Genomic DNA, 55,386 nt, shown 5'->3' on the forward strand with positions numbered 1-55,386 from the left:
GCTGGTCGCAAATAAGACCCGGCATGTAATGGACAAGGTGCTACTGGCGGCGAGCTCGGCCGTGGTATTGGAAACTATTACTCGCGTGAGCGTGCTTCTGGTGATGACACCGGGCGGTTCGCCTCGTGACATTGATGCCTTCATGGCGTCGGACTATGCATTCCTGATGCAGATGACTGCCAGCATCTTCGGTTTCCTGATGGCGCTTGCCGTGCTGGCTAGTGTGGTTGCCAATGTTCTTTTGCAGCATCGCCATGCCGCTGATCATGATCCACTGACTGGTCTGTTGAACCGACGTGGTTTTGATGACCGTTCTCCGGATTTCCGCGGACAGGAGCAGCCGGAAGGCACCGTTTTGATGTGCGATATCGACCACTTCAAACATGTCAACGACCAGTTCGGACATGCGGCCGGTGATCGTGTTATCATCGGTTTTGCCGAATTGTTGAAGGAACGCCTGCCGCCGCAAGCGCGTATCGCTCGCTTTGGCGGCGAGGAATTCGTGGTCTATCTGCCAGACACAACGGCGACGGAAATTGCTGTGCTTGCCAATATGTTGCGCGTCAGTTTCGCGGCCCGCGAATGGACAGCTGTCGGTATTGACCGGCAGATCAGCGCAAGTTTCGGCATTTCATCAATTGCCAGAGGCGACCACTCCATTCACGACGCGATCGCCAGAGCCGACAGCTTTCTTTACAAAGCGAAATCCAATGGCCGCAATCAGGTGGTTCAGGAAGGCATGTCCGTGCTGAGGGCGCAGTCTGCGCCGCCGCTAAAGATCATTTCCATTCTTTGATTGGGCTTACCACGGTCAAACCGTGCTCAGCTTCCCGATACAGCCTTTTCAATGGCTGGCAGAAGGCCCTTTTCCAGCGTTGCCGGATCGATAGGGCCAACCTTCTTGTAAACAATCGTGCCATTCTTATCGACGAGGTAGGTTTCCGGAATTCCGTAAACGCCCCAGTCTATGGCCGCTTTGCCGTTGGGATCGACTCCGATTGCCTTGTAGGGATTGCCGAGTTCGCCCAGAAAACGCAACGCGTTGTCGTTCTTGTCCTTGTAGTTGATGCCAACCACATTGATGCGGCTATCCTTCGACAGCTCCTTCAGCATTGGGTGTTCCTGACGACAGGGTACACACCAGGAGGCAAACACATTGACCAACGTCAGCTGGCCGGCAATGGCAGCATCGGTCAGCGCCGGTGTGGAAGAGCCTTCCAGCGGCGGCATGGCCAGTGTTGGCGCCTTGGTACCGATAAGGGCCGATGGAATGGCGCTGACATCCAATCCGTTGACGTCCTGTTCGTAAAGCATCTTGGCAGCAATGGCTGCAAAACCTGCAAAAGCAACCAGTGGCAGCAAGGCAAAGAGGTAACGTGCCTTGCTTTTGGGGGCCTGTTTCGGGGCGCTGATGTCGTCGCTCATGCGGTTTCCCCGGCCTTCAGTTTTGCGGAAGCGCGGCGGCGAATGCCAGAGGCTTCCAGCTCTTTCAATTCCCGACTTCGTGCGCGGCCGTCCAGCATTACCCAGCCGATCAAAGCGATCACGATCAAGCCGGTCAGGCCATAGGACAGGCTGATGTAAAAGGCGTGGCTCATGTTTTACGCCTCCCTGTTGGCCATACGCGCGGCAAGGCGACGTTGGGCAGCAATACGTCGGCGCAGGATTTCATTGCGCATGGCGGCGATATGCAACGTGAAAAACAGCATGCTGAAACCTAATGCCATGATCAGCAGTGGCCAGAGGAATTCAGGGTCGATGGCCGGACCATCCATACGGATAACGCTGGCGGGTTGATGCAGCGTGTTCCACCATTCCACCGAAAACTTGATGATCGGAATGTTGACGAACCCGACCAGAATGAGCACCGCGCTGACGCGAGCGGCGCGCGAGGGATCATCCATGGCCTTGTTGAAAGCAATCAGGCCAAGATACATCAGAAACAGGATGAAGACCGAGGTCAGTCGTGCGTCCCACACCCACCATGTTCCCCACATGGGTTTGCCCCACAACGAGCCGGTAATCAGCGCTATCAGGGTAAAGGCGGCACCGAGCGGTGCAGCTGCCTTGTGGCTGACATCGGCCAGTGGATGACGCCAGACCAGCGTGCCGATCGCGGAAGCTGCCATGACAGTATAACACATCATTGCCAGCCAGGCGGCAGGCACATGCACATACATGATGCGCACAGTATTGCCCTGCTGATAATCGCCATCCGTTGTGAAGGATAGATAGAGACCAACCGCGATGAGCAGAGCAGTGATAACGCTCATCCATGGCAGCAGGCGCGAGGCCAACGCCAGAAACCGGGTTGGGTTGGCGAGGTCGCTGAATTTGGTAATGGCAAGGCTCGTGTCGTTCATGCCGTCTTTCTACCTTGTGTCATGGCCACCTGCAATTGATCCCTGTCAATCGCTGCTGTTGCGCAGCGCCAAAGCCGCAAAGAAAGGCCCGATAACCGATGAAAATAGCGTGATCGCCATCAGGATCAGGAACGGCGGCAGAAATGGAGCGGGATCCTGAACGGCTGCATAGGAGGCACTGACTCCGAAAATCAGCACGGGGATGGCAAGCGGCAGCACGAGGATGGACACCAGCAGCCCACCACGCGGTAATGCAACGGCGACTGCTGCGCCGACCGCACCAATAAAGGTCAAGGCCGGTGAGCCGACCAGCAGTGTTAGCATGACGGCACCAATAGCCACCTCGCTCATGTTCATGAAAAGGCCAAGCAGCGGCGAGGCGATGACGAGCGGCAGGCCGGTTGCGGTCCAGTGCGCCAGACATTTCACAAACACCGTCAGAACTAGCGGGTTTTCGTTCATCAGGATAAGATCGAGTGCACCGTCATCTCGTTCGGCTTGAAACAACCGGTCGAGACCCAGCAGTGCAGCGAGCAGCGCACCAATCCAGACGATGGCGGGCCCGATGCGCGACAGAAGATTGAGATCAGGTCCCACGCCAAAAGGAATTACGGCAACCACAGTCATGAAAAACAGCACGCCGATCAGGGCACCGCCACCTGCGCGAATGGACAGTTTCAGGTCACGGAAAAACAGCGCGATCATGGCTGAGCACTTTTCTTAAGCGAGGTGAAGGAAAAATCTGACGTCACCAAACGGTCTCCACGCCTGCAAAACCCGTCATCTGCAATTCCTTCGCGTTCTTTAGCCCCAATGGCTGATGTGTAGCGGCAATAACGATGCCACCCTTTTGCAGATGCGCCTCAACCAGGCCGGTGAACATTTTATCGGCATTGGCATCAAGAGCGGCTGTCGGTTCATCCAGTATCCAGATTGGGCGCCATGCGACAAGCAGTTTGGCCATGGCGAATCGTCGCTGCTGGCCGGCGGACAGATAACCGAACGGCAGATGTGTGATACCTGAAAGACCGACGGCGTCTGCAGCGTCTTCCACGCTGATGGAGCAGTCACCAGTAAAGTCGCCGAGAAACTCTTTCCAGAATTGCAGATTTTCCGAAACAGTGAGTTCGGTTTTCATGGCGTTGCGGTGGCCGAGATAATGGCTGGCTTCGGCGGCGCGTGTGCCCGGCTCAACTCCTTCGCCGGCTATCTTTACGGTGCCGGTTTCCGGGTGGAGAAGGCCCGCAAGAACACGTAGCAAGGTGGATTTTCCCGACCCGTTGCGGCCGGTCAGAAGCAATGCTTCGCCATCAGTTAACATGAGGGAAACATTCATGAATATGAAATCTTCGCCTCTTTTGACCGATAGATGCTCCGCCGTCAGCAACATTGCTTCGCCTCATGTAAGATTTTGATCATTTCGAAAAAAAATTCGATTTGAATCGTCTTCTGATCTGGAACCTGTCTTAGAAATTATCTATATGAGTTTCAACCACGCCAGCGGTCGGCGTGATCATCATCTTCCGCCGGACCTGAGAATTGCAATTGCAAATTTCACGTGCGGACAGCGGAAATGGCCGTACCCGCATCCTGATGTGCATGAATAAGTGCATAGGTGTCTGCACGCGTGTGTTGGCTATCAGAGAGCGGGGTTTATCCGTGACAAAATCTCTTGACAGTTTCCAATGTCGTTCCGTTCTTACCGTTGATGGTAAGGACTATGTTTATTACAGCCTGCCGAAAGCTGAAGCCAATGGCTTGAAGGGCGTTTCCAAGCTGCCTTATTCCATGAAGGTTCTTCTGGAGAATCTGCTTCGGTTCGAAGATGGTCGCTCGGTGACCAAGGCCGATATCGAAGCCGTTGCTGCATGGCTCGACAACAAGGGCCTCAAGGAAGCAGAAATTGCCTACCGCCCGGCCCGTGTGTTGATGCAGGACTTTACCGGTGTTCCAGCCGTGGTTGACCTTGCTGCAATGCGCGATGGTCTGAAGGCGCTGGGTGGTGATCCTGAAAAGATCAACCCGTTGGTTCCTGTCGACCTGGTTATCGATCACTCTGTTATTGTTGATGAATTCGGTACGCCGCAGGCTTTCGCCCGCAACGTGGATCTGGAATACCAGCGTAACGGTGAGCGTTACCGCTTCCTCAAATGGGGCCAGCAGGCGTTCAAGAACTTCCGTGTCGTTCCTCCGGGCACCGGCATCTGTCACCAGGTGAACCTCGAATATCTCGGTCAGACAGTCTGGACGAAGGAAGAAGACGGCGAGACCATTGCCTATCCTGATACCTGCGTTGGTACCGACAGCCACACCACCATGATTAATGGTCTTGGTGTTCTGGGTTGGGGCGTCGGCGGCATTGAAGCTGAAGCTGCAATGCTCGGTCAGCCAGTATCCATGCTGTTGCCTGAAGTTATCGGCTTCAAGCTGACCGGCAAGGTCAAGGAAGGCGTGACAGCCACCGACCTCGTGCTGACCGTTGTGCAGATGCTGCGCAAAAAGGGTGTTGTTTCCAAGTTCGTTGAGTTCTTCGGCCCCGGCCTTGACTCAATGACACTGGCAGACCGTGCGACGATTGGTAACATGGGTCCGGAGTATGGCGCGACCTGTGGTTTCTTCCCTGTCGATAGTGAAACCGTCAATTACCTCAACATGTCCGGCCGTACGAAGGATCGTATTGCGCTGGTTGAAGCCTATTCCAAGGTGCAGGGCATGTGGCGCGACAATGATGGTTCGCAGCTTGTCTTCACCGACACGCTGGAACTGGATCTAGGTGACGTTGTGCCATCGATGGCTGGCCCAAAGCGTCCGGAAGGTCGTCTGCCGCTGGAAACCATTGCGCCGAACTTTGCGACGGCTCTGGAAAACGACTACAAGAAACCCGGCCAGATTGACGCACGTTATGCGGTCGAAGGCACGGATTTCGATCTGGGTCATGGTGATGTGGCGATTGCCGCCATCACATCCTGCACCAACACATCCAACCCCTCGGTTCTGATCGCCGCCGGCCTTCTGGCTCGCAACGCCGTTGCCAAGGGCCTGAAGTCCAAGCCATGGGTCAAGACATCCCTGGCACCGGGATCGCAGGTGGTGGGTGAATATCTCGCCAAGTCCGGCTTGCAGAAGGAGTTGGATGCGCTCGGCTTCAACCTGGTTGGTTTTGGTTGCACGACCTGCATCGGTAACTCCGGCCCGTTGCCAGCGCCGATTTCCAAGACCATCAACGACAAGGGTCTGATTACCGCTGGCGTTCTCTCGGGCAACCGTAACTTCGAAGGCCGTATTTCTCCTGACGTGCAGGCCAACTACCTGGCTTCGCCGCCACTGGTTGTCGCTTACGCGCTGGCCGGTACGGTTCAGAAGGACCTGACCAAGGAGCCACTTGGCGAAGATCAGGACGGTAAGCCGGTTTACCTCAAAGATATCTGGCCAACCTCGGCAGAGGTGCAGCAGTTCATCCATAAATATGTGACCAGAGAACTGTACGAAACCAAATATGCTGACGTGTTCAAGGGTGACGAAAACTGGCAGGCCGTTCAGGTTCCTGAAGGTCAGACCTATGCCTGGGACGACAAGTCCACCTATGTTCAGAACCCGCCATATTTCGTCGGCATGGGGAAAAAGGGCACGGGCGTCAAAAACATCAAGGGCGCTCGCGTTCTCGGCCTGTTCGGCGACAAGATCACCACCGACCATATTTCTCCGGCCGGTTCGATCAAGGCTGCTTCGCCAGCCGGTGCTTACCTGACTGACAATGGCGTCGGTGTTGCCGACTTCAACCAGTACGGCACGCGTCGTGGCAACCATGAAGTGATGATGCGCGGCACGTTTGCCAACATCCGTATTCGCAACCACATGCTCGGACCGAACGGCAAGGAAGGTGGTTACACCATTCACTATCCGTCCAAGGAAGAGATGTCGATTTACGATGCGGCCATGATGTACAAGGATGAAGGCGTTCCGCTGGTTATCTTTGCAGGCGTCGAATACGGCAACGGTTCGTCCCGTGACTGGGCCGCTAAGGGTACAAACCTTCTTGGTGTGAAGGCTGTGATCGCGCAGTCGTTCGAGCGTATTCACCGCTCCAATCTGGTTGGCATGGGCGTTGTTCCATTTACCTTCCAGGAAGGTACCACATGGGCAAGCCTTGGGCTCAAGGGTGATGAAATCGTCGAGATTGATGGTCTCGAAGGCGAGATCAAGCCACGTGAAACGAAGATCGCCAAGATCACTTACGGCGACGGCACGGTGAAGGAAATTCCTCTGCTTTGCCGCATCGATACGCTGGATGAAGTCACTTACATGGACAATGGAGGCATTCTCCAGACCGTTCTTCGCGATCTGGCTGCCTGATAATACTCAGGGCAACAAGAAACGCCGGGAGAAATCCCGGCGTTTTGTGCGTTGGGGACAATTGTCAAATGTAGTCTGCTCACTTACAAATTTTAACGAGCATGAAATGTGATCGACCCTCACCCCTTCGTGACTTCCCTTTGAACGTGTTTCGCGCTTATTTTCCAGCAACGCCCGATAGGTTTTATAGCAGATGAACATCCGGACGTTTGTGCGGATGAAAGGCCCAAGATCGCAATGCTTCTGAAATATGGTTTCCCCCTTCTTCTTATCAGTGTCGCAACCGCCAGTCCTGTTCTTGCACAAACATCGCCGGACCAGCCGAAGGGTGTGGTAGAACTGTTTACCTCGCAGGGTTGCGCTTCCTGTCCGCCAGCTGATGCGGCGTTGCAGAAGATGATCGAGAAGGGTGACGTCATAGGCCTGTCATTCCACGTCGATTACTGGAACTATCTCGGCTGGAATGATTCCCTTAGCTCCAAGGAAAATACCGAACGTCAGTATGGTTATGCCCGCGCGCTTGGCCGTAACGGCGTTTATACGCCACAAGCCGTTCTGAACGGTCGCGACCATGCAAAGGGTGCCGATAGCAAGGCGATTTACAGCAAGCTTGAGGAATTTGCCTCAAGCGGCAAGGGACTGGTTGTCCCTGTTCAGTCCAGCCTGGTCAACGACGAGATCGAGATCAATATTGGTGCCGGTCAAGGCAAAGCGGATATCGTCGTAGCCTATTTCAACCAGCAGCAAATGGTTGATGTGACGCGCGGAGAAAACAAGGGCCGCAAGATTTCCTACTGGCACAGTGTTTATGACGTGCAGACAGTGGGGATGTGGAACGGCGAGGCAATGAAGGTCAATCTGCCTGCCAGCGTTCTTGGAAAAGCCAAGAAGGGCGGCTGTGCCGTGCTGCTGCAAACTGCCAATGAAACGGGTGATCCCTCAGCGATTATCGGTGCCAGCATTTTGATGAATGAGGCGAAATAGTCTTATCCGGTCCGGGCATTGGGGGCTGGGGGTAAAGGGTCAATGCACCGAACCGGGTCATTTGGTGCCTAGACATCAATTGACAGGCTTCACACTGACACCCAATTTAGGCAGTGATTTGACCGAAATGCGGCGATTCTAATTTCACTGTTTCACGTGGTAACAGGCGCTTTTGTGTCGTTTTACTTGCAATTTTCTCTGGCTGGGGCAACACTGTCACCAACCTGTTATGATTTGCAGCGAGGCGCGCATGACCGATCAGCCGGATTTGTCGCAGGGCGGTAATTCGACGCGAGACGGTTCGACCGTCGTTGATCTTCGTGAATATCAAAGAAACAAGGATCCCTTGCCGGTGACCTTCCATCGTCGGGAACTCGACGCCATTTTGTGGATTTATGGCCGCATGGTGGGCGAGGGCGAATGGCGTGATTATGCCATCGACCACTTGAAAGACCGGGCGGTGTTTTCGGTTTTCAAACGATCAGGTGAGATGCCGCTTTACCGGATTGAAAAGAACCCAAAGCTTGCGGCGAAACAGGGCGCTTACAGCGTCATCAATGTGAATGGCACGATTTTGAAGCGTGGCCATGAGTTGCGGCAGGTGCTGAAGGTTTTCGACAAGACCCTTAAACTGGTCGAATAACTGATTGCCAATCCCTATTGTACGTTAGTGGCGGGCTTTCTCCGTCGCCTTCGCTATACGGTTTCCTGATCTACCGTTTTGCCGGAATGTCGTTGCGAGAGCGCTGCTACGCTGAGCGTCGGCACTCGCGGTTCCCGCATGCTGTAAATCTGAGGCAACAAAAAAGGCGGCTCGAAAGCCGCCTTCTTCATGTGGGTTTCCACCCCTCTTAGTCGTTGCGGTTACCGAGGAACTGCAACAGGAAGGTGAAGAGGTTGATGAAGTCGAGATAGAGTGTCAGCGCACCCATGATGGCCTTGCGACCAGCAACGGCAACGTCGTCACCATCGAAATACATTTCCTTGATCTTCTGGGTGTCATAGGCGGTCAAACCAGCAAAGATCAGAACACCGATGGCCGAGATGGCAAAGCCCATAGCCGAAGACTGCAGGAAGATGTTGACGATCGATGCGATGATCAGACCGAACAGACCCATGATAAGGAACGAGCCCATACCGGACAGGTTCTTTTTCGTGGTGTAACCGTACAGCGACAGCGCGCCGAACGAAGCGGCGGTGACGAAGAACGTCTGAACAATGCTCTGGCCAGTGTAGACCACGAAGATCGACGACAGGGACAGACCCATCATTGCAGCATAAACCCAGAAGGTGGTCTGCGCAGCAGCAACGCTCATTTTATGAACGCGGAAGCTGAGGAAGAACACCATGCCGAGTGGAGCAAGCATCACAACCCAACGCAGCGGCGAACCGTAAAGGGCCGCGCCAAGAGCCGTCAACATTGTTCCGTTGCCAAGCTGTGCAACAGCAGCTGATGGATCTGTTGTAGTTGCCATCGAGAATGTGAAGTAAGCAGCGATACCGGTGATCGCGAGGCCCACAGCCATAAGGTTATAAACCTTGACCATGTAGCTACGCAGACCTTCATCGATCATCGCATCCGTCTGGCCGCGGGTCTGCGCCATTCGGTTTTGGTAATTGTTGAAATCAGCCATTTGTTCCTCTTTCAAGCTCCGGAATTATTCACGGTGTCGGGATAAATCCCAGGCGCCGCTGCGGAGCTTCAGCAAGCCTGTTCAAAATATGATGGGAGAATGTGTTTGATACAAGACCTTTTGTATCCAAAAACACCAAATACGGGAAAATCGCGATCAATTTATCGAAGATTACCAAGAATTAATCGTTAAAGTTATGTTCCCAGAACGGGTGAGCGCAACCGATGCGGTAATGGCCTTTGCTGTAGCGCATTAAGCGCTTGCTGCTCCATCACGCGCATGGGTCATTTTGCCACTTATTCTCCAATTTGCCGCAGGACCGGCGCTGCCTTTTGACCAAGGATGCGCCAAGTGCCGAGCAGCCCGATACCCACTGTCATGACCAGCGCCACAACAACGGTTCCCACCGCCACATCGGTGAGAAATGCCGATGGCAGTTTCATGATGCGGGCAATCACGAACCATGCGGACACACCGCCAGCTGCCAGCGCAAAGACTGCTGTTGCCAGGCCGAGGATCATATACTCATAGGAAAACGCTTTGATGAGCGTGATGCGTGTTGCGCCAAGGGTTTTCAGAATGACTGCGTCATGAGTGCGAGCACGGTTTCCGGCCGCCAGCGCGCCTGCCAGTACCAAAACAGATGCGATCAGGGCTACGGCTGCAGCCGCACGGATGGCGGTGGCCAGTTGGCCGACCAGCCTGTCGACCACTTCCAGTGCATCCTTTACCCGGACGCTTGTAATGGTCGGATAGGCATTTGTGACCGCACGCAGGATTTGTCCTTCATCGGCAGGGGTCGCTTCCGGATCGGCTAGAGTGGCCAGCCAGGCATGGGGTGCACCCCGGAAGGTATTGGGAGAAAAGACCATCACGAAGTTGATCGACAGCGATTCCCACTCGACATTGCGCAGGTTGGCAATCTTCGCGGTGATGCTGCGGCCGAGCACGTTGACGGTGACGCTGTCGCCAATTTTCAGGCCGAGTTCGCCGGCCTCTTCTGCGGCAAAGGAAACCAGCGGTTCGCCAGTATAATCGGCCGCCCACCAGCTGCCCTCTGTGAGCTTGGTATTTTCGGGCATGTCGCCAGCGTATGTTATGCCACGATCTCCACGCAGCACCCAGCGACCGGATGCTGGAACGTCAATCTTGGTCACGTCCTGGCCGTTCAGCGCAAGAATGCGACCGCGCAACATCGGGACTTCGGTAATGGTGCCGTTAGGCGCATTTTGTTTGACGACATTACGGAAACCTTCCAGGTCGCTGCCCTGAATATCCACGAAGAAGAAATTCGGTGCACGTTCTGGCAGGGTGGACGTCAGTTCGCGACGTAGATTGCCATCAATCAGCGACAGGGTAACCAGCAAAGTCAGACCAAGGCCAAGTGACAGAACCACCGAAGGTGTCAATGCGCCTGGGCGATGGATGTTGCCGATCGCAAGTCGCATCGCAGTCGAGTTGACGTGCGGGCTTTTGCGGGCAATCAGCCGTACCAGGCTGGCAACCACGCGCAACACAACAAATGCAAAAGCGACAGCGGCGAGAAAGACCGATGCGATGAAACGGTCTTCGGCGGTCAGTACGGCAAGCCCTGCCAACAAAGCCAGCAACAGGCCGGTCGCCAGCAGGTAGGGCCAGGACGGCCAGCGGCCTTCATCGAAACCCTGTTCACGGAACAGTGCAGTGGCGGGAACCTCTTTCGCCTGACCAAGCGGCAGGATGGTAAATGCAAGTGTTGTGATCAGACCAAAAACCGTCGCGATCAGAAGGGCCGATGGATAAAGGGTGATTTCTTTCGGCACCGGCAAAACACCTGCCAGGAACTGCATGGCAATCAGCGGTACGATGGCGCCGACCACAAGTCCGATCATGATGCCAATCAGCGCGATGAACAATATCTGGAACAGATAGGTCATTGTCACGATGATGGCGGGTGCACCCAGGCATTTGAACGCGGCTATGGTAGTGCGTTTGGCATCGAGAAATGCCCGCACGGCATTTGCCACACCAACGCCGCCAACGATAAGAGCGGTCAGACCGACAAGTGTCAGGAACTGCGAGAAACGATTGACATTTTCAGTCAGGGACGGTGCGGCGCGGTCACTGGTGCGGATCGACCAGCCAGCATCGGGATAGGCCTTGTTGGTGTCAGCGGTGATCGATGCGCGTTTGAGCGGATCCGTGAGCCTGATTTTGTAGGCATGTTCAACGAGGCTACCTGTCTGGATCAGCCCGGACGCTACCAGTGCATCACGACTGACCAAAAGACGTGGCGCAAAACCGAAGCCATCCGAAAGCGCATCGGGTTCGTTGACGATTGTGCCAGTGAGCTTCAACCGGGCGGAACCGAGCAATATCTCATCGCCGGGTTTCACGCCCAGTCGTTCAAACAAAAGCGGTGCGGCCAACGCTCCGTAGCTGTCCTGATCCTTGGCGAGCAGCTCATCCAGCGGACGGTTCGGTTCAGCTTCAAAGGCACCATAGAGCGGGTAGGCGCCATCGACGGCCTTTACTTCCGCCAGTGTCTGCTCGGAGCCTGAAGGCGCGCGTGCCATGGACCGAAGACCGGTCGACATGGCAATGTCACCCAGCCCTTCAAGATAACTGCGTTCTTCAGGGGTTGCTTCGCGATTGCGCAGTTCGAAACGCACATCGCCTGCGAGAATAGCTTGTCCTTCAGACGCGATAGAGCTGGTGACGGCCTGCGACACCGAATTGACGGCGGCAATGGTGGCTGTTCCGAGCGCTATACAGGCGAGAAAAATATAAAAACCGCGAAAGCCGCCGCGAATTTCGCGTCTGGCCAAACGAAATGCGGTACGGATCTGAAAGGAAGACGGCATCATGCGGATGCTGCCTCCTTGATCTCGCTCGTGGTGCCTGAATCTTCGACAATCTCGCCGGACCGTACCCTGATCTGGCGTGAGCAGCGGGCTGCCAGAGCGGGATCATGGGTCACAAGGATCATCGTCATGCGACGCTCAGCCTGTTTGGAAAACAGCAGGTCGGCAATTTGGCGCCCGGTTTCGGTGTCCAGATTACCAGTCGGCTCATCGGCGATCAGCACTGCTGGAGACGGTGCAAGTGCGCGAGCAATTGCCACACGCTGCTGTTCACCGCCGGATAGCTGGCCGGGATAATGGGAAAGACGCTCACCCAGACCAACTGCCTGCAATTCCTTTCGAGCAATATCAAACGCGTTTTTCACATTGGCGAGCTCTAGCGGCACAGCCACATTTTCAAGCGCCGTCATGTTGGCGATCAGGTGAAATGACTGGAAGACGATACCGATATTCTTGCCGCGAAAATCGGCGAGCGCGTCCTCGTTCAGATTGTGCAGCGCCTTGTCAGCAATGTGGATTTCGCCGCTATCCAGCCTTTCGAGACCTGCCAGCACCATCAGCAATGTCGATTTGCCGGAGCCGGATGGACCAACGATGCCGACCGCCTCACCTTCACCAATCTTAAGGTCAATTTTTTTCAGGACGTGAACGGAAGCAGCGGCGTTTCCAAGTGTCAGGTCGGCCTTGTTCAGCTCGATAATGGTTTTCGTCACAGAATAGGTTCCTATATAACAGGAGATAAGGCGATTTTTCGCGATGTTCTGAAACAACTTAGGAGAGGTATGATGGGATTTAAAGCCGCCGCGTTTCACTTCATCGTCATTTGTGCGGTCTCGATTTTCGCCTCTGGCGCGAATGCGCAGGACCGGACCTTGCAATTGGTCGGGCTGGGTGACAGCCTGATGGCCGGTTATCAACTGCCACCGACCGATAGCTTTACTGCCAAACTGGAAGAAGCTTTGAAGGCGAAAGGTGTCAACGTCACCGTAACCAATGCCGGTGTTTCCGGCGATACCAGCGCTGGCGGTCTGGCGCGTGCCGAATGGTCCGTTCCAGATGGAACTGACGGCGTGATTGTCGAACTTGGTGCCAATGACGCATTGCGGGGTATCTCGCCGGACGAGACTGAAAAAAACCTCGACGCCATCATCTCAGGTTTCAAGAAACGCAACATTCCGGTTCTGCTGGCCGGTATCATGGCGCCCCCCAACATGGGTGACGACTATGCCGCGCGGTTCAACCCGATCTACAAGCGTCTGGCCGATAAATACGACCTGGTCCTGTATCCGTTTTTCCTGGAAGGCGTGGTGCTGGATGCATCCCTGAAACTGGAAGACGGCATGCACCCCAATACGGCGGGTGTGGACGTGATGGTCAAAAATGCCCTGCCTGTGGTGGAAGAGTTCATCAAGACAATTGGTGGGCAATAAAAATAAGCGCTTGCGTGCGAAGGCATTGCATGATTCGCTGCTGATATCTGCAAGAGATTCGGGGAGCTCGCCATGCCGAGACTATTTACCGCTCTCGAAATTCCACGCAACGCGGCGTTAAGCCTTTCTTTGTTGCGTGGTGGTCTGCCGGGTGCCCGGTGGATTGATGTGGAGAATTATCACATAACCCTGCGCTTTATCGGCGATATAGACGGACGTACTGCCGATGAGGTGGTTGATCGTCTCGACCGGATAAATCGGCCGGAATTTCAGCTCAATCTGAGCGGTATAGGCTCCTTTGGTTCAAAGAAGCCACATTCACTATGGGCCGGTGTTTCACCCTCGCCCGAGATGAGTGCGCTTCAGGGGGAAATTGAACGCATCTGCCAGCGGATTGGTCTTCCGCCTGATCCACGCAAGTTCATGCCACATGTGACGTTGGCACGGTTGCGCAATTCCCGGCTGGACGATGTGGTGCATTATCTGTCGGGGCGGGGCGATTTCAGAACGGCTGACTTCACGGTGGGGCGCTTCGTGCTAATGTCGTCAAAGGAATCGGTCGGCGGCGGTCCTTACATCGTTGAGGAAGCCTTCCCGCTCTACGAAACATCACCGTCTGCGTCGATCTTCTCCAGCAGGGACCTGCAGCCGGCAAAGAGCATGTTGTAGACGCTCAGAAAACCGTCTTCGCCGCCATAATAGGGGTCCGGCACGTTATCATTGGTGCCAACAACATATTGGCTGAACAGATGCACCCTGTGCCGCAAGCTTTGCGGACAGGATTGCAGAACGCGGCTGAGATTATCGTCATCCATACACAGGATGAGATCGAAGTGCTCAAAGTCATCCCTTTTTATCTGCCGGGCACGCTGGCCGGAAATATCAATGCCGTGCTGGGCCGCAATCGCTACAGAACGTGGATCGGGCGCGTTTCCGGCGTGCCAGCCACCGGTGCCGGCGGAATCCACATGGAACCGCTCTTGCTGTTGCGCTGTTTCAGTTATGTGTGTGAAAATGCCTTCAGCCAGTGGCGAACGGCATATATTGCCCATGCAGACGAACAGTATCGAGACTGGTTTCATGCTGTGATCCATAAACTGAGCAACTTCAATTTGGGAGGTCTACGCAATGAACTACGACAGGCTGGAGACGGCTGCAATTGAGCAGGAACTAAAAAAACTGGGCGGTGGCTGGGTGATGCGTCCAGATGGTCTGGCAATAACAAGAACATTCAAGTTCGCGAACTTCTCGGAAGCATTTGGCTTTATGGCGCAGATCGCCCTGTCGGCTGAAAAGCTCAACCATCACCCCGAATTGCGCAATGTCTATTCCCGGGTGGAGGTGGTGTTGACGACCCATGATTCACAGGGTGTCAGCGAAAGGGATTTCCAGCTTGCTGCCTGCATCAATAAGGCAGCAGCGGGACGAGGCAATTGAACAGCGCTGAAAAACCACCATATTGGCTGGTAGACGGAGGTTGCTGAGACAATGGACGATATCAAGATCGGTGAAATCTTGTTGCCGGGCGATCCTGATACCCAGGAGAAACGCGAGAAAGAGGTTCGATCGAAGTTCTGGCCGAAGATGCGTCGTGCCATGAAACGCGTGCCTTTTGCCCGTGATGCCGCGGCCGCTTATTACTGTGCGATGGACCCGACGACGCCGATGCGTGCCAAGGGTATTCTCCTTGCAGCGCTCGGATATTTCATCATGCCGATCGACGTGATACCGGACATGTTTGCGGTGATTGGATTTACCGACGATATTGCTGTTTTGACAGCGGCGCTGGCGATGATCCGCGCCAATATCAAAATGGAACATTATGATGCTGCCGATGCCATGTTAGAGCGTCAGGAAGCAGAATGAGAACTTAACTTGCTCGCTGCCTTGCTGCGCGGGAAAGAACAAATTCTCGCCTTAAACTTTGTGTCAATGCTGTAGGTAGAGACAGCATCCGACACCAAATTTCCCCTTATGGCTCACGCATGTCTCCCAAAAGTGGGAACCGGTTTTGGGACAGAGACATGCCTTAATACGGCGCGTAAAAACGTGTTGCATCACTGTGAAGAAGCAAGGTGCCTCAACGTCGCGGAATTGTAACAGGGCGATACATTTTCGTTATTTTATCGTTCTTGTTGACGGTTTGGTAACCCATGTTAAGCCAAACTAAAAATGAGAATAACTTCATGCGCCCGGCAGAGCCGTTCCGGGCATTTGGTGACAGTAAACCCGGCAGGAAATCAATGTTTGTAAGAAGTGTAGCAACCGCAGTGGCAATCCTGATGACAGGCGCGAGCCTGGCCTATGCACAGTCGCCCACGCGCATCCAGCAGTTCAACGCATGGGGTGCTTATTCGTACAAATCCGGTAACAGTACCGTGTGTTATGTGTTGTCCATTCCGACAACAAAAGAGCCAGCAAATGTAGACCACGGTGATATCTTCTTCATCGTATCGCAGCGTCCGGGCCAGAACATCTCCTATGAGCCGCAGGCCATGGTTGGTTATGCGTTGCGCGAAGGTTCCAAGGTCAATGTAACGATCGACAACAAGAACTTCGTCATGTTCACAAAGGACAAGGCTGCTTGGGTTGAAAATGCAGCCGAAGAGCCAGCACTGGTTGCCGCGATGAAGGGTGGCAAAAGCATGACCGTAAAGGCGACATCTGGCCGCGGAACTGCAACGTCCTACTCCTACTCACTATCGGGCATTTCTGCTGCCCTTAAGCAGATCGAAACCTGCAAGTAAGCTTTTTGCAGTGTATGTTTTTGAATGGCCGGTCATTGACCGGCCATTTGCGTTGAGGCTGGAATAATGCTAAAGGCGCGGCAACAAACCGCAAGCGGGCGCATTTTTGCTGCCTGCCGCTGATTTTCATGACATGCAGACGATGTTCCGGCCTTTTGAAGCGGCCGCTTTCGATGCTGTATTCGATGATGGGATATTGCGATGTCCGTAATGGAAACCGCTGGCCTGGCTATTAAGAAGCCGATTGTTGCCAATAACGATCTGATGTCTGGCAAGCCCAGCCTGATCGGGCTTACCCGTGAAGACATGGCCGAAGCGCTGGTCGATGCCGGCGTGCCGCAAAAGCAGGTCAAGATGCGCGTCAGCCAGTTGTGGAACTGGCTTTATGTGCGCGGTGTCTCTGATTTTGACAACATGACCAATGTTGCCAAGGATCTGCGTGAGACGCTGAAGGCCAAATTCACCATCGCCCGCCCAGAAATCGTTGAAGAGCAGATTTCCAATGATGGCACGCGCAAGTGGCTGATGCGTTTTCCGCCACGCGGTGCAGGCCGTCCGGTCGAGATCGAAACCGTTTATATTCCCGAAGAGGGACGTGGCACGCTGTGCATTTCCAGCCAGGTTGGCTGCTCGCTGACTTGTTCGTTCTGTCACACCGGGACGCAGCGTCTCGTTCGTAACCTGACGGCGGAAGAAATTCTCTCGCAATTGTTATTGGCGCGTGACCGGCTTGGTGACTTCCCAGATGGCTCGACGCCGGTTGGCGCCTATGTGCCAAGCGAAGGTCGCAAGGTGTCCAACATCGTAATGATGGGCATGGGCGAGCCGCTGTATAATTTCGAACATGTGAAGACCGCACTGCTGATCGCGACCGATGGAGACGGCCTGTCGCTTTCCAAGCGTCGTGTTACGTTGTCGACTTCAGGCGTTGTGCCGGAGATTTTCCGCACTGGTGATGAAATTGGCGTGATGTTGGCGATCTCGCTTCATGCGGTACGCGACGAACTGCGCGACATGCTGGTGCCGATCAACAAGAAGTATCCGCTGAAAGAATTGATCGAGGCCTGTCGCAAATATCCCGGCCTTTCCAATGCGCGCCGCATCACTTTCGAATATGTGATGCTGAAGGACGTCAACGACAGTTTGGAAGATGCCAAGATGTTGGTGCAACTTCTCAAGGGCGTTCCAGCCAAGATCAACCTCATTCCGTTCAACCCGTGGCCGGGCACCAACTACCAGTGTTCGGATTGGGCGCAGATCGAGAAATTTGCCGATTTCATCAATCAGGCAGGTTATGCATCGCCAATCCGTACACCACGCGGTCGTGATATTCTCGCAGCCTGTGGCCAGTTGAAATCGGAGTCTGAGCGCATGCGCAAGACCGAGCGTCTGGCGTTTGAAGCCATGATGATTGCCAACCACGGTGCAGATGATTGATCGTCTAGTACGCTGTCTCTTATTTCTTTAGGCGGCGTGCCTGACCCTCAGTGTGGCCGTCGTGAAGTCAATATAGCCATAGGAATAAGCCTTTTCTGGCCGTTCTCTGATTGATTTCAAATCACCGCTTTCCTAAGAAGATATCCGAAACAAAAAACTCGGAGGATCATCCATGCGTTCACTCATTCTGGCACTTGCGGCAGCAACCGCACTTGTCCTGCCTGCCAAGGCTGAAACCGTTACCGTCGCCGTTACTGCAATTGTTGAGCATCCTGCTCTTGATGCAGCCCGTGATGGCGTCAAGGAAGCTCTGGCCGAGGCTGGTTACAAGGAGGGCGAAAACCTCAAATTTGTCTATGAGTCCGCGCAGGGTAACCCGGCAACTGCCGCACAGATCGCCCGCCAGTTCGTAGGCGACGCGCCAAACGTCATCGTTCCGATCTCCACACCATCCGCACAGGCTGTTGTTGCCGCCACCCGCGATATTCCAGTTGTTTTCACTGCCGTTTCCGATCCGGTTGGCGCGCAGCTAATCAAGGAAATGGAAAAGCCAGGTCGTAACGTCACAGGCCTTTCCGATGCGCTTCCGGTCAACGAACATCTGGCGCTGATCAAAGAAATCTCTCCTGAGGCCAAGACTGTCGGCTACATCTACAACTCCGCAGAAGCCAACTCGGTTTCCACGCTGGAGCTGCTTAAGGCTGAAGCTGAAAAGGCTGGTTTAAAGGTCGTTGAATCCGTCGCAACCAAGTCTGCTGAAGTGCAGGGCGCTGCCCGCGCGCTGGTTGGCAAGGCTGACGTGATCTACGTTCCTACCGACAACACAATTGTATCGGCCTTCGAAGCTGCTGCTGGTGTTGCCGCTGAAGCAAAAATTCCACTGTTTGCTGCTGATACAGATTCCGTTGCCCGCGGTGCAGTTGCGGCACTCGGCTTTAACTATTTCGACGTTGGCAAACAAACCGGTGCTGTTGTTGTGCGTATCCTCAAAGGTGAAAAGCCCGGTGATATCGCTGCAACTGTTGCTGTTGGTACCGATCTCGTTATCAACAAGACCGTTGCGGAAAAGGTTGGTGTGACGTTCCCGGAAAGCGTTGTGAAGCGCGCCACCAAGGTTATCGAATAAGCAGGGCAGGGCTGCCTTCGGGCAGCCTCGTTATGTCTTGAGAAAACTGCCGCACGATCTTCGTCATGCCCGGGCCTGTCCCGGGCATCGTCAAAGGTAGATGTGATCCAATCCTCCAGGCAGGATTGCGACGACGGGGTCAGCGAGCAGCTTTCATGGCAGTTTAGGAACTGCAGTAAATGCGCCCAGTGTGAGCATTGGGCGATAAACCAAGGATTTTTCTTGTGAGTCAAATCGCCTTCTGGGGTGCTGTAGAAATGGGGCTGGTTTTCGCCTTTGTTGCTATTGGCGTTTACCTCGCATTCCGTGTGTTGGATTTCCCGGATCTGACCGTAGACGGTTCTTTTCCGCTTGGTGCAGCCGTTGCTGCGGTTCTGATCATCGCGGGTCTGAACCCTTGGCTCGCTTCCGCCTGTGCGATGGCGGCCGGTGCCGTTGCCGGTGTTGTGACCGCGACGCTGAATGTCCGCTTCAAGATCCTCAATCTACTCGCGTCAATTCTGACGATGATAGCACTGTTTTCTGTCAACCTGCGTGTCATGGGCAAACCGAATGTGGCGCTGCTCAATCAGGAAACGATGATCGAACCATTTTATGGTCTTGGTCTGTCTGAATATCTGGTGCGTCCGTTGTTCGTTGGAGCCTTGGTGCTAATCGCTGTGATCGTGGTTTGGCGTTTCCTTGAGAGCGATGCGGGCCTTGCCATGCGCGCGACCGGTGCCAACGCCCGTATGGCGCGTGCGCAGGGTGTGAAGACCGGCAACCAGATTTATCTCGGTATGGCAATTTCCAACGCACTTGTGGCGCTTGGTGGGGCATTGTTTGCACAAACGAACGGTTTTGCCGATGTGACCTCCGGTGTCGGTACCATCGTTGTTGGTCTTGCTGCCGTTATCATCGGTGAAACGCTGTTTGGGGCTCGCGGTATTCTGATTGCTCTGATCGGCTGCGTGTTCGGTTCGATTGCCTATCGCCTTGCCATCCAGCTGGCGCTGTCCAGTGACAGTCTGGGATTGAAGGCATCCGACCTTAACTTCGTTACGGCTGTTCTGGTGGCGATTGCTCTCATCCTTCCAAGACTGCGTCGCGGAGGAGCATCATCATGATCGCGCTCGATGGTATTCAGGTTATCTTCGGTCGAGGCACGCCGCTGCAAAAGCAGGCGCTGTCGAAGGTCGATCTTAAAATTGAAGATGGGTCTTTTGTTACCGTTATCGGCTCCAACGGCGCCGGCAAGTCGACGCTGCTCGGCGTTCTGGCGGGTGATGTTCTGCCGACTGCTGGCAAGGTCACCATTGGCGGCAGTGATGTAACACGCAAACCAACGGCTAACCGTGCTGGCAAGGTCGCCCGCGTATTTCAGGATCCACTGGCTGGCAGCTGCGGTGCGCTCAGCATCGAAGAAAACCTGGCGCTTGCGGCATCACGCGGCAAGTTCCGCGGTCTTCTCCCTGCCTTGGGTGGTGGTCGTCGTGACTTCTTCCGCGAACGCATCGCCTCGCTTAATCTCGGCCTTGAGAACCGCCTGAAAGACCGCATGGATCTGTTGTCGGGCGGTCAGCGTCAGGCTGTATCGCTGGTCATGGCAACGCTTGCCGATTCCGATGTGTTGCTGCTCGACGAACACACGGCGGCACTTGATCCCGGCATGGCGGAATTCGTCATGGAATTGACCCGTAAGGTGGTTGAGGAGCGCAAGTTGACCACATTGATGGTGACGCACTCCATGCGACAGGCGCTGGATTATGGTGACCGCACGATCATGCTGCATGGTGGTGAGATCGTTCTCGATGTGTCCGGTGAAAGCCGTAAGGGCCTGCAGGTCGAAGACCTTATCGAGATGTTCCGCAAGATACGCGGTCAGGCGCTTGATGATGACGAGTTGCTGATCGGCTGATCTTTTCTGCCGTTAGACCATTGTTGCCCAGCACCGGGCAAAAAGAGAGGCGCCGATATAAGGCGCCTCGAAATCTCAGTCGAGATTTTTTTATTCATCCGAAACCCAAGTGAAAGCGCTCCGGTTCTTGCGCCGATACCAATTACATTTTCGGCAGCAAGACCTTGTCGATGACGTGAATGACGCCATTCGATTGTTTGACGTCGGCAATGGTGACGTGGGCTTCATTGCCGGCTTCATCGGTTAGTGTGATCTTGCCCATGCTTTCTTTGGCTTTCAGGATGCAGCCGCCAACGGTTTTGACGTCATGGGTGCCGCCATCGTCCTTGATCATCTTTTCAATCGCGGTCGACATGGCATCTGCAGCAACGACATGGCAGGTGAGGATCTTGGTAAGCTGAGCCTTGTTTTCAGGCTTCAGCAGGGTATCCACGGTGCCTTTTGGCAAGGCGGCGAAAGCTTCATTGGTTGGGGCAAAAACTGTGAATGGCCCCTTTCCCTGCAGCGTTTCGACCAGGCCAGCAGCTTTGACAGCGGCAACCAGCGTGGTGTGGTCTTTGGAGTTCATGGCGTTTTCGACGATGTTTTTGTTCTCATACATCGCGGCGCCGCCAACCATCGGGTTTTTGGCCTGGGCTGCGAATGCAACCGATGAAACTGCTGCGGCAAGCGCAACCATGCGTAGGGTGGATTTTATCATGGCGTATTCTCCTCTGGTTCCGCCAATCGCCACCAGCGTTGTTGCAAGCGGCATATCCGGGACATGAAGAGATACGGGTGATGTTCACACGAAGTTTCAGGACGGTGACATTTTTTTTAAATGAAGGAAAAGCAAACCTACAATTGGCGCGTTGTTCCACTTGCGAGAACAGGGCCTGTTGGTTTGCCAGTTGGGGACCCGCCGTATGGCTCGAGACTGACAGCCAGGGTCATTCCATCATGCAGCGCATCACGCATGTCGACCGGCACGATCATTTCCGCATCGGTATGCGGGTCAATCACGCCAAGCGACCGAGGGCTTCCGTCAGCATTTACCAGCCAAAGTTCGAGAGATTTTTGCTCCTTATCCCCCGCCGCCATTGGCGTCAGAACCATTTTCCCCGTCTCCGCGTCATAAGCCACCATGACGGCCATTGGTGTGTCGGGAGATGATAGTTCGGCCATGTATGACATACGTGTCGATGGCTGGGATGATGGTGACATAACCATCATGACCATGGCGAAGGCCGCAGCAGCGGAAGTCAGCGCTGTCATACTTCGCCAGAAACCGAGTGAACTCCAAATTCGGAACGGGGACTCGATTTGGTGTTGAGAGACGCCAAATAAGCGGTCTTCGACCCTGGCAAGCGTCGCCGCATCTGGTGCTATTGGTTCATAGGCATTATTGAGGCTAGAAAATTGCTCTTCCCAGTTTTTAACAAGGTCGGCAAAGGTCGTGTCGTTGAGAAGACGTTGTTCAACGGTTTTCCGGTCAGCAAACGACAAAACGCCCAGAACATACTCTGCGGCGATGATGTCATCTCGGGGATTGCTCCCTTTAGTTTGCTTCGGGCCTGTCATCTCTCCATGCACTCTTTGAGTTTGATGAGACTGCGTCTCAACCATGTCCGCATTGTATTCAATGGTACAGCGTACCGATCTGCAAGTTCCTGATAGGTCATTCCGTCCAGATAAGCGCGTTTTACGGCCTCCGCACGGGTTTCTTCCAGCTCATCGAGACACAAATCTATTGTGCGACCTGTATCCCTTTGCAGTGTCGCCTGCTCCGGGTTTGGGGCTTGGTCACTCAGATCAAAAACCTCATCCAACTCGCTGGCTATCGGTTTACGCATACGAATCATATCTATTGACTGATTGCGCGCAATTGTTGCCAGCCAGCTTTCCGGAGTACCGGATATGGCCGAAAACAAATGAGAACGCTGCCAGATCTTGACGTAAACTTCCTGCAGCGCCTCGTCGGCATCTGTCCGATTTTTTAATATACGCAGGCAAATGGAGAAAAGTTTCGAGCTTGTCTGGTTGTAAAGCACAACAAAGGCCTTGCGATCGGATAGCGCAATATTGCTTATCAAGCGGGCAAGGTCTTCGTTTGGCATTTCTCCATCCCGATGTCACAAAGAACAAAACGTTCTTGCGTTCTCTAAGAGTCGACTTTTGAACGTATAGCTCGTGGCAAGTCGCAACAAACTCTCTTGCCGAAGGCCTGCGCGGTTTGCTTTTTATTTGGTCTGGGTGAGGAAAATCTTCACTGCAAATAGCGAGAAGACCCCCGCGATCGTATAATCTAGCCCGCGCAGAACCTTGCGATTACGCTGCAGCCATGAAGACAGGGCATCCGCGGCAATGACAATGCCGATACCGATTGGCAGCGCGACGATAATTGACCAAATGCCCAGGAAGATCAGCTTGCCGGTGACGTGCGGATCCGATGCGCTGACGAACTGCGGCAGGAACGTCATGAAGAAGATAATGACCTTCGGGTTCAGAAGATTGACCCACAGTCCGTTCACAAGCGCGGAAACCCACGATCCTTGTGTCTTTTCTTCTGCCGGTTTCGCCATCACGAAATCGGAACCTTTGCGAATGGCCTGAATGGCCAGCCAGACGAGGTAGGCAGCGCCACCTGTCTTCAAGATCAAAAAGGCGGTCGGTGAGGCAACGATGAGGGCGGCAACACCAAATGCCACCAGCATGGTGTGAACGGTAATGCCAAGATTGGTACCGACCAGGGTCATGAAGCCAGCAGCACGCCCCTCACGCAGGGAGCGGCTGATCCACAGCGTCATGTCAGGACCGGGCGTGACAGCCAAAAGCAGAATAGCGATGGTGAATGCAATGAGAGTTGGCAGGCTTGGCACGAAATCCATGAGAATGGTACCCGGTTAATGTGTCCTTTGGCCAAGCTGTAGCGGTATTTTCTAATTCTGCCAATCGTTGCTTATATTAGGCTTGCGGAAAATGATCGTGGTGGTGCCGTGCTGTTCCGCAAAACCAGCTTCACATCCAAAATTTGACTGCTTGCCAGTTCCTCGTCATTCAGGATGGCACTTACTGCCTTGGCTGCGATGTCTTCAAATGGCTGCTGCATTGTTGTCAGGGCTGGTGTGCTCAAGGCGGCCTCTGGAACACCGTCAAAACCGATGACCGAGACATCGTTGGGAACAGATATGCCACGTTCAGTTAGCCACTGTATGGCGTAAAGCGCGATACGATCCGACATGGCAAGCAGTGCTGTTGGTGGTTCAGGTGCCGAAAACAGCGCTTCCAATGCGTTAACGACGCTCTTTTTGTCGTTGAGCGTGGCGTGGATCGCAACGTCTTGCGGATTGATGTCGAAGTCCCGTAGGGCATCGAAATAACCTTCGATGCGCAGTCTCGCGCTGGATGACATTGCAGAGGTTACCGCCTCTGGTTTCACCGTTCCCGGAACTGCCGAGCGGTGGGTGATCGCCAGGACGGCAAAGTTCTTGTGGCCAAGTTCTGCCAGGTGTCGGGCAGCGGTTTCTGCACCCTTGCGATTATCAATTTCGATGATCGGAAAGCCGTCTTCGGCGTTTTCCAGCGCCAGCGCGACGCAGGGAACTTGCCGCTGCCGGCTGAGATCAACCAGCCTTGCGCCTTCTTTGACGCAGAGAAGAATAAAACCATCAACCAGAGCGCTGTTGATATTCCAGGCCAGTTTTTGCTGATTGCGGGCAGAAACCAGTGCAATGCCAGTGCCGGTTTCATCGCAAACATCACTGACAGCCTTCATCATGGCGCGTGCCCATGGGTCATCAAAGAAATAGGAGAGCGGCTCCAATGATGCGACGCCGATGGCGTTGAACTTGCCGGCACGCAGCAGTCGGCCCTTCACGTCAGGTCCTTTATAGCCAAGATCCCGCGCGATACCGAGCACACGTTCGCGGACTTCTTCACGGACGATTTCCGGCCGGCTGAAAACATTCGATGCCGTACCTTGGGAAACCCCTGCCGCCTTGGCGATATCTGCCAGTCTTATCGGGCCTTTTGTCAAAACCACTCCTTTTTTGTCTTCATAAAAAGTAGCAGCTTTTTGTATCGGTTCAAGAAACGTTTGACAGAGCGAATTTTTGCGTAATATTGAATCGGTTCAATTTGATTTCCATATTGTTATTGAATCGATTCAATTTTGAGGTGACGAAATGCATCCCTTGTACGAGGATATGTTCCGCGAAAGGTGGGGCAGCCTGTCTTATTGCGACGAGAAAATTAATGCGTGTGATCTAAAACCGGCGCACAACCAATGCGGTGATCATGGCGGTCACAACGCGAGCAACAATTTTGGACCGGAACGGCAGAGGAAAAAAAAGACCATGCTGTCGAAAGCCTGGTCTTTCTGTTTGCCGATCGATGAACGGTATCGGTGAACGCGGATATCGCGACGCCAGCTATCTACTGCTGCGCCTTGAGAAAGGAATCAAAAGCGCCGGTGTAATCTCCATGCCAACGTGACAGAGGTGGCCTGTTTTCAACGATATCGCCTGCGGCCCAGAGAATACGCTTTTCGTCTGTCTTTCTGTCCACTTCGCCGTCCGGGCACAGTATATAGAAATCACCGTGACCAATGCTTTCCAGCATGAACTCAATGGTTTGTTCCGGTGTCCATGCCCCCTCAGGTTTTTCCGTGCGACCATTGGCCGTGAGGTTGGTAAAGACAAAACCGGGGATCAGCATATGGGCGGTGATCGCGCAATCGGCAACGTTGCGCAGTTCATGCTGCAGTGCCTCGGTAAAGGCTTTGACACCGGCTTTTGAAACATTATAGGCCGGATCGCCCGGAGGGGTGGTGATGCCTTGTTTGGAGCCGGTATTGATGATCAGGCCCGGCTCGCCATGGCCAATCATGCCTGGTCCAAACACTCGGCTGCCATTGATGACGCCGAGCAGGTTGACGCCAAACACATTTTCCCAATTGGTCTGCGGGCCAAAGATCGAGCTGCCCGGCTGAATTCCGGCATTGTTCATCAACACATGCACCCGACCGAAACGCTGGATAACGGCGCGTTCCAGTGCGCCGAGGTCATCGGGTTTTGAAACATCAGACGCAATCGACACGACCTGCGCTTCGCCTTCCTCGGCCTCTGCCAATACATCGGCGTAAGCATTGGCCAAGTTGTCGCCCTCCAGATCCGCCAGCACGACACTCATACCGAGACTTGCGAATTTTTTTGCTGCCGCCAGCCCTATCCCCGAAGCGGCCCCTGTGATGACCGCGACATTGCCTTGCGCGAATGCTGGATGCGGATTGTTCATCGGTCTCTCCTCAAACCTTCCCTTCAGAGCGAAGATGCCCGGATGGCTTAATTCACGAGGACGGATTTTGTTCCCGATGGAATTTCACTTGCTCTGACACTGCCTTTCACCGGTTTTCCTTGCGTGCGCCAATAAACTCGCTAAAAGTGCCGCATTCCCAAGGAAATGGCGAACTCATCGCTCGCCGGTACGCAGATGGACATCACTCATGGCACTTCCGAAAGACGTTAAGAAAGTCGTTCTCGCCTACTCTGGCGGTCTCGATACCTCGATCATCCTGAAATGGCTCCAGACCGAACTCGGTGCGGAAGTCGTAACCTTCACAGCTGACCTTGGTCAGGGCGAAGAGCTGGAACCAGCACGCAAGAAGGCCGAGATGCTGGGCATCAAGGAAATCTTCGTTGAGGACGTTCGCGAAGAATTCGTGCGTGATTTCGTATTCCCAATGTTCCGCGCCAACGCTGTTTATGAAGGCGTCTATCTGTTGGGCACGTCCATTGCGCGTCCGCTGATTTCCAAGCACCTCATCGATATTGCCAAGAAGACCGGCGCAGACGCGATTGCCCACGGCGCAACCGGCAAGGGCAACGACCAGGTTCGCTTCGAACTTTCCGCCTATGCGCTGAACCCTGATATCAAGATCATTGCTCCATGGCGCGACTGGGCCTTCAAGAGCCGTACTGATCTGCTGAAGTTTGCCGAAGAAAACCAGATCCCGGTTGCCAAGGACAAGAAGGGCGAGGCGCCATTCTCCGTCGACGCCAACCTGCTGCACTCCTCTTCCGAGGGTAAGGTTCTGGAAGACCCGGCTGTCGAGGCTCCGGAATATGTGCACATGCGCACGATCTCTCCGGAAGCTGCACCGGATCAGGCAACAACCATCAAGATTGGTTTCCGCAAGGGTGATGCCTGCTCGATCAACGGTGTTGAAATGTCGCCGGCAACCTTGCTTGCTGCGCTGAACAATTACGGTCGTGACAATGGTATCGGTCGTCTCGACCTCGTTGAGAACCGTTTCGTTGGCATGAAGTCGCGTGGTGTTTACGAAACGCCTGGCGGTACAATCCTGTTGGCTGCTCACCGCGCCATCGAATCCATCACGCTTGACCGTGGTGCAGCCCATCTTAAGGATGAGCTGATGCCACGTTACGCCGAGCTGATCTATTACGGCTTCTGGTTCTCGCCAGAGCGCGAAATGCTGCAGGCACTGATCGACAAGAGCCAGGAGCATGTTGAGGGCGAAGTCACGTTGAAACTCTACAAGGGCAATGTGATGGTGACTGGCCGCGAAAGCGACAAGTCGCTCTACTCCGACAAGCTGGTGACGTTTGAAGACGACCAGGGTGCCTACGACCAGAAGGATGCAGCTGGCTTCATCAAGCTCAACGCACTTCGTCTGCGCACCCTCGCAAAGCGTAATCAGGGCAAGTAATCGACAGAGCCTGTGATTTTAAAGAACCGCGGTGGCGACGCCGCGGTTTTTTCACGCCGTTTTGCGGGTGAAGCTGGCAAAACCGATGTAGCCAGCGATGGCCATAAATTCCATAAAAGGAATAACAGTGCCGAAGGCGAGTAGTGGCGAGCCAATAAGCGAGGCCACAACACCGGCGATAAAGCCGGAACTCATCTGGATAAAACCCATCATTGCCGATGCCGAGCCCGCAATATGCGGAAAGGGCGCCATCGCAGCCGTCACGATATAAGGCGTGATCAATGCGATGCCGAAGGTGGCAACAGCCACCGGCCCCATGATGGTAATGAACGATGGCTCCAGAAGGAAAACTGACAGGATCATCAATGTTCCGCCGATGCCCGAACAGCATAGTCCGAGAATTGCGGAGTGGCGGTCACCTAAGATTTTGACCAGAAACCGCAGCGCGACAGAACCGGAGAAATAAGCGCCTGATTGCATCAGCATGCTCAGCCCAAATCCCGTTGGCGTCAGGCCGACCTCATTGATGAGGATAAAGGACAGCATCGTGGCTTGGGCATAAAGGGCGCCAACCGAACCGGCCATGATCATGGCTGCAAAGAGGAAACGTTTGTTTCTGAGCAATTCGGCGTAGGCTCGGACGAGGTTACTCGGCCTGATCAGCTTTCTGTCCGGCACGGTTGTCTCACGCAGGAAAAATACGACTGCGACCACCGATATGACGCCAAAACCAACCATCAGCCAAAAAACAGAATGCCAACCAAAGGCGGCAAGCGACAGTCCGCCCATTGTCGGGCCAATAGCAGGGCCGATTGCCAGCATGATGCCGATCAGGTTGAGGATACTGGATGCTTCAGATCCAATAAACTGGTCGCGGACAATGGCGCGCGCCACCGTCATGCCAACGGATACGCCGATACCCTGGATAAGTCGGGCGGCCAGGAGAAACTCGACAGATGGAGCAGACACTGCAATCAGCCCGCCTGCCAGATAGATCGACAGAAAAACAAGGCTGGCTGCCTTACGACCAAAAGCATCCGATGCCGGGCCGGATACAAGCTGCGCCAGCGCGAAACCTGCAAAATACAGGGCAAGGCTGATCTTGATTGCCGCTTCCGTTGTGCCGAATGCATTGACCAGTTCCGGCATGGCCGGCGTGTAGATCGCCATGGAAATTGGCCCGATCGCCATTAGCAGGGCACCAAGAATGGCGGTGCGCCGTGTAGTCATGATCGGAGTAGGAGCGGGTAGAGGAGGCGACATTCGTTCTGATATTCCGATTATCGCCGCTTAAGGCTGATCCTGCAGGTTTTGCAGATTGCTGTTCAGGAGGGTGAGTGACCGATGCATGGTATCAACCTCTGTCTTGGTCATGCCTTTGGTCGCCTGCGTGATCAGGGCATCGATCTCAATGCGAATTTCCTTGAGCATAACGGTCGAGGCCGGAGCGAGAAACACGCGCTTGGAGCGGCGATCCTTCTGATCCTGTTGGCGCTCGACAAGGCTCAAGCCCTCCAGCCGGTCAAGATAGGCGCAGAGGGTCATTGGCTCCACGCCGATACGGGCGGCAATTTCAGTTTGCCTGCTGCCATTGATAGCAGCGATTGTCAGCAAGGTTCGAGCTTCACCTGGCGTCAATTCCAGACCGGCTATAGAGACACGTTTTTCAAATGCGCTGTTGAACAGGCGCGCACCGGAAATGACCAGAAATGCAATCGATTGTGTTTCCTGATGCTGTGTCATGAGCCGCCTTCCATAAGGCAGACTTACTAGTTTTACCGTGGAAATCAAATCAACTTGCGAGGCACCTAGTCGCCAAAGCCGCAAATCAACGCGCTTTGGCTTCAAACGCTGTCGATAAACGACACGACATCTTCAAGAACTTCCGCCTTGGCGGGATCACCGATGGATTGGGCAATGGTCAGTTGGTCCCGGAAATAAGAGCCAAAATCGAAATAGGTATCGTCGGTGATGTGGGTAAGATCGACCACTTCGCCCATTGCATTCAAGGCATGGATGGGAAGTTCAGACGATAGCTCGCTATATATCGTCTGCTGTATTTGCCCGGCCTGATAATATTCAGTTGCCATGTCGCGTAATTCGCGCGGGCTTATGCTGGAGAAATTAACACGCTCATTTTGCTCTTGCGGGGCCGCAAAGGTTTCGCTGTTTGATTGTTCTTCGATACGAGGAATTTCAATTTCTGGCGTCGGATTTTTCTTGGCGCTATTGTTAAAAATGAAATTCGCGGATGTCCGTAAAGAATAAATCTCCATAATTTATATCTCCATCATGGGATATTATTGGAAAAATACATCACACGTTCAGGGTGTCGGTCAATATTCTGCACGCCTCAAAGGGCAGCGTGTCGGCTTTATGCACCGGATATTGTCGTGAGGTTTCAAAACGCCTGCAATCCCTGACTTCTTCTCTACCCTTATCCCCCTTTCTGATGCCAAATCGGGTAACATTTCCGCCTTGGTGGTGGGCGCAAAAACCTCATTTTAAACCTGCGAAGCTGATTGGATTTTGACCAATGCCTGTACTATATGCGGTTTAAGGTAACAGTTCAGAGGTGAAGGCATATGACATCGCATTCCGCAGCAAATCAGGCGCTTTTTCAGTGGACCGGACCGAACGGATTGCCGCAGTTCGACGCGGTGAAAGACAGTGATTTTGCGCCAGCCTTTGATGTCGCATTGGCAAATCACGAAGCGGAAATCGAAGCGATTGCAGGCAATGCCGAGGCCGCAACCTTTGTAAACACCATCGTTGCGCTGGAAATTGCCGGCGACGAACTTTCACGTGTTTCGTCGATCTTCTGGAACAAGGCGGGCTCCAACACCAACGAGACCATTCAGGCGCTGGAGCGTGAAATCGCGCCGAAAATGTCGCGTCATTATTCGAAGATTGGTATGAATGCGCAGCTTTTTGCTCGCATCGATGCTCTCTGGGAAAAGCGTGAGACGCTTGGCCTGACGACTGAGGAAAAGCGGGTTCTGGAACGACATTGGAAGGGTTTTGTCCGCTCCGGCGCCAAGCTAGCCAAGGACCGTCAAGAACGGCTTGCTGCAATTAACGAGCAACTGGCTGGTCTTGGTGCCAAGTTTGGCCAAAACGTTCTGGCCGATGAAAAAAACTGGTCGCTGGCGTTGTCCAGTGACGAGGAGCTTGCCGGCATTCCTGCATTTTTGCGTGACGCAATGGCCTCAGCTGCCAAGGAAAAAGGTCTGGGCGCGGCCTATGCGGTAACCCTGTCGCGTTCGATTATCGAACCGTTCCTGACATTCTCCGAACGTCGTTATCTGCGTGAGCAGGCCTTCAAGGCCTGGGTGGCGCGCGGTGCGAATGGCGGAGAAACCGACAATATCGACATTGTCAAACAGACGCTGGCGCTGCGTGAGGAAAAGGCCGGTCTGCTCGGTTACGAAAGCTTTGCTGCATACAAGCTGGACGACACCATGGCGAAAACGCCACAGGCGGTAAATGGCCTGTTGACCACGGTATGGGAAAAGGCTGTTGCTCGGGCCCGTGAGGAAGAAGCCGAGCTTGCCGACCTCATCCGCGAAGAAGGCCGTAATCACGAGGTTTCCCCATGGGATTGGCGTCACTACGCCGAAAAGCTGCGTGCACAGAAGTTCAATTTTTCTGAAGCCGAACTGAAGCCATATCTTCAGCTCGAAAAGATCATTGATGCCTGCTTCGACGTGGCAACACGACTATTTGGCGTTCGTGCCTCCGAGATGAAGGGTGTGACCGGTTATCATCCGGATGTGCGGGTTTTCGAAATTCGTGACGACAAGGGTGCGCTGAAAGCAATGTTCCTTGGTGATTATTTCGCGCGTCCGTCCAAGCGTTCCGGTGCGTGGATGAGCTCGTTCCAGTCGCAGCACAAACTGACCCTGAAAAACGGTGTTCAGGGCGAACTGCCGATCATCTACAATGTTTGCAATTTCGCCAAGCCAGCGGAAGGCAAGCCGGCGCTGCTGTCGCTGGACGATGCCCGTACCCTGTTCCATGAATTCGGCCATGCGCTGCACGGCATGTTGTCCGACGTGACCTATCCTTCCGTTTCGGGAACCGGTGTGTCACGTGACTTCGTGGAACTGCCGTCGCAGCTTTACGAACACTGGCTGACAGTGCCGGAAATTCTCAGCACCTATGCGCTGCATTTCGAAACCGGTCAGCCAATGCCGAAAGCGTTGCTGGACAAGGTTCTGGCAGCGCAAACCTTCAATGCCGGTTTCAACACGGTGGAATATACCTCGTCGGCGTTGGTCGACATGGCGTTCCACAACCGCAGCAAGGTGAATGATCCCATGGCGGTGCAGGCTGAAGTGCTGTCTTCGCTTTCCATGCCGCAGTCTTTGGTCATGCGTCACGCCACCCCGCACTTCCAGCACGTCTTCTCCGGTGACGGATATTCTGCCGGTTATTACTCCTACATGTGGTCCGAAGTTCTGGATGCCGATGCGTTTGCGGCATTTGAGGAAAGTGGCAACCCGTTCAACGCGGAGCTTGCCCGCAAGTTGAAGGAGAATGTCTACTCGTCTGGCGGTTCCGTTGACCCTGAGGCGGCCTATCTGGCATTTCGTGGAAAAATGCCAAGCCCGGATGCGATGCTGAAAAAGCGTGGTTTAATCTAACAATATGAGGCGGGGTCATTCCCCGCCTTTTTGTTGAAAACTATGCGGAAATCGAAAGCGTTTCAGAAAACGCCAACCGCTTTGGGTTGCGCGCTTTGGCTGTCATATTTTTATGTTATTGCGTATACGCAAGGGTCATATGACATGGCCCCCCCTTTCGCAAAACCAAAAAAAAGGTTATGAGCGCGCCAAATGAACTGGCGCACCCTCCCGAATTGAGCGCCCAACCTCAGAGATTTTGAACAATGGCAATTCGCAACATCGCGATCATCGCGCACGTTGACCATGGGAAAACAACCCTCGTTGACGAACTTCTGAAGCAGTCCGGCTCGTTCCGTGACAACCAGCGCGTTGCTGAGCGCGTTATGGACTCCAACGACCTCGAAAAAGAGCGCGGCATCACCATTCTCGCCAAGGCAACTTCGGTTGAGTGGAAGGGTGTTCGCATCAACATCGTCGACACCCCCGGCCACGCCGACTTCGGTGGCGAAGTTGAGCGTATCCTTTCGATGGTGGATGGCGCGATCGTTCTGGTCGACTCGTCTGAAGGCCCAATGCCGCAGACCAAGTTCGTTGTTTCCAAGGCGCTCAAGGTTGGTCTTCGCCCAATCGTCGCGATCAACAAGATCGACCGTCCAGACGGCCGTCATGAAGAAGTTATCAACGAAGTTTTCGACCTGTTCGCAAACCTCGATGCGACTGATGAACAGCTCGACTTCCCGATCCTGTACGGTTCGGGCCGCGATGGCTGGATGAACGTCAACCCGGAAGGTCCTAAGGATGAGGGTCTTGCACCACTTTTGGATCTGGTTCTGAAGCACGTTCCTGAGCCAACAATTGAAGAAGGTCCTTTCCGCCTGATCGGTACCATTCTGGAAGCCAACCCCTTCCTCGGCCGTATCATCACTGGTCGTATCGCATCTGGTTCGATCAAGCCTAACCAGGCCGTCAAGGTCTTGGGTCAGGATGGAAAGACCATCGAAACCGGTCGTATTTCCAAGATTCTCGCGTTCCGCGGTATTGAGCGCACAGCTATTGACGAAGCGCATGCAGGCGACATCGTTGCTATTGCCGGTCTCTCCAAGGGTACCGTTGCTGATACATTCTGTGATCCTTCGGTCACGGAAGCGATGAAGGCTCAGCCGATCGATCCGCCAACCGTTACGATGTCCTTCATCGTTAACGACAGCCCGCTTGCCGGCACAGAAGGCGACAAGGTAACGTCTCGCGTTATCCGCGACCGTCTGTTCAAGGAAGCTGAAGGCAACGTCGCTCTCAAGATCGAAGAAGCCGAAGGCAAGGATTCATTCTTCGTTTCCGGTCGTGGCGAATTGCAGCTTGCAGTTCTGATCGAAACCATGCGTCGCGAAGGTTTCGAACTTGCAGTTTCGCGTCCTCGCGTTGTGATGCAGAAGGACGAGAACGGCCAGACCATCGAGCCGATCGAAGAAGTCGTTATCGACGTTGATGAAGAGCATTCCGGTGTCGTTGTTCAGAAAATGTCTGAACGTAAGGCTGAAATGACCGAACTGCGTCCATCCGGTGGTAACCGCGTTCGTTTGAAGTTCCTTGCTCCGACCCGCGGTTTGATCGGCTACCAGTCCGAACTGCTGACGGATACGCGCGGTACGGCAATCATGAACCGTCTGTTCCATGACTACCAGCCATTCAAGGGTGCTATTGCCGGTCGCGTCAACGGCGTTCTGCTGTCCAACGGTTCGGGTGAAGCGGTTGCTTACGCGATGTTTAACCTTGAGGATCGCGGCCCGATGATCATCGAGCCAGGTGAAAAGGTTTACGCTGGTATGATCATTGGTATTCATACCCGTGACAACGATCTCGAAGTAAACGTTCTGAAGGGCAAGCAGCTCACCAACATCCGCGCTGCTGGCAAGGATGAAGCCGTGAAGCTGACACCGCCAATCCGCATGACCCTTGACCGCGCATTGTCGTGGATTCAGGACGATGAGCTGATGGAAGTCACGCCAAAGTCGATCCGCCTGCGCAAGATGTTCCTTGACGCGAACGACCGCAAGCGTTTCGAAAAGTCCAAGCTTGCTGTTTGATTGACTTGAAGATTTTGATTTTAGAAAACCCGGCCATTGTGCCGGGTTTTTTATTTGTGGCTTTCCATGAAAGGCGCTTGCTGCTTCGGTTAAAAAAGCGTTAACGTTGGTGCGTCGTCCACATGATAAGGTTGTGGGTAAGCTTCAGGTCGTTAACCTTTACGGCTGGCAAGTTTGCCTCGCCGGGGCCAGAAGCGCGTTATGAAAACGTTATCGATAGAGATTCGCCGAGCAGAACCGCAGGACGCGGGTGCCATTTCCCAGGCACACCGTATGTCGTGGGAACAGACCTATTCGGGTCTCATTCCACATAAGCCCCTGACGCAGATGCTGGAACGCCGTGGCGAAAGCTGGTGGCGCAAGGCGACACGCGGCTCCGCGACCATGCTGGTGGTCGAAGTGGCTGGTGTTATTGCCGGTTATGCGACGCTCGGCCTTAGCCGCGCCCGTGGCCTGCCACATGATGGCGAAGTCTATGAGTTGTATCTGCGTCCTGAATATCAGGGTATCGGCCTTGGCTCGGTACTGTTTACCGAAGCTCGCCGGCTGCTGAAATCGCTTGGCTGTGATGGCATCGTCGTCTGGTGCCTTGAAGACAGCGAACTGGCAAACCGGTTCTTCCGATCGCATGGCGGCCGCGATGTTGCAGAAGGCATGGAAGACTTTGCTGGCAAGCAACTTAAAAAAGTTGGTTACGCCTGGAAGTAAAAGGCAATACGGCAGGACACGTATTGCTTGAAACCCGCGGTCGCTATTACCGTTTTTCTTGAAATTCGGCTTCGTACCAAAGCCTGTGTTGCATTGCAGGTTGTTTCCCAGTATCGAACGATCCACCATTACACTTGGCCACCACACCTGGATTGAGGGATCACGAATGCGTATTGATGCAATTTCTATTGGTAAGAACCCGCCTGATGACGTGAACGTCATCGTAGAAGTGCCGGTTGGCGGCCACCCAATCAAATACGAGATGGACAAAGAAGCTGGCGCTCTGATCGTGGACCGCTTCCTTTATACCCCGATGACCTATCCGGGAAACTACGGTTTCGTGCCGCATACCCTGTCTGATGATGGCGATCCTATCGACGTTCTGATCTGCAACACCCGTCCGCTGGTACCGGGTTGCGTTATCAACGTTCGTCCTATTGGCGTCATGGTCATGGAAGATGATGGCGGTCAGGACGAGAAGATCATTGCGGTTCCGGCTCCAAAGCTGACGCGCCGCTACGACAAGATCGAAAACTACACAGACCTGCCGGAAATCACGCTCAAGCAGATCGAACACTTCTTTGAGCACTACAAGGATCTTGAGCCGGGTAAGTGGGTTAAGATTGGCGGCTGGCAGAACGTAGACGTTGCTAAGAAGCTGATCGTTGAAGCCATCGAGCGCTACAAGGCTCAGGGCTGATCCAGCAGCTTTTCAAGCTTGATTATCAAGTCCTCCGGGTCAGCATCGATCCGGAGGATTTTTTTACGGGCTGTTTCGCCCGATATAAATGAAATTGTGCTCTTGGGTACGCGCAGAGATTTTGCGAGCAAAGCAATAAGGGCTTTGTTGGCCTTGCCATTCTCCGGTACGGCGCTGACACGTGCTTTCAGCACCACATCATCATCAGCACTTGTTTCCAGCTTCTTCAGCACGTCGCGCCCACCATTTGGTGTCAGGCGCACAGACAGACGCAGATGGTCGTTGAACGCGGTCCACGGTCTGTCGGTCATACCAGCGCATCCTGTCGGTGAAGACATCTGCCGGTCTATAAGTTTACACCGGCAGTCCTATGGGCAGTCTGTGATGCCTTATTGGAACAGCGACAACAGGAACGGTCGGATCGGATTTTGTATGATCATCTGCAGGAAAACGATGCCAAGCAGAACGATGATCGGTGAAATGTCGATACCGCCGAGATTTGGCAGAACACGCCGGATGGGACGCAGGACTGGCTCTGTAACGTTGTATAAAAAGGCGCCAATCGAGCTGACGAACTGGTTTCTTGAATTGATGACGTTGAACGCATAGAGCCAGGAAAAAATGGCGCTTGCGATCAATATCCACCAATACAGATTCAGTGCTAGAATGATAACACTAAGCAGCGCGTCTATAATGCCTGGCATCAATATCTCCATGAGTTGCAGACAGACATTTAGACATTGCAGCTTGAACCGGCAAGACCCGCCGCAACAGGGCTGGTGATTCATGCTTAATAGCTTTATGGAAGCGCGAGATAATCACGCGCCTCATCCATCTATTGCCGTGGTCCTGCCTCATATCGATTGGCCACCAGCCGAAAGTCAAACCAATGTCTCTGCCTTCCGCTGAAAATCGCTTCGGCGCTTTCCGGCATCCCTCTTACCGCCGTTTCTTCACGGCGCGTTTCTTTTCAGCTTTTGCCGTACAGATCGTCAGCGTATCCGTCGGTTGGCAGATGTATGAGGTAACGGGTAACAGTTTCTACCTTGGCTTGATCGGCCTGTTTCAGTTTCTGCCATCGCTTCTGCTTATTCTGGTTACGGGCACCGTGGCCGACAGGCATAATCGTCGCATGATCATGGCAAGCTGCCTGCTGGTTGCCTGTCTATGCGCTGCTATGCTGCTGGGATTGACACTGACGCATAATTTCGTGCCGTGGCTGGTGTTTCTTATTCTCGTCATCTTTGGCATTGAGCGGGCGTTTATGGGCCCTGCCGTGCAATCGCTTGCCCCCAACCTTGTCCCGGCAGAAGACCTGCCCAATGCGATTGCCTGGAACTCATCGTCCTGGCAGATGGCCTCGATCATGGGCCCGGTTGCCGGTGGCCTGCTGTATGGCGCCGACGCATGGATTGCCTACTCAGTGGCGCTTGCGTTGTTTGCCCTTTCCGCTGTATTGGCCTTCTCCATCAAGAAGCCGGAACAACGCAGCCCGGCCCGTGCCGTATCTCTGGAAAGCATGCTGGCAGGCTTTCGCTTCATCTCGCAGGAAAAAATCGTTCTCGGCGCGATCTCGCTTGATCTGTTTGCCGTGCTGCTCGGCGGTGCGGTGGCGCTGATGCCGATTTTTGCCAAGGAAGTGCTGACACTTGGTCCTTGGGGCCTTGGTCTTCTGCGTGCAGCACCCGGCATTGGTGCAATCGTGGTTGCGGCTTTTCTGGCCTTTAACCCCATTCGTCATCATGCCGGCATGCTGATGTTTGTCGGCGTGGCGCTGTTTGGTGTGGCGACTATTGTATTTGGCCTGTCCCAGACCGCATGGGTTTCCATTGGTGCGCTGATGGCGATGGGTGCTGCTGACATGGTGTCGGTTTATGTGCGTGAAACGCTGATTGCGCTTTGGACGCCGGACGAGGTGCGTGGTCGCGTCAATGCCGTCAACATGGTGTTTGTCGGCGCATCCAATGAACTGGGCGAGTTTCGCGCTGGTACCATGGCGCACGTGATCGGCGCTGTCCCGGCCGTGGTGATTGGCGGTTTTGGAACACTGGCTGTGGCGGTCGTCTGGGCGTTGAGCTTCCCGAAGCTGCGCAGAGTCGACAGTCTGGATATGCCGAAACATCTCTAGACGTTCTTCCATCGTCAAATTCGGGGGAGGTGTTCGGCAAGACTTACAGCGCTTTCTGGCGCTGTGGTTTTCCTTCAAAAACCATTTCCAGAAAATTCGACAACCAGGCCCGAAGCGGCGTGTCGAACATCATCCGTCCCTCGAGGTGCTTGCTGCCGACCTGAGCATTCGGCATCGTGAAACGTTCAGCACCGTGTACGACCCAGCGCTGCATCATGGCGCGGGTCAATTCCGCGTGGAACTGCAGCCCCCAGGCGTTCTTCCCGTAACGAAAAGCCTGGTTGGGATAGGCATCACCGGTTGCCAGAAGATCAGCACTCCGTGGCAGTTCGAACCCTTCACGATGGAAATGGTAGACCATCTTTGGCCAGTGTGGCATCAGCAACCGGCCCTTCTCGGTGCTGTGCAGTGGGTACCAGCCGATTTCGACCTGACCATCATTGGCGGCATGAACCTTGCCGCCAAGATGTTTCGACAACATTTGCGCACCAAGACAGATGCCGAGAAACGGCTTGTCCTCTTTGAGTGGCACTTTCAGCCAGTCGATTTCCGTCTTGACGTAATCATGCGGATCGTTGGCGCTCATCGGGCCACCGAAAATAACTGCACCAGCGTGGTTCACTAGAGTGTCGGGCAGGGGATCACCCAGCGCTGGTCGACGGACATCCAGCGAATATCCTTTTTCCTCCAGCATCTGGCCAACTCTGCCGGGTGTTGACCGCTCTTGATGCAGAACGACCAGTATTGCAGGCTTCCGGCTCTGTTGACGGGAGGGGTCAAACAGCATTTTCGTCGTTTTCATTTTCCCTGACATTTGTGGTGCGCGTTGCAGCCTGTTGCCGTTGCAAAACCCGATCGCGGACGGAAACACCGAGCAGATCGGCGATACGCCAGATCACGTGGTCTTCCATTTCGCTGCGATCGCCATCTGCGTAAACGATATCCCAGAGGATACCGATCAACGCGACGCGCTGGGCTTCATCAAGGTGACGGCGAATATCCGTGGTAAAACGGTAATAATCGACCGCTTCGGTGCCCGCCTCGCGTCCGGCCTCGAGAAGAGCTTCCAGCGTGCTGCCACTCAACGAATAATACTGCGAAAGTATTTCCCGCAATTTCTGGCGTTCGCTTTTGGAAATGGTGCCATCGGCTTCCATCACCTGGAAACATAGCGCCGCAACAGCGACACGCAGATCATCCGGTGCAAAGTCTTTTCCGGAATGACCACCCGTAAGTTCCTGAAAAAAGGATTGAATACGATTAAGCATGCCTATCCTGTTCAAATTGGCGCTTCATGAGACTTGCAGATCAAAACAGCTTGAGCCGAGTTTTGGGTTCCTGTTCAGAGCCGGCCTTTTTAACGCCCGGGTCATCCGGCAAACCGCCAAAGAACGGAACTGGTTCCTCTTCCTTTGCCGTTTCTGCCAATGGCGGTGCAGCAATTGTTTCTTTGGATTTGGGGGCAGGCGTCGATGTTTGAGCTGGTGCTGGTGTTGAGATCGGCTTTGCCGGCTTTTCTGCTTTCTCGGCAACTGTCACGACAGGCGGAATGTCGATCGGCTTTACTGCTGCAGGCTTAGGCTCAGGTGCTTCTGGCGTCGCTGGCTTGGCAACCGGTGGCAGTGAGGCGAATGCCTCTTTGACATCGGCATTTTCCAACGGGCCTTCGATTTGTCCAAACGGCGCCTTCCACTCAAAGGCATCCAGTCGACCGGTGACCGGTGAGATGGGCAACCATTTTTCAGAGGCAATGCCATCAGCCACCCATGAAGGATCACGGGGCGCACGCAGCGCCTGCGCCATCCAGTGACGCACTCGGCCCTGATCACCGTTTTCAGAATCTTCAATATCCGCCATCAGCAGGAAAATGCTTTCACGCGGTTCAATTCTGGCGGCTGCTTCAGCTTTGCTGCGGGCCTTGGCAAATTCCTTGGCATCCAGTGCAGCATGCGCCACGGTAAACAGCGATTCAACGTTGTTGGGTCGCAGGGCTTCCAGCTTCTCTGCCCGCTTTAGACGATCGATTGCCGTATCGCCGCTGCGTGCACGCACGTAAACGGCCGCGACTTCAGGGTGCGGGGCGATTTTCCACACACTTTCCAGCACCGAGGCTGCCTTGCGCAGATTATCTTCGCGAATATAGGCCTTGGCGGCAATGAGAGCGGCCGGGACAAGGCTCTTGGCAAGCTTGAGTGCCTGCAGCGCATCATCACGCGCGCCCTTCGGGTCGCCTTCCAGCTTATCATTGGCTTTGGCGGTCAACAGCACGGCTTTCAGGCGCTCTGCCTCGCCGCGATCCATAACATGAGCAGCCTTTTGCTGATCGAGCAGGCGAATGGCATCATCCCACTGGCCGGTGCGGCTGCGGAATTCCAATGCAGCCTGAGCTGCCCATGGAAGGTAGGGGGCTTTTTCAGCGGCATCTTCGGCATATTGCATGGCGGCTTCGTGCGCGCCCTGACGTCGTGCCTCGATATAGAGGCCTCGCAGACCCAGTTCGCGTGTTTCGGGATCCTGTGCCATCGCCTCGAACTTGCGGCGGGCTTCGTCATATTTGCCTTCAATGAGGGCTGCCTGTGCTTCGAGCAAATGGATCAACGGTTCCTGATCGGCGCTGATCAGTCCTTGAGCACGGGCCGTCATCTTGCGTGCCATCAGCGCATTACCGGCACCAGCGGCAATCAAGCCGGTTGAAAGCGCCTGATAACCACGGTCACGCTTGCGGGCGCGGAAATAACGGCGGGCTGCATAAGGTGAGGTCCAGATGGCGGCAAACAGCCACCACAACAGCATGACAGCGGCAACCAGCACCGCGATCATGGAGGCCGCGACCATCAGGCTCATTTCAATGAGCTGTCCTTGCCAGACGACAGAAAGCACGCCCGGCCTGTCAGCAAGCCATGAAAAACCAAAACCGATGGCCAGAACAAGGACGATAAAGGTCAGAATTTTTGCCATGCCGCTTATCCCTTCTGCCCGGAGCTGTTGATGGCGCGCGACAGGCTGTCGCCGACCAGTTTTTCAACCTCTATCCGTGCATCAAGCGATTGCTTGTAGGCGGTTGATACGGTTTTGGCCGCATCGGGAAGAGCATTCCATTCCAGGGCGGCACCTTGCAGGTCGCCATTGCGCATCTTGTCTTCCATGCGCGCTATGACGGCTTCAGGCGTCTCACCTTCAATGTTGCCGACCGGCCTTACCTTGACCAGCGAATAGGCGCTTTCGGTCAAGCGCTCGACGATCGACTGGTTGGGGTCGGGCTGGTTCAACGTGGCCAGCATAGAGTTTGCAACGTCCGGGAATGTTCGCAGCAATTCGGCACGCGATGGGACGCCGGTGGTGGCAAAAGGTTTCAAGGCCGCCACGGACGGATCGTCGGTTGCAACACCGGCAAGGGTGTCCAGTTCTGTCAGGAATGGCCCACCACGATCGACGGCTGCCTTCAGGCCTGCGGATGCAATGGCACGGGCGACTTCGATGTCGTCCCGCGGTTCATTGAGTTTGGCTTCAGCATCGTTCAACCGGCGCGTCAGATCAGCAGTGGCCGTTTCCTGTGCAGAGCGTTCGGATTGAAGGCTGGATACCGTTCCTTCAAGGCTTGCGATTTTATCGGCAAGGCCAGAGACATCGGCACTTTCGCCACTCGCTGCAGGTACGGCATTTTCAAGTGCGGCAAGGCGTGCGTCAAGGGCCGAGGTGTCTGCCGCTGGCGCTGATTGTGCTTGTTGCTGGAGAGCGGAAAGTTGCGTTTTGAGGCTGGCTATTTCTGCCGACAGTGCATTTTCCGCATCCTGATTGGCTGCTGACGAGAAGGGTGGAAGGTAGCCCGCATATTGCATGCTGCCAGCGGCAAGCAGTGCGATCAGGCCACCAAAAATGCCAGCGGCGATGAAGCCTGATGATCCCTGCCGGGCCTCTGTCGAGGCGGGCTGTGGAGGCGGTGGTGGCGAGAAGACTGGTTCTTCTTGCTGCGCCGCTTCCTTCACGTCATTTTCTTGAGGTTCACGTTCCAGAGTTTGCGGGGCATCCGGTTTGTCAGAGGCCTCTGAAAGTTGCTCCTCAAATGAGGGCTTTTCATTTTTCTGTTCGTCTTTCGGCTCGTCGCCAATATCCACATTCGGCTGCGGTTCAATTGGCGATGAGGCAGGAATGTCCAGTGAAGGTTGATCAGCCGCGACGACCGGCTCTTGTTTGTCCGGCTCTGTTGCGCCGGGCGCAAGCGTTTTCACGTCCTTTGCATCAAGGTCGATCGTGACCGGTTCGGCTTTTGTCCTGGAGTGGCGTGGCGGTTTTCCCGAGACCATGTCTACCTCTTTGTGCCTTCAACAATTCAAAACTAGTCAGTGATGACCGCAAAGGAAAGAGCAAAGGCACGAATTAGGTTCCTAATGCGACTTTAGAAGGTCAAGCAGGCCCGCCTGCGACGGCAGGGAACTGACATGAACATTGCTGGAAAAAGCCTTGGGAACTGCGGCTGCCACATTCTCACTCAGACAGAAGAAATGGCTGTGCCGAAGCTCGTTCTCGTAGCGGTCAGAAATAATATTTTTAAAAAAAAGCCGTGCGGTTTCAGTCGAGAACAACAGCACGGCGTCAACCGGTTTTGCCACCAGCAAGGCGTCGAGATCGTCATTCGACCAATCAATCGGCACCATGCGATAACATTCCGTCGTCGTATAGGTAATTCCCAAACCATCCAGCGCGGTTTCAAGCGCTGATGATCGGGGGGATCCAGCCAGGTAAAGCAGGGGCGCGATGGTGCCGTCGGACCCATTGATTTGCTCGCCAATCAGTCGGGCAAGGCTTTCACCATAACCATCCGCAGTATGGATATTCTCAAAACCTGCATGTCTGGCGGCAGTCGCCGTTGCCTGACCTACGGCAAAAACCGGCTTTTTGGCAAAAGGCCGTAAATCAATTTTGGCATCTGCCAACACTGCAAGAGCCTGAGCACTCGTAAAGGTCAGCGAAGCCCATGGGCTTGCCACCGCAAGTCTGGCGGATTCGATATTGTGGCGGGCTTCCACCAATGGCAGAAGCACCGCGTCATGTCCCATGTCATGCAAAAGTGCGGCCGTCTTTTTTCCGGTGTTTTCCGGGCGTGTGACGACAATGCGCATGCTTAATCCCAGCTCTCGAAGAAACCTGCGCCAGCTGCGGCACGAACCTTTTCACCGGCCTTTCGGCCGAGATCAGCAGCATCAGCACGTTTGCCGCTTACTTCTATGCCGTGTTCGGTCTGTCCGTCCGGCGTCAGAATGAGGCCACGGAAATGCAGGTCTTCGCCGTCACAAAGGGCATAACCGGCAATTGGGGTGCGACAGGAACCGTCGAGCGCGCCCAGAAATGCCCGTTCGCACGTCACGGCATCATAGGTCGGCTGATCATTGATTGCGGCCAGCATGTCATTGGCCCGGGCGTCATTTAAGCGGCTTTCGACGCAGATTGCGCCTTGCGCTGGAGCAGGCGGAAATTCTTTCGGGTCAAGCAGTGCGGTTGGCACATCCTGCTTTCCAAGACGTTTCAGGCCGGCATAGGCGAGAAGGGTGGCATCGGCCTGTCCTTCTTCCAGCTTGCGCAGGCGGGTATCGACCAGACCACGGAAAATGATGGTGCTGATATCGGGACGCAGACGACGAATAAGCGCCTGGCGGCGTAAAGACGACGAGCCGACAACCGCTGCATGCGGCAATTCCATCAGCGTTTTTGCCGTACGGCCGATAAAGGCATCGCGGATATCTTCACGCGGAAGGAAAGCGGAAAGGAACAGGCCTTCGGGCAATACGGTCGGCATGTCCTTTGAAGAATGTACCGCGAAGTCGAGATCGCCAGAAGAAAGCTGGGCTTCCAGTTCTTCCGTGAACAGGCCTTTGCCACCGATTTCCGATAGGGCACGGTCGGTAATGCGATCCCCTATGGTGGACAGCACAACAACCTCAAACATTTCCTGTGACAGGTTGTGCGCTTTCATCAACCGGTCACGTGTTTCATAAGCCTGCGCAAGTGCCAGAGGGCTGCCGCGTGTGCCGATTCGGAAAGGTTTTGTTTGCATCCGCTTCTATCCATTGTTACCGGAGGTGTTCGTACCTAAGTTTCCCAAGCATCGCAATGAACGAACAGGTTAATGGCCTCCTTTCTACGTATCCTCGGCATAGAGACAAGTTGTGACGAAACCGCTGCTGCCGTTGTAATCCGGCATCCTGACGGTCGTGGCGAGATCGTGTCCGACGTCGTTTTGTCGCAGCTCGATGAGCACAGCGCTTATGGCGGTGTCGTCCCCGAAATCGCAGCCCGCGCCCATGTCGAGGCACTCGATACGCTGGTTGAGGAAGCATTGACCAGTGCTGGCGTTACACTTGCTGATATCGACGCGGTGGCCGCAACCTCCGGCCCCGGCCTGATTGGTGGTCTGATCGTTGGTTTGATGACTGGCAAAGCCATTGCACGTGCTGCCGATAAGCCGCTTTATGCAGTCAACCATCTGGAAGGTCATGCGCTAACGGCGCGGCTGACGGACGGGCTGTCGTTCCCCTATCTGATGCTTCTGGTGTCCGGTGGCCACACGCAGCTCATTCTTGTGCGCGGTGTCGGCCACTATGAGCGTTGGGGAACGACGATCGACGATGCGCTGGGTGAGGCGTTCGATAAAACCGCCAAGCTGCTCGGACTTCCCTATCCCGGTGGACCAGCCGTCGAACGGGCTGCCGCAAGCGGTGATCCTGATCGCTTTGCCCTGCCGCGGCCGATGGTGGGGGAAACACGGCTTGATTTTTCGTTTTCAGGTTTGAAAACCGCAGTTCGTCAGGCGGCAACGGCTATCGTGCCGCTGTCAGACCAGGATATTTCCGATATCTGCGCATCGTTCCAGAAGGCGGTTTCGCGCACGTTGAAGGACCGGATCGGCCGCGGCTTGCAGCGGTTCCGTGAAGAATTCCCTGATGTCGATGGAGTGCCTGCGCTGGTGGTTGCCGGTGGCGTGGCGGCCAATCAGGAGATCCGGCGGACGTTGCAGGAGCTGTGTGACAAGCACAAATTCCGCTTTGTCGCTCCGCCGCTTAATCTTTGCACCGATAATGCCGTGATGATTGCATGGGCAGGACTTGAGCGTATGGCGCAAGACATGCCATCGGATGGTCTGGATACGCAACCACGTTCGCGCTGGCCACTGGATGCTTCGGCGCAAACATTGATTGGTTTTGGCAAGCGCGGAGCAAAGGCATGAACGAGCGCGAAAAGGTCGTTGTTATTGGTGCCGGTGCTTTCGGCACAGCGCTTGCCGTGGTCATGGCGCTGGAAAACCGCCACGACGTCACCCTGCTAGGGCGCGATCCGTCGCTGATTGCAGATTTGAAAACCGATGGCGTGCACGAAGCGGCGCTGCCTGGTATCAGCCTGCCGGATGCACTGCAGTTTTCAGCTGACGCCAATGTGCTTACCGATGCCGGTATCGTGCTGTTTGCCATGCCATCGCAGGCGCAAGCCGATGCAGCGCGCCACTACGGTCCTTATCTGGCTAATGATGCAATCATCGTAACCTGCGCCAAGGGCATCGATCGCTCGTCGGGACGGTTGCTTACCGATGTTCTGGAACATGAACTGCCGCGTCACCCGATTGCTGTGCTGTCTGGGCCCGGTTTTGCCGCAGATATCGCCAAGGGATTGCCGACAGCCATGGCGATCGCGGCAGCTGAGGCTGGCGATGCCGAGAGACTGGCGCAAACCATTTCCGGCCGCACATTTCGGCTCTATGCCTCGACAGACCGTGCCGGGGTGCAGCTTGGCGGCGCGTTGAAAAACGTGCTGGCGATTGCGTGCGGTATTGTCGAAGGCGCTGGGCTTGGCGATTCCGCCAGAGCTGCGCTGATTTCACGCGGTCTTGCGGAAATGTCGCGGCTTGTGGTGGCCATGGGTGGCAAGGCAGATACCGTGCGTGGTCTTTCGGGACTTGGCGATCTGGTATTGACGGCCACAAGCCACCAATCGCGCAACCTGCGTTTTGGTATTGCACTTGGGCAGGGGCTGGATGCTGGCGCATTCGGCGGTGGTCTGGTCGAAGGCGCATTCGCTGCCTCGGTTGCTGCCCGGCTGGCTGAGGGACTTGCGATAGATATGCCTGTGACGGATGCCGTGGCTGCCATTATAGAAGGCAGCCTTGATGTGCGCACCGCCATGCAACAATTGATGACACGGCCTATCACCACTGAATGAGTGATGGCCCTTAAGGAGATGAAAATGCTGTTTGCCTTTATCTGCAAAGACAAGCCCGGTCACCTGAACCTGCGCATGGAAACCCGTCCTGTGCATCTTGAGCACCTCAACAAACTGAATGCGGAAGGCACTTTGAAGATAGCCGGACCGTTTCTCGATGCGGAAGGCAAGCCAAATGGCAGCCTGGTGATCGTTGAAGCTGCTGACATCGATGCTGCCAAGGCACTTGCCGATGCTGATCCTTATGCAAAGGCCGGCCTGTTCGAAAGCGTCGAAGTGAAGCCCTACAATTGGGTCTTCAACAATCCGGGAGCGTAATTGGCCATGGCAAATTACTGGCTCTTCAAGTCCGAACCGGACACATGGTCCTGGACACAGCAAAAGGCCAAGGGCGACGTTGGTGAAGAATGGGGCGGTGTCCGCAATTATCAGGCACGCAACAACATGCGCGCCATGAAGATTGGCGACAAGGGCTTCTTCTACCATTCCAACGAGGGTCTGGAAGTGGTTGGTATTGCCGAGGTTTGCGCGTTGTCTCATCCGGATTCGACGGCGGAAGGCGATCCCAAATGGGATTGTGTGGATATTCGCGCCGTTTGCGATATGCCAAAGTCCGTTACCCTGAAGGATGTGAAGGCCAATCCGAAGCTGGAGAAAATGTCGCTGGTCACCTCTATGCGGCTTTCGGTGCAGCCGGTGACCGAAGAGGAATACCTCGAGGTTTGCCGGATGGGTAACCTCGATAAGCCACCGCGCTCGCCGGACTGATAACTGAGGTGAAGACCGATCCCAGCCAGTTCGTCCGTGCCAACACGGATGTCATGACGCCGCCGCATGTGCCGGAGGTGCGTTTACATCTGGCCAGCGAGGCGCATGATCTATGGCTGAAAACCGAAGAAGAACTGGATGAGATCGGCCTGCCGCCACCGTTCTGGGCATTTGCCTGGGCCGGTGGGCAGGGTCTTGCACGCTATGTTCTTGATCATCCGACGACCGTTGCAGGAAAGAAGGTACTGGATTTTGCCAGTGGCTCCGGGTTGGTTGCCATCGCCGCCTCAAAGGCTGGGGCTGCCAGTGTCATGGCTGCCGACATCGATCCCTGGGCGCAGACTGCTATCGCGCTCAACGCCGCAGAGAACGTTGCTGAAATCGGCTTTATCGGCGACAACCTCGTCGGTACCGATCTCCGTACCGATGTTCTTCTGGCAGGTGATGTATTTTACGACCGCGCCTTTGCCGAGATGCTGGTGCCGTGGTTTGTAGCGCTCTGTGAAAAGGGTGTCACTGTGATGGTCGGTGATCCCGGTCGCGCCTATCTGCCCAAGGAAAGGCTTGAGCTGCTGGCAACCTATCAGGTGCCGGTGACGCGCGCACTCGAAGACAGTGACGTGAAAAAAACCACTGTCTGGCGGTTTATCTGAACCTTTTTTTGTCCGTTATGGACGGATCACGCAAACGCCGGCCTCGTAGGAGCATTCGGCGCCTGCCGTTCTGGCGTTGACGTGAATGATCTTCGCCTTGGGTGCGAGTGTTTGCGAGGTGCTGTTTGCCTGAGAAAAGGCGGGGCGGCCCTGCTTGTAGAAATAGATGCCATTTCCTTTGAAGCGCACGCCGGAAATCGAGCCTGCATAGGTGCCAACTCGTGGGATATAAGATGGCAATCCGTTGCCACCAACGACCTCTTGGCGTGTGTCGCGGTCGGGATTATGATGGCGGTAACTATTGTAATTTTCTGCCGCCATAACAGGCAGAGCCAAGGCAATCATGCTTGACAGGGTGGTCAGTCGCAATGCGATTCGTTTGTCGAACATGAGCTGTTTTCTCCGGTTTTTTACCTTAACAAACTATTAAATATCGCATTTTTGATTTACGTAAAAGTCAAAATTTTTGGCGTTGTGATCTTGGAAATGCTGTACTTTTTATTTTGCCGAGCAAAAATTTCGCAGGAATCTCAAAACACAATCGATTAAATTCGAATCAGCCATGAATTGTGCTTGTCGTGATGCCATCGTGCGATTAAAGGTCGCGGTTGGTGCAATGCACATTCTTTCGTCATGTGCGTTGTTGTAGGACGCCCGAAAATTCGGAGCGCAAAGGAAAACGCCGCGAGGTTCTGATGGCGAACGGTACTAATAATCGGCCTCTGTCGCCGCATCTTCAAATTTACTCCATGATTCCGACGATGTTTGCATCGATCGTGCATCGCATCACGGGCGGAGCGCTGTATTTCGGCACGTTGCTGGTTGCCTGGTGGCTTATCGCAACGGCGTCAGGTGTTGATGCCTATGCCTGGGTTCAATGGGCCATGGGCACGATCATCGGCAAGATCATCTTGATCGGCTACACATGGGCACTGGTTCACCACATGCTGGGCGGTCTGCGTCACTTCATGTGGGATCTTGGACACGGTTTTGAAAAACACTTCAACACCAAGCTGGCCAAGGCAATGTTCGCGGCTTCGATCTGTCTGACCGCGCTGATCTGGGTCATCGCCCTCATCGTGCGCTAAGGAGATACATATATGGATATGCGTACACCTCTCGGCAAAGTTCGTGGCCTCGGCTCCGCAAAGGAAGGCACCGAGCACTTCTGGCGCCAGCGCCTGACGGCCGTTGCCAACGTGCCGCTTCTCATCTTTTTCGTCGTCTTCCTCGTCATGTATGGCGGCGCGCCTTACGAGGAAGTGAAGGCTGCGCTTTCACACCCGCTCGTTGCGGTGGTGATGGGCCTCGTGATCGTCTCCGGCCTCATTCACATGAAGCTTGGCATGCAGGTCATCATCGAGGACTACGTGCACGGCGAAGTATCCAAGCTGGTGCTTGTGATGCTCAACACCTTCTTTGCAGTCGCTGTTGGCGGTCTCTGTCTGTTCGCCATTCTGAAAATCGCATTCGCAGGATAAACCGGTCATGGCATCTCCAAGCTCACCTTCACAGAATGGCAAGGCCTATACCTATGTCGACCACTCCTATGACGTGATCGTCGTGGGTGCAGGCGGCGCCGGTCTTCGCGCGACGCTCGGCATGGCCGAACAGGGTTTCCGCACGGCTTGCATCACCAAGGTTTTCCCGACCCGCTCGCACACGGTTGCGGCGCAGGGCGGTATTGCCGCTTCGCTGACCAACATGACACCTGACTGTTGGCAATGGCACCTTTACGATACCGTGAAGGGCTCCGACTGGTTGGGCGACGTTGACGCCATGCAGTATCTCGCCATGGAAGCGCCAAAGGCGGTTTATGAGCTTGAGCATTACGGCGTGCCGTTCTCACGTAACGCTGAAGGCAAAATCTATCAGCGCCCGTTCGGCGGTCACATGCAGAACTACGGTGAAGGCCCGCCGGTACAGCGTACCTGCGCTGCTGCCGACCGTACCGGCCACGCCATTTTGCACACGCTCTATGGCCAGTCGCTGCGCAACAACGCCGAATTCTTCATCGAATACTTCGCACTTGATCTGATCATGTCTGACGACGGCAGCCGTTGCACCGGCGTTGTCGCCTGGAACCTTGATGACGGCACGATCCATCGCTTCTCTGCCAAGATGGTGGTGTTGGCGACTGGCGGTTACGGCCGCGCCTACTTCTCTGCCACGTCCGCACACACCTGCACGGGTGATGGCGGCGGCATGATCGCACGCGCTGGCCTGCCGCTGCAGGACATGGAATTTGTTCAGTTCCACCCGACCGGCATTTACGGCGCAGGCTGCCTGATTACTGAAGGTGCGCGCGGTGAGGGCGGTTATCTCGTCAACTCCGAAGGCGAACGCTTCATGGAGCGTTACGCACCTTCCGCCAAGGACCTTGCCTCGCGTGACGTTGTCTCGCGCTGCATGACCATGGAAATCCGTGAAGGCCGTGGCGTTGGCAAGAACAAGGACCACATCTTCCTGCATCTGGATCACCTTGATCCGGACATTTTGCATGAGCGTCTGCCGGGTATTTCCGAAAGCGCCAAGATTTTCGCAGGTGTTGACGTGACGCGCGAACCGATCCCGGTTCTGCCGACCGTTCATTACAACATGGGCGGCATTCCGACCAACTATTGGGGCGAAGTGCTGAACGCTGACAGCAGCAATCCGGAGCGGGTCATCCCGGGCCTGATGGCGGTTGGTGAAGCCGGTTGTGCATCCGTTCACGGTGCAAACCGTCTCGGCTCCAACTCGCTGATCGACCTTGTGGTGTTTGGCCGTGCTGCGGCTATCCGCGCTGCCGAGGTTATCAACCGCGAAGAGCCGATCCCGGCGCTCAACGTTGCGGCCTGCGACAAGATCATGGATCGTTTCGACAGCCTGCGTTACGCTAATGGTGGCACACCGACCGCAGTACTGCGTGACAAGATGCAGCGCGCCATGCAGGACGACGCTGCCGTGTTCCGTACCCAGGAATCGCTGGAAAGCGGTTGTAAGCGTCTTTCCGCCATCTGGAAGGAATTGCCAGACGTCAAGGTTACCGACCGTTCGATGGTCTGGAACTCCGATCTCGTCGAAACGCTCGAGCTGCACAACCTCATGGCCAACGCCATCACCACGGTTTACGGCGCGGAAGCCCGCAAGGAAAGCCGCGGCAGCCATGCACGCGAAGACTTCGTTGATGGTCCGTTTGCCGGTCGCGATGACGTTAACTGGCGCAAGCACACGCTGGCGTGGGTCAACGAGCAGGGTGACGTTAAACTCGACTATCGTCCGGTCCATACCGACCTGATCGCCGACGGCATTGATCCCAAGAAGATCGCGCCGAAGGCCCGCGTCTACTGATTTGAGGAACTGGACATGGTTGAACTTTCTCTCCCCAAGAATTCCCAGATCAACGAAGGCAAGGTCTGGCCGAAGCCTCAAGGCGCCCAGAACGTTCGCGAATATCGCGTTTATCGCTGGAACCCTGATGACGGCCAGAACCCGCGTATCGATACCTATTATATCGATATCGATGACTGTGGCCCGATGGTTCTTGATGCACTTTTGTACATCAAGAACAATATCGACCCGACGCTGACGCTGCGCCGTTCCTGTCGTGAAGGCATCTGCGGCTCGTGCGCGATGAACATTGACGGCACGAATACGCTGGCCTGCACCAAGGGCATGGACGAGATCAAGGGTACCGTTAAGGTGTACCCGCTGCCGCATATGCCTGTGGTGAAGGATCTGATTCCTGACCTCAGCAACTTCTACGCCCAGCACCGTTCGATCGAGCCATGGTTGAAGACTGTGTCTCCGGCTCCGGCCAAGGAATGGAAGCAGAGCCATGAAGATCGCCAGAAGCTGGATGGTCTTTATGAGTGCATTCTGTGCGCATGCTGCTCGACGTCCTGTCCCAGCTACTGGTGGAATGGCGACCGTTACCTCGGTCCAGCGGTTCTGCTGCAGGCTTACCGCTGGCTCATCGACAGCCGTGATGAGGCAACCGGCGAACGTCTCGATAACCTCGAAGATCCGTTCCGCCTTTACCGTTGCCACACCATCATGAACTGTGCGCAGGCATGCCCGAAGGGTCTGAACCCGGCCAAGGCTATTGCGGAAATCAAGAAGATGATGGTCGAGCGCCGCGTCTGATTTGTAAAACCCGTCTGCGAAACCAAGCGCGTTTCTATGTTAGGCGGGAGATTTTGGAAGCCGTGGCCGCATTCCGGTCACGGCTTTTGTTTATGTCGTGACGGGATTTGCTCGTCTCGGACAAGGCTTGAAACCCTGGTAACGGTTATTTAAGCCTGTGCTGACTTGATTAACCAAACTGAAATACGCTAATTCCGATATGCAACGGCAGTTCATGTGTTACGGCGAGCAGCGAACGGGAGCTTGATATGCAATTGAGATATGTGGCAACGGGCATTGCAGTCGTAATGACTCTGGCGGGTTGCCAACGTACGTCTTACGACTACAACAATAACAGCGGCAATTCTGGCTATACGCCTCCGCTACAGGCCCAACCGGTGCCTTCGGTACAGTCCGGAGCATTGCCTCCACCCGGTGGCAGTTCACAGTTTCCAACCGCACCAGCCACAGCACCCGCCCAGGGCGGTGTTGACATGGCTGCTGCGGCGCCCGCGACGGCTATGGATATCCGCAAGGAAACCATGGTTGGTAACTGGCGTGTGGCCAATGGCGGCGCAAATTGCGACATGTTCCTGACCTTAACCAATCTCGGTAGCGGTTCGCGCGGCGGCACACGTGGTTGCGCAGGCGAGTTGACCGCCATGGGTTCATGGGAAGTGTCCGGCAAGATGGTTCTGTTCAAGGATCGTGCCGGTAACACGCTTGGTCGCGTCTACAAGAGCGGCGATACCCGTTATGACGGCACCACCAACAGTGGTCAGCCGATCAGCCTCAGCCGCTAAGGCGGCTTTTCACATTACATCACCCCATTTCGGGTGCGCGGCGCCCATATTTCAGGGCGCCGTTCGATGCAGCCACTTCCCGACTATAATCTAAGCGTTGTCGAACGGCTGAAAAGCCTGACCGCATCAGGCGAGTTGAAAGCCGATCCGGCGCAGATCGAGGTGGCCACGCAGCTTGACCGTATCCTGCATGACCTGAAGACCCTGAAACCTGCCAAAAAATCCAGCGCCCTTGGCTGGATGTTTGCCCGCAAGGCAAAGCAGAACAATGCGGTTAAAGGGCTTTATGTCTATGGCAGTGTCGGTCGTGGCAAAACCATGCTGATGGACATGTTCTATGAGATGGCGCCGGTTGAATCCAAGCGCCGTTGCCATTTTCATGAGTTTATGGCCGACGTTCATAACCGGGTCCATGCACATCGGCAAAAGCTGAAGAATGGCGAGACCAAACAGGCAGACCCTATTCCGCCGGTCGCTGCCGCATTGCTGGCAGAAGCAAAGCTGCTGTGCTTCGACGAATTTACGGTCACCGATATTGCCGATGCGATGATCTTGGCGCGGTTGTTTACCGAGCTGTTTGCCAATGGTTGTACACTGGTCACCACCTCCAACGTCGTGCCAGATAATCTCTACAGGGACGGTCTTAACCGCGGGCTATTCCTGCCATTCGTCGACCTTCTCAAAAAGTATGTCGACGTGGTGACGTTGGATAGCCCTACCGATTACCGTATGGAAAAGTTGAACAGCTTGCCGGTTTATATCTCGCCGCTCGATGGTGCTGCGGATCAGGCAATGGATATGGCTTGGCATCACGTTACCGCTGGCCACATTATAGCGCCGACGGAAATTCCAATGAAGGGCCGCTCCATCCACGTTCCTCACGCGCAGGGACGTGTCGCGCGATTTACTTTCTCGGACCTCTGCGAAAAGCCGTTGGGCGCCAGCGATTTTCTGGCAATTGCCGATCGTTTCGACACGGTTTTCGTTGATCATATACCGTTTCTGGACGCGGATAAGCGCAACGAAACGAAACGTTTTATTATCCTTATTGACGCATTGTACGACCACAAAGTGCGGCTGTTTGCATCGGCTGCAGCGATGCCTGAAGACCTCCTGGGCAAGCGCAAGGGCACCGAAGGTTTCGAGTTTGATCGAACCGCATCTCGGCTTTTCGAGATGAGAAGTGCGGAATATCTCGCGCAACACAACGAGAAACGCGCCGTAATTTGACAATTCTGTGACGTATTTTCTTACGTTTACGTAAGTTATTTAACATCTAAACGATTGAAAAACCTCACGTTGAAAGAATCTATTGCCAATTTGAGCTAATGACGCTAAGTCGAGTGCGACAATTTAGCTGCCCCTATGGCAGCGATTGAGTTGAAGCTCGAGAGGAAGCATTCGATGGCTCGCAAGAAGATTGCACTTATTGGTTCTGGCATGATCGGTGGTACACTGGCGCATCTCGCCAGTCTGAAAGAACTGGGCGACATCGTCCTGTTCGATATTGCTGATGGCATTCCGCAGGGCAAAGGTCTTGATATTGCACAGTCCGGCCCGGTTGAAGGTTTTAATGCCAAGCTTACCGGTGCAAGCGACTATGCAGCTATCGAAGGCGCAGATGTCTGCATCGTCACCGCTGGTGTTGCTCGCAAGCCGGGCATGAGCCGCGATGATCTTCTCGGCATCAACCTCAAGGTCATGGAGCAGGTCGGTGCCGGCATCAAGAAATATGCACCAAACGCTTTCGTAATCTGCATCACCAACCCACTCGACGCGATGGTCTGGGCGCTGCAGAAGTTCTCCGGTCTGCCGAAGAACAAGGTAGTTGGCATGGCTGGCGTTCTCGACAGCGCACGTTTCCGTCTGTTCCTCTCGGAAGAGTTCAACGTTTCCGTTCAGGACGTCACTGCATTCGTATTGGGTGGTCACGGCGACACCATGGTGCCGCTTGCTCGCTATTCGACAGTTGGTGGGATTCCGCTGACCGACCTCGTGAAGATGGGCTGGCTGACTGCCGAACGTCTCGAGCAGATCATTCAGCGCACCCGTGACGGCGGTGCTGAAATCGTAGGCCTGCTGAAGACCGGTTCTGCCTATTATGCACCTGCTGCTTCGGCAATCGAAATGGCTGAGTCCTACCTCAAGGACAAGAAGCGCGTTCTGCCTGCTGCTGCTCACCTCTCCGGTCAGTACGGCGTCAACGACATGTATGTTGGCGTTCCGACCATCATCGGTGCTGGCGGTATCGAACGCATCATCGAAATCGAACTCAACAAGGACGAGGAAGCTGCCTTCCAGAAGTCCGTCGGCGCGGTTGCTGGTCTTTGCGAAGCCTGCATCAACATTGCTCCGTCGCTGAAGTAATTGCCCGACGCATCGGTGCAAGGGCAGTTCAGGCCTTTGTGCGCCGCGATGCGGAGACTCAACAGTTGAGAGTGTCCCTGAGTTCATCAGGATCTGGGGCGCTCCAGACGGCTACAAACAGGGATTAATCCATGAATATTCATGAGTATCAGGCCAAGGCTCTTTTGAAGGGCTATGGTGCACCGGTCGCCGAAGGGGTTGCAATCCTCAAGGTTGAAGAAGCTGAAGCCGCTGCAAAGCAGCTTCCTGGCCCGCTTTACGTGGTCAAGAGCCAGATTCATGCTGGTGGCCGTGGCAAGGGCAAGTTCAAGGAGCTTGGTCCAGATGCAAAGGGTGGCGTTCGTCTTGCGAAGTCCATTGAAGAAGTTGTCTCCCATGCCAAGGATATGCTCGGCAACACGCTGGTAACAGCGCAGACGGGCGATGCTGGCAAGCAGGTTAACCGCCTCTACATCGAAGACGGCGCAGACATCGCTCGCGAACTGTACTGCTCGCTGCTGGTTGACCGCTCGGTTGGTCAGGTTGCTTTCGTGGTTTCCACCGAAGGCGGCATGGACATCGAAGCTGTTGCTCACGACACGCCTGAGAAGATTCACACGATTGCGATCAATCCGGAAGTCGGCGTGACCGACGCTGACGTTGCTGCGATCTCCAAGGCTCTGGAACTGACAGACGCTGCTGCTGAAGATGCCAAGGCACTGTTCCCTGCGCT

At 54.8% G+C, this 55,386-nt stretch carries 59 protein-coding genes (2 of these 59 only partly in view); 32 read left to right on the forward strand and 27 right to left on the reverse strand.

Translation table 11 applies throughout. From position 1 onward, the window contains the following. Positions 1-796, forward strand: the 3' portion of a protein-coding gene (locus HGO37_RS16410; RefSeq protein ID WP_250984248.1) for a GGDEF domain-containing protein. The gene continues 395 nt to the left of window position 1, outside the view; 796 of the gene's 1,191 nt are visible here — the last part of the coding sequence; its start codon lies beyond the left edge, outside the window; the stop codon is at positions 794-796. A 26-nt stretch (positions 797-822) separates the two neighbouring features. Here the strand turns inward: HGO37_RS16410 and HGO37_RS16415 are convergent, their stop codons facing one another. From HGO37_RS16415 to ccmA, 5 genes are read right to left on the reverse strand one after another with little or no spacing between them, the layout of a single operon-like run. Then, the gene (locus HGO37_RS16415; RefSeq protein ID WP_250984249.1) at positions 823-1,425 is read right to left on the reverse strand and encodes a DsbE family thiol:disulfide interchange protein; all 603 of its coding nucleotides are present in this window, start codon (positions 1,423-1,425) and stop codon (positions 823-825) included. Then, positions 1,422-1,598, reverse strand: a complete 177-nt coding sequence (ccmD, locus tag HGO37_RS16420) for a heme exporter protein CcmD (protein WP_250984250.1) — start codon at positions 1,596-1,598, stop codon at positions 1,422-1,424. The genes HGO37_RS16415 and ccmD overlap by 4 nt, the downstream gene beginning before the upstream one ends. Positions 1,599-1,601: 3 nt before the next feature. Next, positions 1,602-2,363 (reverse strand): heme ABC transporter permease, encoded by a 762-nt coding sequence (locus HGO37_RS16425; RefSeq protein WP_250984251.1) that lies wholly within the window; start codon positions 2,361-2,363, stop codon positions 1,602-1,604. Positions 2,364-2,408: 45 nt separating this feature from the next. Next, entirely contained in the window at positions 2,409-3,068 is a 660-nt protein-coding gene (gene ccmB, locus HGO37_RS16430) for a heme exporter protein CcmB (RefSeq protein ID WP_250984252.1), read from the reverse strand. A gap of 43 nt (positions 3,069-3,111) precedes the next feature. Next, positions 3,112-3,753, reverse strand: a complete 642-nt coding sequence (gene ccmA / locus HGO37_RS16435) for a heme ABC exporter ATP-binding protein CcmA (protein WP_250984253.1) — start codon at positions 3,751-3,753, stop codon at positions 3,112-3,114. A gap of 269 nt (positions 3,754-4,022) precedes the next feature. Here ccmA and acnA point away from each other — a divergent pair, with 269 nt between their 5' ends. The 3 genes from acnA (at position 4,023) to HGO37_RS16450 (ending at position 8,343) form a co-directional block, all read left to right on the forward strand. Beyond that, entirely contained in the window at positions 4,023-6,716 is a 2,694-nt protein-coding gene (gene acnA, locus HGO37_RS16440; RefSeq protein WP_250984254.1) for an aconitate hydratase AcnA, read from the forward strand. Positions 6,717-6,953: 237 nt separating this feature from the next. Then, positions 6,954-7,700 carry a DUF1223 domain-containing protein gene (locus HGO37_RS16445; RefSeq protein ID WP_250984255.1) on the forward strand — a complete coding sequence of 249 codons (747 nt, stop codon included), beginning with the start codon at positions 6,954-6,956 and terminating at the stop codon, positions 7,698-7,700. 250 nt (positions 7,701-7,950) lie between these two features. After that, positions 7,951-8,343, forward strand: coding sequence for a DUF2794 domain-containing protein (locus HGO37_RS16450; protein ID WP_192490451.1), 393 nt, complete (start codon positions 7,951-7,953; stop codon positions 8,341-8,343). Between the two features lie 208 nt (positions 8,344-8,551). Here HGO37_RS16450 and HGO37_RS16455 read toward each other — a convergent pair whose 3' ends face one another. From HGO37_RS16455 to HGO37_RS16465, 3 genes are all read right to left on the reverse strand, one after another. Further along, positions 8,552-9,334 (reverse strand): Bax inhibitor-1/YccA family protein, encoded by a 783-nt coding sequence (locus HGO37_RS16455; protein WP_250984256.1) that lies wholly within the window; start codon positions 9,332-9,334, stop codon positions 8,552-8,554. Positions 9,335-9,630: 296 nt separating this feature from the next. Next, the gene (locus HGO37_RS16460; RefSeq protein ID WP_250984257.1) at positions 9,631-12,180 is read right to left on the reverse strand and encodes an ABC transporter permease; all 2,550 of its coding nucleotides are present in this window, start codon (positions 12,178-12,180) and stop codon (positions 9,631-9,633) included. Next, entirely contained in the window at positions 12,177-12,890 is a 714-nt protein-coding gene (locus HGO37_RS16465) for an ABC transporter ATP-binding protein (protein ID WP_250984258.1), read from the reverse strand. The genes HGO37_RS16460 and HGO37_RS16465 overlap by 4 nt, the downstream gene beginning before the upstream one ends. A gap of 72 nt (positions 12,891-12,962) precedes the next feature. Between HGO37_RS16465 and HGO37_RS16470 the strand changes: the two genes are divergently transcribed. Next, positions 12,963-13,607 carry an arylesterase gene (locus HGO37_RS16470; protein ID WP_250984357.1) on the forward strand — a complete coding sequence of 215 codons (645 nt, stop codon included), beginning with the start codon at positions 12,963-12,965 and terminating at the stop codon, positions 13,605-13,607. 72 nt (positions 13,608-13,679) lie between these two features. Then, the gene (gene thpR, locus HGO37_RS16475; RefSeq protein ID WP_250984259.1) at positions 13,680-14,276 is read left to right on the forward strand and encodes an RNA 2',3'-cyclic phosphodiesterase; all 597 of its coding nucleotides are present in this window, start codon (positions 13,680-13,682) and stop codon (positions 14,274-14,276) included. On the opposite strand, the gene HGO37_RS16480 is transcribed toward thpR, so the two are convergent. Then, positions 14,207-14,689: a low molecular weight protein-tyrosine-phosphatase gene (locus HGO37_RS16480; protein ID WP_250984260.1), complete on the reverse strand. Its 483-nt coding sequence runs from the start codon at positions 14,687-14,689 to the stop codon at positions 14,207-14,209. The two genes, thpR and HGO37_RS16480, sit on opposite strands and share 70 nt — an antisense overlap. 46 nt (positions 14,690-14,735) lie before the next feature. Between HGO37_RS16480 and HGO37_RS16485 the strand changes: the two genes are divergently transcribed. The 7 genes from HGO37_RS16485 to HGO37_RS16515 all read left to right on the forward strand — a co-directional run bounded on the left by HGO37_RS16485 (position 14,736) and on the right by HGO37_RS16515 (position 20,814). After that, a complete protein-coding gene (locus HGO37_RS16485) occupies positions 14,736-15,044 on the forward strand; it encodes a 4a-hydroxytetrahydrobiopterin dehydratase (RefSeq protein ID WP_250984261.1) in 309 nt (102 codons plus the stop codon). A gap of 51 nt (positions 15,045-15,095) precedes the next feature. Further along, entirely contained in the window at positions 15,096-15,473 is a 378-nt protein-coding gene (locus tag HGO37_RS16490) for a YkvA family protein (RefSeq protein ID WP_250984262.1), read from the forward strand. Positions 15,474-15,850: 377 nt separating this feature from the next. Next, entirely contained in the window at positions 15,851-16,354 is a 504-nt protein-coding gene (locus tag HGO37_RS16495; protein WP_192490442.1) for an invasion associated locus B family protein, read from the forward strand. 210 nt (positions 16,355-16,564) lie between these two features. Further along, positions 16,565-17,791 (forward strand): dual-specificity RNA methyltransferase RlmN, encoded by a 1,227-nt coding sequence (rlmN, locus tag HGO37_RS16500; RefSeq protein ID WP_464040482.1) that lies wholly within the window; start codon positions 16,565-16,567, stop codon positions 17,789-17,791. A 172-nt stretch (positions 17,792-17,963) separates the two neighbouring features. Further along, positions 17,964-18,917, forward strand: coding sequence for an ABC transporter substrate-binding protein (locus HGO37_RS16505; RefSeq protein ID WP_250984263.1), 954 nt, complete (start codon positions 17,964-17,966; stop codon positions 18,915-18,917). 224 nt (positions 18,918-19,141) lie between these two features. After that, positions 19,142-20,023 (forward strand): ABC transporter permease, encoded by an 882-nt coding sequence (locus tag HGO37_RS16510; protein ID WP_192490439.1) that lies wholly within the window; start codon positions 19,142-19,144, stop codon positions 20,021-20,023. Next, the gene (locus HGO37_RS16515) at positions 20,020-20,814 is read left to right on the forward strand and encodes an ABC transporter ATP-binding protein (protein WP_250984264.1); all 795 of its coding nucleotides are present in this window, start codon (positions 20,020-20,022) and stop codon (positions 20,812-20,814) included. The genes HGO37_RS16510 and HGO37_RS16515 overlap by 4 nt, the downstream gene beginning before the upstream one ends. 142 nt (positions 20,815-20,956) lie before the next feature. On the opposite strand, the gene HGO37_RS16520 is transcribed toward HGO37_RS16515, so the two are convergent. From HGO37_RS16520 to HGO37_RS16545, 6 genes are all read right to left on the reverse strand, one after another. Beyond that, positions 20,957-21,514: a fasciclin domain-containing protein gene (locus HGO37_RS16520; RefSeq protein ID WP_250984265.1), complete on the reverse strand. Its 558-nt coding sequence runs from the start codon at positions 21,512-21,514 to the stop codon at positions 20,957-20,959. Between the two features lie 137 nt (positions 21,515-21,651). After that, complete coding sequence (locus HGO37_RS16525) at positions 21,652-22,374, reverse strand: anti-sigma factor (RefSeq protein ID WP_250984266.1); 723 nt, start codon at positions 22,372-22,374, stop codon at positions 21,652-21,654. Beyond that, positions 22,371-22,910 (reverse strand): sigma-70 family RNA polymerase sigma factor, encoded by a 540-nt coding sequence (locus HGO37_RS16530; RefSeq protein ID WP_250984267.1) that lies wholly within the window; start codon positions 22,908-22,910, stop codon positions 22,371-22,373. Before HGO37_RS16530 ends, HGO37_RS16525 begins: the two co-directional genes overlap by 4 nt. Before the next feature lie 123 nt (positions 22,911-23,033). After that, positions 23,034-23,681, reverse strand: coding sequence for a LysE family translocator (locus HGO37_RS16535; RefSeq protein ID WP_250984268.1), 648 nt, complete (start codon positions 23,679-23,681; stop codon positions 23,034-23,036). 71 nt (positions 23,682-23,752) lie between these two features. After that, on the reverse strand, positions 23,753-24,829 hold the full coding sequence (locus HGO37_RS16540) for a LacI family DNA-binding transcriptional regulator (RefSeq protein ID WP_250984269.1): 1,077 nt from the start codon (positions 24,827-24,829) through the stop codon (positions 23,753-23,755). Between the two features lie 398 nt (positions 24,830-25,227). Next, positions 25,228-26,088 carry an SDR family NAD(P)-dependent oxidoreductase gene (locus HGO37_RS16545; RefSeq protein ID WP_250984270.1) on the reverse strand — a complete coding sequence of 287 codons (861 nt, stop codon included), beginning with the start codon at positions 26,086-26,088 and terminating at the stop codon, positions 25,228-25,230. Positions 26,089-26,296: 208 nt separating this feature from the next. Between HGO37_RS16545 and HGO37_RS16550 the strand changes: the two genes are divergently transcribed. Continuing rightward, a complete protein-coding gene (locus HGO37_RS16550) occupies positions 26,297-27,520 on the forward strand; it encodes an argininosuccinate synthase (protein WP_192490431.1) in 1,224 nt (407 codons plus the stop codon). A 51-nt stretch (positions 27,521-27,571) separates the two neighbouring features. Here the strand turns inward: HGO37_RS16550 and HGO37_RS16555 are convergent, their stop codons facing one another. The 3 genes from HGO37_RS16555 to HGO37_RS16565 form a co-directional block, all read right to left on the reverse strand. Continuing rightward, positions 27,572-28,750, reverse strand: coding sequence for a multidrug effflux MFS transporter (locus tag HGO37_RS16555; protein ID WP_250984358.1), 1,179 nt, complete (start codon positions 28,748-28,750; stop codon positions 27,572-27,574). 60 nt (positions 28,751-28,810) lie between these two features. Continuing rightward, entirely contained in the window at positions 28,811-29,263 is a 453-nt protein-coding gene (locus tag HGO37_RS16560; RefSeq protein ID WP_250984271.1) for a MarR family winged helix-turn-helix transcriptional regulator, read from the reverse strand. A 101-nt stretch (positions 29,264-29,364) separates the two neighbouring features. Then, a complete protein-coding gene (locus HGO37_RS16565) occupies positions 29,365-29,796 on the reverse strand; it encodes a hypothetical protein (protein ID WP_250984272.1) in 432 nt (143 codons plus the stop codon). Positions 29,797-30,105: 309 nt separating this feature from the next. Here HGO37_RS16565 and HGO37_RS16570 point away from each other — a divergent pair, with 309 nt between their 5' ends. The 4 genes from HGO37_RS16570 (at position 30,106) to ppa (ending at position 35,640) form a co-directional block, all read left to right on the forward strand. Continuing rightward, positions 30,106-32,166 (forward strand): M3 family metallopeptidase, encoded by a 2,061-nt coding sequence (locus tag HGO37_RS16570; protein ID WP_250984273.1) that lies wholly within the window; start codon positions 30,106-30,108, stop codon positions 32,164-32,166. Positions 32,167-32,411: 245 nt separating this feature from the next. Beyond that, complete coding sequence (gene typA, locus HGO37_RS16575) at positions 32,412-34,232, forward strand: translational GTPase TypA (protein WP_192490427.1); 1,821 nt, start codon at positions 32,412-32,414, stop codon at positions 34,230-34,232. Positions 34,233-34,433: 201 nt separating this feature from the next. Next, on the forward strand, positions 34,434-34,940 hold the full coding sequence (locus HGO37_RS16580) for a GNAT family N-acetyltransferase (protein ID WP_192490426.1): 507 nt from the start codon (positions 34,434-34,436) through the stop codon (positions 34,938-34,940). A 166-nt stretch (positions 34,941-35,106) separates the two neighbouring features. Beyond that, a complete protein-coding gene (ppa, locus tag HGO37_RS16585) occupies positions 35,107-35,640 on the forward strand; it encodes an inorganic diphosphatase (protein ID WP_192490425.1) in 534 nt (177 codons plus the stop codon). On the opposite strand, the gene HGO37_RS16590 is transcribed toward ppa, so the two are convergent. Beyond that, complete coding sequence (locus HGO37_RS16590) at positions 35,631-35,951, reverse strand: DUF167 domain-containing protein (RefSeq protein WP_250984274.1); 321 nt, start codon at positions 35,949-35,951, stop codon at positions 35,631-35,633. The genes ppa and HGO37_RS16590 overlap by 10 nt on opposite strands. 78 nt (positions 35,952-36,029) lie before the next feature. After that, positions 36,030-36,344 carry a YggT family protein gene (locus HGO37_RS16595; protein ID WP_192490423.1) on the reverse strand — a complete coding sequence of 105 codons (315 nt, stop codon included), beginning with the start codon at positions 36,342-36,344 and terminating at the stop codon, positions 36,030-36,032. 185 nt (positions 36,345-36,529) lie between these two features. On the opposite strand from HGO37_RS16595, the gene HGO37_RS16600 reads away from it, so the two are divergent. Then, a complete protein-coding gene (locus HGO37_RS16600) occupies positions 36,530-37,768 on the forward strand; it encodes an MFS transporter (RefSeq protein WP_250984275.1) in 1,239 nt (412 codons plus the stop codon). A gap of 43 nt (positions 37,769-37,811) precedes the next feature. Here the strand turns inward: HGO37_RS16600 and HGO37_RS16605 are convergent, their stop codons facing one another. The 6 genes from HGO37_RS16605 to hemC all read right to left on the reverse strand — a co-directional run bounded on the left by HGO37_RS16605 (position 37,812) and on the right by hemC (position 43,820). After that, entirely contained in the window at positions 37,812-38,555 is a 744-nt protein-coding gene (locus HGO37_RS16605) for a glutamine amidotransferase (protein ID WP_250984359.1), read from the reverse strand. Next, entirely contained in the window at positions 38,545-39,036 is a 492-nt protein-coding gene (locus HGO37_RS16610; protein ID WP_250984276.1) for a tellurite resistance TerB family protein, read from the reverse strand. The genes HGO37_RS16605 and HGO37_RS16610 overlap by 11 nt, the downstream gene beginning before the upstream one ends. 40 nt (positions 39,037-39,076) lie before the next feature. Further along, a complete protein-coding gene (locus HGO37_RS16615; RefSeq protein WP_250984277.1) occupies positions 39,077-40,726 on the reverse strand; it encodes a heme biosynthesis protein HemY in 1,650 nt (549 codons plus the stop codon). 5 nt (positions 40,727-40,731) lie between these two features. After that, positions 40,732-42,072: a COG4223 family protein gene (locus HGO37_RS16620; protein ID WP_250984278.1), complete on the reverse strand. Its 1,341-nt coding sequence runs from the start codon at positions 42,070-42,072 to the stop codon at positions 40,732-40,734. Between the two features lie 81 nt (positions 42,073-42,153). Beyond that, positions 42,154-42,888 (reverse strand): uroporphyrinogen-III synthase, encoded by a 735-nt coding sequence (locus HGO37_RS16625; protein ID WP_250984279.1) that lies wholly within the window; start codon positions 42,886-42,888, stop codon positions 42,154-42,156. Between the two features lie 2 nt (positions 42,889-42,890). Beyond that, complete coding sequence (gene hemC, locus HGO37_RS16630) at positions 42,891-43,820, reverse strand: hydroxymethylbilane synthase (RefSeq protein ID WP_250984280.1); 930 nt, start codon at positions 43,818-43,820, stop codon at positions 42,891-42,893. A 72-nt stretch (positions 43,821-43,892) separates the two neighbouring features. On the opposite strand from hemC, the gene tsaD reads away from it, so the two are divergent. Genes tsaD through HGO37_RS16655 form a run of 5 tightly spaced genes read left to right on the forward strand, consistent with a single transcriptional unit; the run spans position 43,893 to position 47,397 of the window. After that, positions 43,893-44,990, forward strand: a complete 1,098-nt coding sequence (gene tsaD / locus HGO37_RS16635; RefSeq protein WP_250984281.1) for a tRNA (adenosine(37)-N6)-threonylcarbamoyltransferase complex transferase subunit TsaD — start codon at positions 43,893-43,895, stop codon at positions 44,988-44,990. Beyond that, positions 44,987-45,976, forward strand: coding sequence for an NAD(P)H-dependent glycerol-3-phosphate dehydrogenase (locus HGO37_RS16640; RefSeq protein WP_250984282.1), 990 nt, complete (start codon positions 44,987-44,989; stop codon positions 45,974-45,976). The genes tsaD and HGO37_RS16640 overlap by 4 nt, the downstream gene beginning before the upstream one ends. A gap of 24 nt (positions 45,977-46,000) precedes the next feature. Continuing rightward, complete coding sequence (locus tag HGO37_RS16645; protein ID WP_192490414.1) at positions 46,001-46,294, forward strand: YciI-like protein; 294 nt, start codon at positions 46,001-46,003, stop codon at positions 46,292-46,294. A 6-nt stretch (positions 46,295-46,300) separates the two neighbouring features. Then, a complete protein-coding gene (locus tag HGO37_RS16650) occupies positions 46,301-46,744 on the forward strand; it encodes an EVE domain-containing protein (RefSeq protein WP_192490413.1) in 444 nt (147 codons plus the stop codon). Between the two features lie 8 nt (positions 46,745-46,752). Beyond that, positions 46,753-47,397 carry a class I SAM-dependent methyltransferase gene (locus HGO37_RS16655; protein WP_250984283.1) on the forward strand — a complete coding sequence of 215 codons (645 nt, stop codon included), beginning with the start codon at positions 46,753-46,755 and terminating at the stop codon, positions 47,395-47,397. Between the two features lie 15 nt (positions 47,398-47,412). On the opposite strand, the gene HGO37_RS16660 is transcribed toward HGO37_RS16655, so the two are convergent. Next, positions 47,413-47,787, reverse strand: a complete 375-nt coding sequence (locus HGO37_RS16660) for a hypothetical protein (protein ID WP_250984284.1) — start codon at positions 47,785-47,787, stop codon at positions 47,413-47,415. Between the two features lie 305 nt (positions 47,788-48,092). Here HGO37_RS16660 and sdhC point away from each other — a divergent pair, with 305 nt between their 5' ends. The 8 genes from sdhC to sucC form a co-directional block, all read left to right on the forward strand. Beyond that, positions 48,093-48,485 carry a succinate dehydrogenase, cytochrome b556 subunit gene (gene sdhC / locus HGO37_RS16665; RefSeq protein WP_250984285.1) on the forward strand — a complete coding sequence of 131 codons (393 nt, stop codon included), beginning with the start codon at positions 48,093-48,095 and terminating at the stop codon, positions 48,483-48,485. A gap of 12 nt (positions 48,486-48,497) precedes the next feature. Then, complete coding sequence (gene sdhD, locus HGO37_RS16670) at positions 48,498-48,878, forward strand: succinate dehydrogenase, hydrophobic membrane anchor protein (protein WP_250984286.1); 381 nt, start codon at positions 48,498-48,500, stop codon at positions 48,876-48,878. A gap of 7 nt (positions 48,879-48,885) precedes the next feature. Further along, positions 48,886-50,730 carry a succinate dehydrogenase flavoprotein subunit gene (gene sdhA / locus HGO37_RS16675; protein ID WP_250984287.1) on the forward strand — a complete coding sequence of 615 codons (1,845 nt, stop codon included), beginning with the start codon at positions 48,886-48,888 and terminating at the stop codon, positions 50,728-50,730. 15 nt (positions 50,731-50,745) lie between these two features. Continuing rightward, the gene (locus HGO37_RS16680) at positions 50,746-51,525 is read left to right on the forward strand and encodes a succinate dehydrogenase iron-sulfur subunit (protein ID WP_192490407.1); all 780 of its coding nucleotides are present in this window, start codon (positions 50,746-50,748) and stop codon (positions 51,523-51,525) included. A 248-nt stretch (positions 51,526-51,773) separates the two neighbouring features. Then, on the forward strand, positions 51,774-52,307 hold the full coding sequence (locus tag HGO37_RS16685; protein WP_192490406.1) for a protease inhibitor Inh/omp19 family protein: 534 nt from the start codon (positions 51,774-51,776) through the stop codon (positions 52,305-52,307). A 66-nt stretch (positions 52,308-52,373) separates the two neighbouring features. After that, complete coding sequence (gene zapE, locus HGO37_RS16690) at positions 52,374-53,537, forward strand: cell division protein ZapE (RefSeq protein ID WP_250984288.1); 1,164 nt, start codon at positions 52,374-52,376, stop codon at positions 53,535-53,537. Positions 53,538-53,711: 174 nt separating this feature from the next. Further along, on the forward strand, positions 53,712-54,674 hold the full coding sequence (gene mdh / locus HGO37_RS16695; RefSeq protein WP_192490404.1) for a malate dehydrogenase: 963 nt from the start codon (positions 53,712-53,714) through the stop codon (positions 54,672-54,674). A gap of 131 nt (positions 54,675-54,805) precedes the next feature. Further along, positions 54,806-55,386 carry the 5' end (the start) of an ADP-forming succinate--CoA ligase subunit beta gene (gene sucC / locus HGO37_RS16700; protein ID WP_250984289.1) on the forward strand. Its footprint extends 613 nt past the window's final position, so the window shows 581 of its 1,194 coding nt (coding positions 1-581); the start codon lies at positions 54,806-54,808; its stop codon lies beyond the right edge, outside the window.

It is taken from the genome of Rhizobium sp. CG4, assembly GCF_023701965.1.
Lineage (GTDB): Bacteria > Pseudomonadota > Alphaproteobacteria > Rhizobiales > Rhizobiaceae > Agrobacterium.

Bases quoted from the DNA above. Each gene is read 5' to 3' on its own strand.
- HGO37_RS16445 (WP_250984255.1), top strand. From the start codon at position 6,954: ATGCTTCTGAAATATGGTTTCCCCCTTCTTCTTATCAGTGTCGCAACC.
- HGO37_RS16480 (WP_250984260.1), bottom strand. From the start codon at position 14,689: ATGAAACCAGTCTCGATACTGTTCGTCTGCATGGGCAATATATGCCGT.
- HGO37_RS16580 (WP_192490426.1), top strand. From the start codon at position 34,434: ATGAAAACGTTATCGATAGAGATTCGCCGAGCAGAACCGCAGGACGCG.
- HGO37_RS16680 (WP_192490407.1), top strand. From the start codon at position 50,746: ATGGTTGAACTTTCTCTCCCCAAGAATTCCCAGATCAACGAAGGCAAG.
- HGO37_RS16590 (WP_250984274.1), bottom strand. From the start codon at position 35,951: ATGACCGACAGACCGTGGACCGCGTTCAACGACCATCTGCGTCTGTCT.
- sdhA (WP_250984287.1), top strand. From the start codon at position 48,886: ATGGCATCTCCAAGCTCACCTTCACAGAATGGCAAGGCCTATACCTAT.
- HGO37_RS16520 (WP_250984265.1), bottom strand. From the start codon at position 21,514: ATGATAAAATCCACCCTACGCATGGTTGCGCTTGCCGCAGCAGTTTCA.
- tsaD (WP_250984281.1), top strand. From the start codon at position 43,893: ATGGCCTCCTTTCTACGTATCCTCGGCATAGAGACAAGTTGTGACGAA.
- HGO37_RS16565 (WP_250984272.1), bottom strand. From the start codon at position 29,796: ATGGAGATTTATTCTTTACGGACATCCGCGAATTTCATTTTTAACAAT.
- HGO37_RS16470 (WP_250984357.1), top strand. From the start codon at position 12,963: ATGGGATTTAAAGCCGCCGCGTTTCACTTCATCGTCATTTGTGCGGTC.
- ccmB (WP_250984252.1), bottom strand. From the start codon at position 3,068: ATGATCGCGCTGTTTTTCCGTGACCTGAAACTGTCCATTCGCGCAGGT.
- HGO37_RS16560 (WP_250984271.1), bottom strand. From the start codon at position 29,263: ATGACACAGCATCAGGAAACACAATCGATTGCATTTCTGGTCATTTCC.
- HGO37_RS16485 (WP_250984261.1), top strand. From the start codon at position 14,736: ATGAACTACGACAGGCTGGAGACGGCTGCAATTGAGCAGGAACTAAAA.
- HGO37_RS16605 (WP_250984359.1), bottom strand. From the start codon at position 38,555: ATGCTGTTTGACCCCTCCCGTCAACAGAGCCGGAAGCCTGCAATACTG.
- HGO37_RS16495 (WP_192490442.1), top strand. From the start codon at position 15,851: ATGTTTGTAAGAAGTGTAGCAACCGCAGTGGCAATCCTGATGACAGGC.
- HGO37_RS16660 (WP_250984284.1), bottom strand. From the start codon at position 47,787: ATGTTCGACAAACGAATCGCATTGCGACTGACCACCCTGTCAAGCATG.
- ccmA (WP_250984253.1), bottom strand. From the start codon at position 3,753: ATGTTGCTGACGGCGGAGCATCTATCGGTCAAAAGAGGCGAAGATTTC.
- HGO37_RS16460 (WP_250984257.1), bottom strand. From the start codon at position 12,180: ATGATGCCGTCTTCCTTTCAGATCCGTACCGCATTTCGTTTGGCCAGA.
- HGO37_RS16685 (WP_192490406.1), top strand. From the start codon at position 51,774: ATGCAATTGAGATATGTGGCAACGGGCATTGCAGTCGTAATGACTCTG.
- HGO37_RS16555 (WP_250984358.1), bottom strand. From the start codon at position 28,750: ATGACTACACGGCGCACCGCCATTCTTGGTGCCCTGCTAATGGCGATC.
- HGO37_RS16615 (WP_250984277.1), bottom strand. From the start codon at position 40,726: ATGGCAAAAATTCTGACCTTTATCGTCCTTGTTCTGGCCATCGGTTTT.
- HGO37_RS16515 (WP_250984264.1), top strand. From the start codon at position 20,020: ATGATCGCGCTCGATGGTATTCAGGTTATCTTCGGTCGAGGCACGCCG.
- HGO37_RS16455 (WP_250984256.1), bottom strand. From the start codon at position 9,334: ATGGCTGATTTCAACAATTACCAAAACCGAATGGCGCAGACCCGCGGC.
- HGO37_RS16650 (WP_192490413.1), top strand. From the start codon at position 46,301: ATGGCAAATTACTGGCTCTTCAAGTCCGAACCGGACACATGGTCCTGG.
- HGO37_RS16490 (WP_250984262.1), top strand. From the start codon at position 15,096: ATGGACGATATCAAGATCGGTGAAATCTTGTTGCCGGGCGATCCTGAT.
- HGO37_RS16425 (WP_250984251.1), bottom strand. From the start codon at position 2,363: ATGAACGACACGAGCCTTGCCATTACCAAATTCAGCGACCTCGCCAAC.
- HGO37_RS16525 (WP_250984266.1), bottom strand. From the start codon at position 22,374: ATGACAGGCCCGAAGCAAACTAAAGGGAGCAATCCCCGAGATGACATC.
- HGO37_RS16535 (WP_250984268.1), bottom strand. From the start codon at position 23,681: ATGGATTTCGTGCCAAGCCTGCCAACTCTCATTGCATTCACCATCGCT.
- HGO37_RS16570 (WP_250984273.1), top strand. From the start codon at position 30,106: ATGACATCGCATTCCGCAGCAAATCAGGCGCTTTTTCAGTGGACCGGA.
- HGO37_RS16625 (WP_250984279.1), bottom strand. From the start codon at position 42,888: ATGCGCATTGTCGTCACACGCCCGGAAAACACCGGAAAAAAGACGGCC.
- HGO37_RS16600 (WP_250984275.1), top strand. From the start codon at position 36,530: ATGTCTCTGCCTTCCGCTGAAAATCGCTTCGGCGCTTTCCGGCATCCC.
- mdh (WP_192490404.1), top strand. From the start codon at position 53,712: ATGGCTCGCAAGAAGATTGCACTTATTGGTTCTGGCATGATCGGTGGT.
- HGO37_RS16530 (WP_250984267.1), bottom strand. From the start codon at position 22,910: ATGCCAAACGAAGACCTTGCCCGCTTGATAAGCAATATTGCGCTATCC.
- ccmD (WP_250984250.1), bottom strand. From the start codon at position 1,598: ATGAGCCACGCCTTTTACATCAGCCTGTCCTATGGCCTGACCGGCTTG.
- typA (WP_192490427.1), top strand. From the start codon at position 32,412: ATGGCAATTCGCAACATCGCGATCATCGCGCACGTTGACCATGGGAAA.
- HGO37_RS16645 (WP_192490414.1), top strand. From the start codon at position 46,001: ATGCTGTTTGCCTTTATCTGCAAAGACAAGCCCGGTCACCTGAACCTG.
- ppa (WP_192490425.1), top strand. From the start codon at position 35,107: ATGCGTATTGATGCAATTTCTATTGGTAAGAACCCGCCTGATGACGTG.
- hemC (WP_250984280.1), bottom strand. From the start codon at position 43,820: ATGCAAACAAAACCTTTCCGAATCGGCACACGCGGCAGCCCTCTGGCA.
- HGO37_RS16620 (WP_250984278.1), bottom strand. From the start codon at position 42,072: ATGGTCTCGGGAAAACCGCCACGCCACTCCAGGACAAAAGCCGAACCG.
- HGO37_RS16415 (WP_250984249.1), bottom strand. From the start codon at position 1,425: ATGAGCGACGACATCAGCGCCCCGAAACAGGCCCCCAAAAGCAAGGCA.
- HGO37_RS16610 (WP_250984276.1), bottom strand. From the start codon at position 39,036: ATGCTTAATCGTATTCAATCCTTTTTTCAGGAACTTACGGGTGGTCAT.
- HGO37_RS16640 (WP_250984282.1), top strand. From the start codon at position 44,987: ATGAACGAGCGCGAAAAGGTCGTTGTTATTGGTGCCGGTGCTTTCGGC.
- zapE (WP_250984288.1), top strand. From the start codon at position 52,374: ATGCAGCCACTTCCCGACTATAATCTAAGCGTTGTCGAACGGCTGAAA.
- thpR (WP_250984259.1), top strand. From the start codon at position 13,680: ATGCCGAGACTATTTACCGCTCTCGAAATTCCACGCAACGCGGCGTTA.
- sdhD (WP_250984286.1), top strand. From the start codon at position 48,498: ATGGATATGCGTACACCTCTCGGCAAAGTTCGTGGCCTCGGCTCCGCA.
- HGO37_RS16550 (WP_192490431.1), top strand. From the start codon at position 26,297: ATGGCACTTCCGAAAGACGTTAAGAAAGTCGTTCTCGCCTACTCTGGC.
- HGO37_RS16450 (WP_192490451.1), top strand. From the start codon at position 7,951: ATGACCGATCAGCCGGATTTGTCGCAGGGCGGTAATTCGACGCGAGAC.
- rlmN (WP_464040482.1), top strand. From the start codon at position 16,565: ATGGAAACCGCTGGCCTGGCTATTAAGAAGCCGATTGTTGCCAATAAC.
- HGO37_RS16505 (WP_250984263.1), top strand. From the start codon at position 17,964: ATGCGTTCACTCATTCTGGCACTTGCGGCAGCAACCGCACTTGTCCTG.
- HGO37_RS16545 (WP_250984270.1), bottom strand. From the start codon at position 26,088: ATGAACAATCCGCATCCAGCATTCGCGCAAGGCAATGTCGCGGTCATC.
- HGO37_RS16595 (WP_192490423.1), bottom strand. From the start codon at position 36,344: ATGCCAGGCATTATAGACGCGCTGCTTAGTGTTATCATTCTAGCACTG.
- sdhC (WP_250984285.1), top strand. From the start codon at position 48,093: ATGGCGAACGGTACTAATAATCGGCCTCTGTCGCCGCATCTTCAAATT.